We start from the raw sequence: 57671 nt of genomic DNA, 5'->3' as shown, positions 1-57671 counted from the left end.
GGTTGTGGGAACCGCATGGTGTTGTCCAGAGAAAAAACAGGGACATTTTATTATATCTGTGGTGCAGATGCGAACCATAAATCCGGAGGAAATCAGTGTAAGGGGCACAGAGTCAAAAAAGAATACGTGGATGAAGACGTCCTTCGCCTGATCCAGTCACATATGAAAGCCGTATTGGATACAGAGAAACTGATCCGTGAAATGAATTCTGCTTCCAGAAACCAGACACAGTATTTGCTTCTGGATAAGGAAGTGGGGAAACTTCGGCGGGAGTTGAGCAGGATCAGCAAGCGTAAATCTGATTTATATGAGGATTATTCGGAACGTCTGATTACAGAAGAAGAATACATGCAGTTTTCCCGTATCTATTCCAATGAAATAGAAAACATCAAGAACCGCCTGGATGTAGTATTGGCGGCACAGGTACGGTATTCCAAGGATTATCATATCGAGGAAGGATGGGGAAAAGTGATACATACTTATATGTCAAAGCGTAAGCTGACAAAAGAAATGGCAGATGCCTTTGTGGATTCAATTATTATCCATGGTAAGTATGATTATGAGATCAAGCTGGTATATGACGATCAGTTTGCAGATTTACAGAAATTAAAGAAAGAGAAGGAGGCGCAGTCAAGATGACAGATCATAGAAAAACAGCTGTTTACATCCGTTTATCCGCAGAAGATGACAATGTAGATGGCAGAGCTAAAAAAGAGAGCGACAGTGTAACTTCTCAGAGAATTCTGTTAAAATCATTTGTGATTGATCAGCTGGGTGTAGATGAGGCAGATATCCTGGAATATGTGGATGATGGTGTCAGCGGTACTCATTTTAAACGGCAGGGATTTCAACAGCTGCAGGATGACATGAAAAGTGGAGAAATCGGCTGTGTAGTTGTAAAAGACTTTTCCAGATTCGGAAGAGACTATCTGGAAGTTGGATTTTATATTGAATATATTTTTCCACTTCTGCAGATTCGATTTATTTCGATTAATGACAGCTATGACAGTGCAGCAAGCAGCGGAATGACTGGTGGAATGAATGTGGCATTGCAGAATCTGGTATACAATATGTATAGCCTGGATTTGTCCAAGAAAATTTCATCAGCAATGCAGACGAGAACAAAAAATGGTACACGTCTTCCGGTAAATGCCAGATATGGCTATAAAAAAGGAAAAGATGGAAGGCTGGAAGTTGATCCGGAGGCTGCAAAAGTCGTGAAAATGATTTTTCAGATGGCAGCGGAGGGAACAAGTTTTGCAGATATTACAAGGGAATTGAACAGACAGGCGATTGCTACTTGTGATGAGCAGAAATTATCAAGAGGGGATCAGGTGCAGTTCCAGAGGTTTGACACGATCAAAAAGAAACACTGGAGCCCTACGACAGTATCGGCAATCGTCCGGGATGAGATTTATATTGGAACCAGAATCTGGGGCAAAACACGTTGCAGTATGCATACGGGCCATAAAGCAGTTCTGAATGATGAAACAGAATGGGTTCGCCTGGAAAATCATCATACGGCAATTATAGACAGGGAATTGTTTGAAAAAGCAAATGAAATGCATCCGAAAAAGAAGAGAAGTGTTGCAGAATCACGCACCAATTTTACTCTGGAAAGACGTAAAAAACAGCCGGCCTTGCTGATATGTGCCAACTGTGGGCATTCTCTGTTAAAAGAAACAGAGCATCTGCTGAAATGTTCAGATGCCAGAACCAATGGTGATCCTGTGTGCCGAAGTCTGGTGATTCGTAGGGAACCGATGGAGGAGAATATCCTTGGGCTTGTCCGTCAGTATGCAGCGTCAATGTTGAAAAAAGGAAAGAAAGTATCTTCCAAAAGACAATGTGAATACAAAGAGATCAATACTACAGAATTGCAAAAACAGAGCCGACAGTTGACCTCGGAAAAGATGAAACTCTATGATGATTACAAAGATGGTCGTATAGATCGTGATTCGTATAAGCAGAGAGCTGAAAAGATAAGTGTACAGCTGGATGAAATAAAACGAAAGATAGAAGATGCGAAGAATAGTAAAAAGCTTCTTGAACAAAATGAACTTTCTGATAAAATAAAACTAAAAGATTTCTTGGGAATTCAGAAGTTCGATACAGAGAAGCTGCGTGAGGTTATCAAGGTGATCCGTGTTCATAGTCAGGATGAAATTGAAATCGAATGGAATTTTGACGATATTTTTTCAGAACAGAGATAACTTGAGCAGGACAAGAATGACTTATCAAAAGATAATAAAGGTGCTGGGACTACCTGATGGAAGCGTCAGATAGTCTTCGGCAGAAAAAAATAAAATTTTTTTTGTCCTATACTTGACACATCCACATGTATGCAGGCATACATATTGTTCCAATATGGCGAAAGCTGGAATGAATCCGAAAGCACTCCAATATTTAATGGGACATTCTGATATAGGGGTTACGTTAAATGTATATACGCATCTGGGATTAATTGATGCAAAAGAAGAGATGAATAGGATTGCAAAACTGGCATAGTATGATAAAATAATAGAAAAAAGAATTAAAAATAATCTGATTATAAGGTTCTTAGAGAGCCTGTTTTCCAGGCTGGTTATTACTAAGAAGTTACTAAATTTGGATAAGAAAATATACGAATTTATGCTGTGATATACAGGAAAATGACAGGATTGAAGATTATCGGAAAATGCCTGTAAACAGCGTAAATACAGCATTTCAAGGAGTTTTAAGCAATGATAAGAGTGTTATTTGTCTGCCACGGCAATATCTGCCGTTCCCCTATGGCAGAATTTATATTTAAGAATATGATCAACAAAAAACAACTACAGTCGGATTTCTATATTGCATCTGCTGCAACGAGTACAGAGGAAATCTGGAATGGAATAGGGAATCCGGTGTATCCTCCGGCGAAGAAGGAACTTGCCAGACATGGAATTTCCTGTGATGGAAAACGAGCAGTTCAGCTTAAGAAATCTGACTATGATAAATATGATTATCTGATCGCAATGGAAGAGAGAAATCGGCGAAATATGCTTCGGATTCTCGGGAGTGATCCGGAGCATAAAGTGAGTCTTTTGCTGGATTATACCGATTGCCCGGGAAATATTGCAGACCCGTGGTATACTGGGGATTTTGAGATTACATATAGAGATATTGTAAAAGGTTGCGAGGGATTCCTTGAACATCTGGTCAAAAGTGGAAGATTGCTCTGATCAAACTTTACTGAGAGTATAGCCAGATACATATGGAATATGTCTGCAAAGGCGGACTTGTCCGATTTTTTCTTTTGTTCTTCAACGATTTTCGGCATATGTACGTAGAATTTGTCGATGAAAACTTCTTTACACGTCTTTGAAATCTGTTTATACTGTTCATACAGCAACTCTAAAGGGAGCGTTCGCTCCCTTCTTATCTATTAATAATCATGGGCATTCGCCCGAACATTCAGAAAGACGAGGAAATGAATATGGACATGACATACGAATGTTTTGTAGAAGAACTTCGTAAAAATTTACTCGAAGAGACAGATTATAAAGAAGATATGATTTGTTATAAGAAGGAAGAAGAGTATCCCCCGACGACTGGGGACCGGCTCTTACTGAAGCGACAGCAGGGTGAAGGAATTGTGGAAGTATGTGCATTGTATGTACAGGATCTGTATAAGGAGTATCAGAACGGCTGGAGTATGGATTCGATTATTCAGGAAATTTTAAACAGACTGGAGGTTATTTTAGAATCGGAATGTTTCCAACGGTCTAAGAATCTGGAAGACTATGAGAAAATCAAAGATTATCTGTTTATTCGCCTTTTAAATATAGAAAAGAATCAGACGGAACTTCAGGATTGTATTTACAGAACGATTGGAGATATTGCGTTGGTTTTGTATGCCAGTATGGGAGAATTGGATGGGAGCAGTGCCAGTGTCAAAATAAAACGACACATGTTGGATGGTTGGAAACGGGATTCGCAGGAGGTATTTGATGCTGCACTATTAAATACGTACTTTATTTCACCACCCAGGATCTACTGTTGGGAGAGGCTGATTTTTAATCCGGATTATGCAGGAGAAAATTTTATGAATCTGATGTGTGATTATAAGATAAAGAAGGATGCTCTGGGAAATTGTCTGAGCACTACGATTCGAACGAATGGTGCTGTGGCAATTTTCCTGCCGGGGGTAGCTGAACGAATCGGGCAGTTAATGGGATGTGGATTTTATATGGTATTTACCAGCATCCATGAGGTGATGATCCACAGTGAACGAAACGCAAATCCGAAAGAACTGAAACAGGTCCTGGAAGATACTGTGAGGGAAACAACTCCGCCGGAGGATTTCCTTACTTATCAGATTTATCATTATGATCCGGAGTCAGAATCGTTCAGCTTCTGTTAAAACAGATGAAAAGGTGCCAAATAGCAGAATGCTGCATATAGTATTTAAGAAAGCATTTTGGGAGGAAGGGCATTGGCATATAAAATTGTACTGGATGCGGGACATGGAGGTTGTAGATAACGCAAGTGATGAAAACAACGAAAATACAAGGAGAAAGGCAACTGTTGTACCTATTAAAATAGAATATGTGTGAGAGGACAAGCCTTTCAGTAATGTAGACGTTCAGAAATGAGCGTCTATTTTTATACCCAAAATGAAAGGAGCATTAGATTTATGAAAAAGACATGGAAACGATTGTGTACGGGCTTCTTAGCTCTTGCAACTGTCGTTACTGCTTTACCGACTACACCCGTCCATGCAGAAAGTAAGCAATACTGGACGGAAAGTGCAGAGCGTGTCGGTATCATTGAAAAAGTAATGAATGACGGTTCTATCGGTTCGACATTCAATGAGGGCTATATGAAAGTCGAGGGCGAAACTGCCTATTGTATCGACATCAATACAGATTTTAAGAATGGCTACAAGACCAGAGCTGACGCAAGCTCACGCATGAGTGCCGACCAGATTTCAGATGTGGCGTTATCCTTAGAGTATGTTAAACAGTATGGCGAAGCTCACAAGGAACTGAACTACAAGCAAGTCTATCTGCTGGAACAATGTGTCGTCTGGCAGAGATTGAGCGTACATCTTGGCTGGCAATGTGATAACGTGCGAGCTTCTTATGATGAAATACCAAAGGCTACGCAGGACGAAGTTTTCGCTGGTGCAAGAGCCTTTGTCAAAGAAAATAAAGGACGTTATGAATGTGGCGGTTATATCTACTCTGGCGAGGGGCAGGAATTGGGACAATTCTGGGCGAAACTGAATGTCGGAAATGCGAAACTGCAAAAGACTTCCAGTAATACCAGCATTACCGACGGTAACGGGAATTACGCTATCGCTGGTGCGACATACGGTGTCTTTGCTGATAAGGACTGCACGAAACAGCTTGCCACCCTTACGACTGATGAAAACGGAAATACGGACGTTGCAGAGGTAAAAGCAGGCACAGTCTATATCAAGGAATTATCCGCACCAGCAGGATATAAAGTAGATAAAACTGTATATTCCTTAAAGATTGAAGCTGGAAAGACAGCGACATTGAACGTATCTGATACGCCAAAAGTAACGGACACTTTGATTGAGCTTTTCAAGATTGATATGGAAACACAGAAAGACAATCCGCAAGGAAACGCTTCTTTAGCAGGTGCGGAATTTACATGGAAGTATTATGCAGGCTTCTATAACAAAGACAATCTTCCTGCCGAAGCAACTCGTACATGGGTTACAAAGACAATCGCTGAAACAGACAGCAACGGGACAGCCCACTACATCACAAAATTAGCGGACGCATACAAGGTATCTGGCGACAGCTTCTATATGCAGGACGGCAAGGCGGTTCTTCCACTTGGAACGCTAACCGTTGAAGAAACAAAAGCTCCAAACGGCTACTTGTTAGAGGGTGCATATATGCAGGCTGGCGATAAGTCCGAACAGATAAAAGGCTTATACCTTACACAGATTACCGAGGACGGCGACCTTGCCGTATTATCTGGAAATAACCAGTTTTCCGTATCAGATAAGGTTATCCGTGGCGGTGTCAAAATTCAGAAACGAGATTTAGAAACGGGCGATACAAAGCCACAAGGAAGTGCCACTTTGAAAGATACTGCTTTTGACATCATGCCGAATGATGAAATCAACCGTTACATGAAAATGGAAAAGTTACTGGAAAATAAAATCTCCCGTCGCTTCAAGGTGCGTCGCTTGGAAATCCATGATTTTGGGTATCTCATGGAACATCTTTACGGCAGGGACGGTATCGCCTATGAAGATTATGAGTACCAGCTACCAAAGAAGAAATTGCAGAAAGAAACGCTGATAAAATACTATGACCTTATCCGTCCGACAAGGTGTGTGATTGAGGAAAGCCAGCGATATTTACGCTTGGAACATGAGGACAAGGAAAGCTATGTGTCTTATTTTACCGTCAATGCGATTGTGGGGGAGCTTGATTTTCCGTCCTCTGAAATCTTCTATTTCCAGCAACAGCAATTCACATTCCCCGTTGATACTTCTATGAATGTAGAAATCGTGGAAAATCGAAAAGCATTAACGACAGTCCGCAACAAGAAAAAGGAATTGAAAGACCTTGACAATCACGCCTATCAAGCAGGAAGTGAAACCAGCTCAAATGTGGTGGACGCTTTAGACAGCGTGGACGAGCTGGAAACGGACTTAGACCAGAGCAAAGAAAGTATGTATAAGTTAAGCTACGTTATTCGGGTGTCTGCCCCCGATCTTGACGAGCTGAAACGCCGTTGTGATGAAGTCAAAGACTTTTACGACGACCTCAATGTAAAGCTGGTGCGTCCTGCTGGGGATATGCTGGGGCTTCATTCTGAATTTCTTCCAGCCAGCAAGCGATATATCAATGACTATGTGCAGTATGTAAAATCAGATTTTTTAGCTGGGCTGGGCTTTGGAGCTACCCAGCAGTTAGGGGAAACTACGGGTATCTATATGGGGTATTCTGTTGATACGGGAAGAAATGTGTACCTGCAACCGTCCCTTGCCAGTCAAGGTGTGAAAGGTACAGTTACCAACGCCCTTGCTTCTGCGTTTGTCGGTTCGCTTGGCGGTGGTAAGTCGTTCTGCAACAATCTTCTGGTGTATTATTCGGTTCTCTTTGGGGGACAAGCAGTTATCTTAGACCCTAAATCAGAGCGTGGAAACTGGAAAGAAACGCTCCCAGAAATCGCCCATGAAATCAATATCGTAAATCTTACCAGCGACAAGGACAATGCAGGACTTCTTGACCCATTCGTGATTATGAAGAATGTAAAAGACGCTGAAAGTCTGGCAATCGACATCTTGACATTCCTTACGGGTATTTCCTCTAGGGACGGCGAAAAATTCCCCGTGCTACGAAAAGCGGTTCGTTCCGTTACCCAGAGCGACAGTCGGGGCTTGCTCCATGTAATAGACGAGCTACGCCGTGAAGATACGCCCATATCAAGAAATATCGCAGACCATATCGACAGCTTCACGGACTATGACTTTGCACACCTGCTGTTTTCGGACGGTACGGTAGAAAATGCTATCAGTCTGGATAATCAGCTCAATATCATTCAAGTAGCGGACTTAGTATTACCAGATAAGGACACGACCTTTGAGGAATACACGACCATTGAATTATTGTCGGTGTCTATGCTGATTGTGATTAGTACCTTTGCCCTTGATTTTATCCATTCGGACAGAAGTATTTTTAAGATTGTAGACCTTGACGAAGCGTGGGCGTTCTTAAACGTGGCACAAGGCGAAACCTTATCAAATAAGCTGGTTCGTGCTGGACGAGCTATGCAGGCAGGGGTTTATTTCGTTACACAATCTTCTGGAGACGTGTCAAAGGAAAGTTTGAAAAACAACATCGGCTTGAAATTTGCCTTTCGTAGTACCGACATCAACGAGATAAAACAGACCTTAGAATTTTTCGGTATTGACAAGGACGACGAGAACAACCAGAAACGGCTTCGTGATTTGGAAAACGGACAATGTTTATTGCAGGACTTATACGGGCGTGTCGGTGTGGTACAGATACACCCCGTCTTTGAAGAACTGCTACACGCCTTTGATACCAGACCGCCCGTACAGAGAAATGAGGTGGAGTGATGAAAGAAAGGATAAAAGGTGCATTCACAAAAAAGAAGATTTTCCACTTTCTCAAAATGGCTCTGTTCGTGGTGGCACTCTCCCTTATCCTGCTTTCACTTCTGGGGACGGTGGCTCATGCAACGGGGCTTGTGGACGATACCATAAACGCAGAAAATCTTTACTCAAAATATCCGCTTTCCAACTACCAGCTTGATTTTTATGTGGATAATAGCTGGTCGTGGTTGCCGTGGAACTGGCTGGACGGGATTGGAAAATCGGTGCAGTACGGGCTTTACTGCATTACCAACTTTGTCTGGACGATAAGCCTTTATTTAAAGGAAAAGGCAAAGTCCAGCGTGTCTGATTTCAAGCGTGGCATGGTGCAGGAACAGCAGTCCAGACAGTCGGGACGATTGGAAAGGCAGGAACAGCATAGACAGAATATCGCTGACAAGCGTATGGAGCTTCAAAAGGCACAAGAAGCAAGGCAGGCACAGCGAAAGGCTGACGGATCAGCGACAACGGGAGCTACCCGTCCCCATGAGCGACCAGCCACAACTTCAAAGCCGAGTGCGGAAAAAACGCAGGAAGTCAAACGCCCTGCCACAGCTACCACTTCAAAAGCAAGTGAGCCAGTCAAGACGAATGTTGTAAAAGAGCGTCCGTTATCTTCTGGTGCTTTTGATAGAAAAGCGACCCAGCCTACACAGCCAGTACATAGACAGAATGTAGAAAAAGTAGTATCGCAGGAAACACGCCAGAATTACACAAAAGACCGCAGGACAAAGGTTCAGCAGACCCAGAGCGTTCAGAAGAACCAGCAGACCACAGAGAAAAGCCGTAACCTTGTAACGAAGAAAGGACAGAAGAAAAAATGAAACTGAAACATATCGCTCTCATTGGCAGTCTGTTTCCTATCCTCTTTTCTCTGGTGCTTTTCTTTGGTGTCCTCATTAGTGCAGACAGCGACGACGAAAACAGCAACTTTTCTTCTGGCATTACGAGTATGAACTTATCCGCAGAAGTCTTGAAACATCAGCCTATGGTGGAAAAATACGCCAGAGAATACGGCATTTCCGAGTATGTCAATGTGCTATTGGCTATCATTCAAGTAGAAAGTGGCGGTACGGCAGAAGATGTTATGCAGAGTTCGGAAAGTCTTGGTTTACCGCCTAATTCCTTAGATACGGAAAGTTCAATCAAGCAGGGGTGTAAGTATTTTGCGTCCCTGCTTTCTTCCTGCAAAAATCAAGGTATCGACGATTTGAATGTAGCGATACAGTCTTATAACTATGGCGGTGGCTATGTGGGATATGTGGCAGGAAAAGGAAAGAAACACACCTTTAATCTTGCAGAGAGCTTCGCCCGTGAGAAATCGGGTGGAAAGAAAGTAACCTATACCAACCCGATAGCCGTTGCGAAGAACGGGGGCTGGCGATATGGTTACGGAAATATGTTCTACGTCGAATTAGTCAATCAATATCTGACCGTGGCACACTTTGATAATGCGACGGCACAAGCGATTATGAATGAAGCGTTGAAATATCAAGGCTGGAAGTATGTGTATGGTGGCAGTAACCCGAACACTTCCTTTGATTGTAGCGGACTTGTGCAATGGTGCTATGGAAAAGCTGGTATCTCCTTACCGAGAACCGCACAAGCCCAGTATGACGCAACCCAACATCTTCCACTCTCGCAGGCAAAGGCTGGGGACTTGGTATTTTTCCATTCTACCTATAACGCTGGTTCGTATGTAACACACGTCGGTATTCTTGTTTCGCCGACACAGATGTACCATGCAGGCGACCCGATAGGATATGCAGACCTAAGCAGTAGTTACTGGCAACAGCACTTAATCGGTGCAGGACGAGTAAAACAATAGAAAGGACTTGAAAAATATGTTTAAGAAGAATAAGAAATCGACTGAAAATGTCAAAGAAAAAAAGGTGCGTACTGTCAAGGTAGGCACACATAAGAAAACCGTGATTGCGTTGTGGGTGGTGCTTATCGCAAGCGTGAGCTTTGGAGTATATAAGAATTTTACGGCTATCGACCAGCACACGACCCATGAAAAAGAACAATTGGAAATTTTTGGAAGAGAGGAGGACATACATGAAAAGGAACTTTGAAATGTTTGAGGTTGATACATGGATTGAACCAAACGAGGAAAAAATTGTGGACACAGTTAATAAGTCAATAGAAATCTTTTATTTGAAAGAGCAGGAAAAGCTATTGACTTACCGAGAGTTTTTATGGTCGCAATTCCGTATAACACAGAAAAAATGGTGGATATTACAGATGTTATTATTGGTAGGAATTGGAATAGCCCTTTATTTTAATCAAGAGATTTTTATCATACAGAGAGGATTAGGGATTACAAGTGTTTTATTTGTGATTTTGATTATTCCAGAATTGTGGAAAAATAAATCTAATCAATGTATGGAAATAGAGAATACATCTTACTATTCTCTTAGACAAATATATTCAACACGGATTTTTTTATTTGGCTTGGTAGATGTAATATTACTTACTGCATTCTGTATATTTTTGCATGGAAGTTTGCATATTACATTGCTTTCCCTACTATCACAGTTTGTCTTTCCTGCGGTTGTTACTGCCTGTATTTGTTTTGGTCTGCTATGTAATAAAAAAAATGTAAATGAAACTATTTCTATTGTTTTATGTATTCTGTGGAGTGTAGTATGGTGGCTAATTACAGCAAATGAAAAAATATATTCTGTTATAAAAATGCCAGTATGGATACTTTTGTTGGGAATTGCGTTATTGATTTTAGGAAGTATGATTTATAGAGTTTTACATGATTGTACTAGATATTGGGAGGGACATTCAAATGGATTTAACGATAACTAATTTAACAAAGAAATTTGATAATTTCACAGCAGTAGATAATATAAATGTCACAATGACAACAGGTGTATATGGATTGTTGGGGGTGAATGGTGCAGGTAAAACTACTCTTATGCGTATGCTTTGTACATTACTTCGTCCAACCGAGGGAAAAATAACTTGTAACGGGAAAGATATTTTGGCTATGGACGGAGATTATAGAAAAATTTTAGGGTATTTACCACAAGACTTTGGTTTTTACCCAGAATTTACCGTAAAAGATTATCTGCTTTATATTTCGTCAATAAAGGGGATAAAACCGATCGTCGCAAAAAAACGAGTAAGAGAATTGGTTGCAAAGGTTGGTTTGCAAAAAGCATTCAATAAAAAAATGAAAAATTTATCTGGCGGTATGAAGCGTAGGGTTGGAATTGCACAGGCGATGTTAAATAATCCCCAAATTTTAATTCTTGATGAGCCGACTGCTGGTCTTGACCCAAATGAACGCATTCGTTTTAGAAATTTAATCAGTGAATTGGCAGAAGAACGGCTTGTACTTTTATCTACGCATATCGTTTCTGATGTGGAATATATTGCAAACGAAATTCTACTGATGAAAGATGGACAATTGATTCATAAAGGAACTGTAGTTGACCTTATCAATTCAATGAAGGAATATGTTTGGGTATGTCATGTAGAAAAAAATATGGTTCAGAACTTATCGCAAAAAAATAAAGTGTCGAATATAAAATCAGATGTGAATGGTGTAGAATTACGAATTATTTCAAAAGATAAGCCAGTTGAAAAGGCAACAAGAGAGAACGCCACTCTTGAAGATGTGTTTTTGTATTATTTCGGCGAAAAGGCAGGTGTAAATAATGGTACGATTTGAATTAAAAAAAATATTTGCAAAATCATCAAATAAAATTGCGTTAATTATTCTTTTGGTGGCTATTGTAGTAATTAGTTATTTTGCGATTGGAAGTATAGAATATGTAGATTCTAGCGGAAATAGTCATACAGGAATTACTGCATATAACAGGTTAAAAGAAGTAAAAAATGAATGGAAAGGTAATATAACAGAGAGTGTATTGCAAGAAGTTTTAGAGGAGAATAATAAAATAAAGAGTTCTGAAGAATATTTATCAAAAAATGATACGGAAAATAATATAGCATATTCTCGGGGACAAGGGTTTTCTGATATTAAAGATATGATAAATAGAAGTTTTTGTGATTTTCAAGAGTACGATTATTATCGAGTTGATACAGTTACTCCGACAGAACTAGGAAATTTTTATTCGAACAGGATAGATAACTTGAAGAAGTGGCTTTCTTCGGATTCTGTTAAGGACAATTATACAAAACAAGAAAAAGAATATCTTGTTGAAAAATATGAAGAAATGCAAATACCTTTTTACTATGAATACGCAGGTGCTTGGACGAGTCTTTTATATTATTTGCCAGTATTGATAATGTTGATTATGTTAGTTGGAACATTTTTAATATCTGGAATTTTTTCTGATGAGTTCCGTTTAAAAGCAGATTCCATTTTTTTTAGTACGGTATATGGAAGAAGCAAAGCAATTAGAAGTAAAATTGTAGCTGGATTTGTCTGTATCACAGCAATTTATTGGATTTCTATATGTTGTTTTTCTGGAGTTGTTCTTGGGTGTTTGGGTATTGACGGAGCAAATTGCTTAATTCAAACGAGTTTGGGAGGTTGGAAAAGTTTTTACAATATAACATTATTACAAAAATTTTTATTGACAATAATAGGCGGATATATAGGGGTGTTATTTATGTCGACCCTTTCTATGTTAGTATCTGCAAAAATGCGTTCTTCTGTTTTAGCAGTAATAGTTCCTTTTGTAATATTACTTGTTCCGTCTTTTTTATCTGATTTTTCCGTATTATCGAAAATTTTAGGATTGTTGCCAGACCAACTTTTACAAATCAGTTCATCTGTCAATTATTTTAATGTTTATCAAATTGGGAGTAAGGTTATAGGGGCAATCCCGATTCTATTTACAATATATTTAATATGCTATTTTATACTACTTCCATTATTGTATCGTATATATAAAAAGTCTGAATTAAACTCATAATAAAAACGAAATATGAAAACTGAGGGCATTATGCTTATGCTACAAAGGCAAAAGTTTAATAGAAATCAAGTGCTGTAAGGGGGGCTTGTATTATGGAAAGTTTTAAGCATAATCTTATATACTCATACACTACCTAACAGCACTTTATCAACAATTGAATATCTCACAGCTTTAATAGCTCGTATAAAACTATATGTTTTGTGCGGGCTTTTTTCATACCAAAAAAATATTTAAAATTTTTTCGGTTTCAACTTAACAAATCACACCTGCCGTTCCCTATATGGTGCGGAAAGAGGGATAACCACTTTTCACGTCGTAACGGAAAGGGGGTGAGATTGATGAAACCGTCTGACTTCCAGAAAACAGTTCAATGCCGTTTTGAAAGTTGTTTGAAGAAAGTTGTCCGACATGTTGTTAAGGACTATCAGAAGAAATTAAAACGACGACAAAAGGAAGAAACACTCTTTTGTGAACTTCCAGAAATCGTTGTAGAAAATCTGGCTGTCTGGGACGACTATGATACGGACTATACGATTTTCAATGTATGCGGTAATGATATTCGTGTCTATGATGATGAATTGGCAGAAGCCTTGAAACAGTTATCCGAGCGTAACCGTGAAACTTTGCTGATGTATTACTTCTTGGAAATGAACAACGAAGAAATTGCAAAAAAGCAGAATATTTCCAGAAGCGGTGTATTCCAAAATCGGCATAACTCATTGGCACTTATGAAAAAATTACTAAAGGAGAAACAGTAAAAATGAAACAAACATTTAAGAAGCCGTCCTACTACTTGCTTTCACAAGCAATGGACGGGGACGAAAAAGCGATTGAAAAGATACTGGCATTTTATGACCCGTACATATCAAAGTGCTGTCTGCGTCCACTCTATGACGAATACGGCAATGTTTATATTGTTGTAGATATGGAGTTAAAGGGACTTATCAGAGAAGCACTTATTAAAATGATTTTAGGGTTTGATATTGCCTTAGAAATCGAAGAAGAATAACAAGCAGTAACCGCAGAGCATGATTTGTTCAATCCCCTCTTTCCTGCTCTGCCCCTGCTTTTACATGAAAGCAACACGCTTTCGCCACAGCTCTTTGACAACTGAATAAAGCAGACAGATACGTTTGTGAGATAGTGAGCCACGGGGACTGTACGCCACGACCTTTTCAAAAGAAAGCGAGCGACCCACGCAGTGATCCGAGAGCGACTGTTGGAAAAGTCGTTTTGCCACGACCTATCCTCACAGAATAATGATACGTCCGCATGGTGCGGTTCTGCCCACAAGAATGGGAATAGTTGAGATACTAACGGAGCTTTCCAAAGCCGTCTGTCTGCTTCTGTAACATTGTGAAAAATACGCATATTGGATAAGCCTATGTGCGTATGTTGAGAATAGATAGCTGACTAAGGGGGCTGATAACTTGGCTAAAAAAGAACCTGCACAATATATCGTAGAACGGGAATTTTTAGGTAAATTTTCCGTAGAGGAATTGCTTGTCCGTATCGTGAAATCTCATGTAAAAAAAGGACTATCAAGAGGGTAAAACCCTTGAAAACAATGGAAAGAAGCCGTACTTTATGGTATAATATTATCATAGGTACGGCAGTTGAATAGGTGGAAAAATGATTTATCAAAAAGGTTCAAACTTATTTAACGTAGCTATTTATATCAGATTATCACGAGAGGACGGAGATAAGGAAGAAAGCGATAGTGTAGGAAATCAGAGAAAACTTTTAACAGAATATGTGAATAAGCATGATGACTTTATCTTATATGATGTTTATATTGATGACGGTTTTACGGGAACGAATTTTAATAGACCAGACTTTCATAGAATGATTGCTGACATTGAAGATAACAAGGTAAATTGTGTTGTTGTAAAAGACCTTTCCCGTTTTGGACGAGATTACATTGATACGGGGCGATATTTGGAAAGAATATTTCCAGAGCTTAATGTTCGTTTTATTTCTGTAACAGATAATATTGATAGTATGAAGCAGGCATACGATATGTTACTTCCTATTAAAAATATATTCAACGAACAGTATGCCAGAGATATTTCTAATAAAATTCAAGCGACTGTAAAATCAAAGCAGAAAGCAGGAGAATTTATCGGAGCTTTTACAAGTTATGGTTATAAGAAATCTCCTGCAAATAAAAATAAACTTGTGATTGATGAATATGCGTCCGAAGTTGTAAAAAGAGTATTTACTATGTATGCACAAGGAATAGGAAAACAAAGCATTGCCAAAATACTAAATGCAGAGGGTATCCTTTGTCCGTCGGAATATAAAAAGCTCAACGGCGAAAATTACAAAAATTGCAACCGTTTAGAGAAAACTTCTTATTGGACGTATTCCACGATTAAAGTGATGTTACAAAATGAGCTTTATATTGGAAATATGGTACAAGGAAAGAAACATCAACGTATGAGAAGCAAACAGCGTCCAGTTGAGAAAGAAAACTGGATAAGGGTTGAAAATACACATGAACCGATTATAGACCGTCAACTGTGGGATAAGGTACAAAAACTGCTGACGAAAAAACATAGGGATATTGATTTAGAAACAAATAAAAATATCTTTGCAGGTTTTATCAAGTGTGGCGATTGTGGTCGGGCAATGATGAAAAATTTCTGGCGACGTGCTGACGGAAGTAAGTCCTATTCATTCTATTGTGGAACTTACAAAAGAAGTGGAAAAGATTATTGCACTCCGCACACGCTCCCGTTTCAAGTATTGAATGATATTGTGCTGGGAGATTTAAAGCAGATTATCCGCAATGTAGAGAACTTGCAGGAACTTGTAAAATCACAATCTTTCACAGCAACAAAAATTAGAAAATCAACAGACATAGAATTGACAAAGTTAAAAGCAGAGCTTGAAAGAGTGAAGAAGTTGAAAAAGTCAATTTATGAAGATTACAAAGACGAACTGATTTCTAAAGAAGAATTTCTTTCTTATCGAGAGGACTATCAACAAAAAGAAATGCTTTACTCCAAACAGATTGAAACGCTGGAAGAAAAGAAAAAGGAAAGTGTAACAGAAGATGTTTTTGAAACACCGTGGTTAAGGCGGTTGTTGGAACTGAAAGACATTGAAGAATTAGACAGAGATATTATTGTGGAAATGATAGACCAGATAACAGTTTATGAAAACCGCAAACTTAAAATCTCATACAACTTCGGAAATGAGCTGGAACATTTATTTTCAAGCGTTTACTGTGAGGACTTGGAGAAAAAGGCTATCTAATCTCAATACATTTCTAACTCCCCATATATACTGGGGAATACATATCACAATTTGCGTAAACTACAATCAGCACATGGCGGAACAGATCCGGGCGCTATATATAAGGAAAGAAAAGAAAAAGATGATAATCTGGAACTGACCAGAGCAGTTGGTAAAATCCTGGAAGACAATGGAATTGATGTGGTGTATACTAGGACTACAGATGTCTATCAGACACCCTTTGAGAAGGCCAGGATTGCAAATGAAGTGGGAGCAGATTATTTTATTTCTTTTCACAGAAACAGCAGTCTGAAGGAGAACCAGTACCAAGGGGTAGAAGTTCTGGTTTATGACAAAAGTGGAATTAAATATGAGATGGCACAGAATATAGAAGGAGCACTTGGCGAACTGGGATTTAAAGAATTGGGAGTGAAGGCAAGACCGGGACTTGTAGTTCTTCGAAAGACCAGAATGCCGGCTCTTTTGATAGAAACAGGATTTATAAATTCTGATTCGGATAATCGGCTTTATGATGAAAAAAAACAGGAGACTGCGAAAGCGATTGCAACTGCGGTTTTGGGGACATTGAGTGATGAAACGATAGAACAGCCTTTGTATTACAGGGTTCAGACAGGAGCTTTCCGTCGACGTGAGAATGCGGATCAAATGTTGTACCAGCTTACGGATCAGGGATTTCCAGGATTCCTTCTTTATGAAAATAATCTTTATAAGGTTCAGGTAGGTGCGTTTCAGCAGATCAACAATGCGATCCAGATGGAGCAAAAGCTTCGGGATGCCGGATACAGTACGATCATTGTAACAAAATAAAATACAGACAGGAGAAAATTATGTACGAGAAATTTTTGGAAGAAGTAGAAGAGTTTATTTTTATGGAAAATCAGCCGGAACAGGCGGATATTATTTTTGTTCCGGGAAACAGTTATCCGTATATGGCGGAGAAAGCTGCTGAACTTTATATGGCAGGAATGGCACCTGTTATTCTTCCAAGTGGAAAATACAGCATATCCTCTGGGGAATTTTCCAGAGTATCTGGAAAGAAAGAAAAATATGATGGAAATTATCACACAGAGTGGGAATTCCTTAGAGATGTTCTGATAAAGAACGGTGTACCGGAGTCAGTAATACTGAGAGAAGATCAAGCTACTTATACTTGGCAGAATGCTCTTTTTTCAAGAAAAGCTACCGATCTTTTGGGGATAAAAGTAAGCAAAGCAATTTTATGCTGTAAAAATTACCATGCCAGAAGAGCATTCATGTATTATCAGAGGGCGTATCCAGAAGCAGAAATTCTGGTATGCCCTTGTGTTGTGGATGAGATTACAAAGAAAAACTGGAAATTGTCACAGCATGGGATTGATGAGGTGATGGCAGAAACAAAACGAATTATCAGTCAATTTCAAATAATGATGTGAAATATAAAATATAAAAAGGAAATTCTGAAAATAATTTAGGGGGTGTCGAAAAAAGCAGAACTGTGTTATAATACGTGTGTCGTAAAATAAAATATTATGTTACGAAATATTTACAAAAAGATAAAAGTTTGGTATATTAGAATTTGGCGTGTCGAGAAAATAGAGATGTCAGAATATTTGATTTGATTTACTTTATAGATAGAATATAATAGGTTGGATTTTGGCTGTCATACATATGAGGCCGTATCTGGCAATAAGATGCAGAGGCATTCCTGAAAGATTGCCAGGCATCGACAGCTACTCAACAGGGAGAAATCCTGTGAAGTATCATTCAAAGTAGTTACTGAATAATTAAAACCATTGTAGAATGTTTAGAATAGATTGAGGTACATAATTATGAAAAATAATAATAAAAATATACATTTTTTTGCTATAGCAGCTCTTGCAGCAACACTTATGGTTGGACAGGTTCAGACTTTACCGGTTTATGCGGAGGATAAATCTGTACAGCTTGGAAGTCTGATCCCGGATAATGTGACAATTGAAGAACCGGTTCCGCTTTCTGATATTTCTTTGCCGGACAGTAAATATGGTACACTTACCTGGGCAGACAGTTCCAGTGTGCCATCTGAGAGAGTTCAGTCTTATGATGTGGTATTTAAACCATATGATTCTTCAGTGTTATCCAGGATTTCCGGTTGGGATGGAGAATCTGATGTTATTTACAGCAGTGTGACGGTTGTAGTTAACAGTATTGCATCAGATTCCGAAGAAGAATGGAAAGAAGATTCTGAAGAAAATTATGATGAGAATTACGATGATTCCAGTGCTTCAGAGGATAAAAATCAGGAAAATTATGATGAAAACCAGGATTATTCCGGGGAAAATGAGAATAATGGGACAGATGCAGAAGAGCAGACAGAGGATAAGTTTTCAGAAGAGGAACCAGAGGTAAGTAAGGCTCCAGCGGAAACTGAGAAAGAAGAGACAGAAATAACAGAAGAACCGTCAGAAGAAACAGATAAAGAAGTTGAAAAACCTGAAACAGAGGACAAAAAAGAGACTGACGATAAGGAAGCATCAGATAATAAAAAAGAAAATCCGACAGAGGTACCGACAGAAACACCGGAGGTGACAGAAATTCCGGAAGTAACACAGATACCAGAAACTTCGGAAACTCCGGAAGCAACAATAACTCCTGAGGTAACGGAAGAACCGGCGGTAACATTAACTCCGGCAGCAGATAAGGATAATATCTTTGATGGAGCAGACAAGGACATCAAAGAAGATGAACGCTCTACAGAATATGAAAAAAATCTTACAGAAGAACAGCAGACGGAGCTCGCAGAGGAAAATCACAGCTGTAATGGAATAACTGTGTCCGGAATCGATCTGCCGTATTATGTGCAGTTCCGTGTTGCCAGTGGAGATGATTATGAATTTACCAATGAAACGGAGGCAAATGTATTCCAGTCCTATGAATTTGAACTGTGGGATCTTAAGAACAATACGGAATATGAGGTTCCGGATGGAGAATATGTAAGTGTGACAGTTCCGGTCAAGGCAGGTTACAGTTATACAATTGAGCATCTTCTGGACAGTGGAGCCATGGAAACAATTGTACCAAGTGTTGACGGAAGTACCATGGTATTCAGTACGCACTCTTTCAGTCCGTTTGGAATTGCAGGAAGCAAGACTCTGGTTGGCGAAGAAATTGAAGAAGATGGATATGATACCGGTGTGGTTGCAGATACACAGCTTACTCCGGCTGCAGATGAAAGTACAGATTCCTCAGCCGATTCAGCTGAAGATACATCTACAGATATTTCTTCGGAGACAGATTTAAGTACAGCTGTTACGCCAACAGAGAAGATTGAACAGTCTTCAGAGACTGCTTCGGATGATGCACAGAATAATGATGAGGATAGCAGCAGTTCTGTGAAAGCTGTGCACACAAATGATCCGACCAGAATTCTTCCGTTTGTGATTCTTGCAGCGGCGGCAGCTGCTATTGTTGGTGTGATCGTGTATTTAAGAAAAAGAAAAAAATAAAGTAACTATTCAGAAGACAGTATCCCGCGAGACAATTTGGAATGCATTTTGACTCGTAGCTGTGAGGGTACGGAACAGTTACGAAATAAAATAAGCAGGAAATATACAGATAACTCCGGCATATGATTTAGATATGAGGGGGTATCTGTATGGGAGTAAAGATAGTATTGCGAGCATTGTTTCTGGCATATGCGCTTACAGGCGTATGTCTTTTAGTTCTTGCCGGTTTCGTGTTTTGGATGGATATCGGGACGGGAGCAGTCACGGTGGGGATTATCCTCATCTATGTGATTTCCTGTATGGCGGGCGGATTTCTGGCTGGAAAGATTGCCAGGAGGGAGAAATATCGCTGGGGAGCTCTGTCGGGGCTTGCCTATTTCCTGCTGTTGGTAACAGTTTCGGTTATCGTGAGCAGAAGCTGGGATATGAGCGTTCAGCATATGATAACAACCTTTTGTATGTGCCTTGGAGGAGGTACGCTTGGAGGAATGCTGTCCTGATAAAAAAATGCTTTTATTTGAGCCGAATTTATGCTATACTATGCCCAGAACATTATACATAAGGAGGTATGCTAACATGGAACATATCAAAACATTAAATACAAAGAATCTGCAGAACACAGTGAAAAAAGGTGGATGTGGTGAATGTCAGACATCTTGCCAGTCTGCTTGTAAAACTTCCTGTACTGTAGGAAATCAGAGCTGCGAGAACAAATAAAGCAGGTTCAGAGTAATCAGTTAAGCAGCGGAGTGAAATCCGCTGCTTATTCTTATGATAAAAAGTTTTTAGGAAAGGATTTTCAGAAAGATGAGTCTGATTCACAGATATCAGAACAATGGTTATAATATTGTTCTGGATATAAACAGTGGATGCATCCATCTGGTGGACTTAGTCACATATGAAGTACTTCCGTATATGGAAGAAGGACTGAAGGAAGATGAGATTGTTGCTAAATTAGCGGAGCGTTTTCCGGAGAAGGATATCCGTACTTCTGTTTCTGAGTGTGAGAAGCTTAAAGAACAGGGAATGCTTTTCACCAGAGATGCATACGAAAATGTAATAGAGGAATTTACAAAGAATCGACAGACCGTAGTTAAAGCATTGTGCCTGCACATTGCACATGACTGTAATCTGGCCTGTCGATATTGTTTTGCTGAAGAAGGAGAGTATCACGGAAGACGTGCACTGATGTCCTTCGAAGTTGGAAAGAAAGCACTGGATTTTCTGATTGCAAATTCCGGTTCCAGAAAGAATCTGGAGGTGGATTTCTTTGGAGGGGAACCTCTGATGAACTGGCAGGTAGTCAAAGACCTGGTTGCATACGGAAGAGAGCAGGAAAAGCTTCATAATAAGAAATTCCGTTTCACACTCACAACGAATGGAGTACTTCTTAATGATGAAGTCATGGAGTTCTGTAATCGTGAGATGGGGAATGTGGTTCTCAGTGTGGATGGCCGTAAGGAAGTACATGATTTTATGCGTCCGTTCCGCAAGGGAGCAGGAAGCTATGATCTGATCATTCCGAAATTCCAGAAGTTTGCGGAGTCCAGAAATCAGGATAAATATTATGTGCGAGGTACTTTTACTCATCATAATCTTGATTTTTCAAAAGATGTCCTGCATCTGGCGGATCTCGGGTTCAAACAGATTTCTGTTGAGCCGGTAGTTGCCCCGGAGACGGAGGATTATGCAATCAGAGAAGAGGATATTCCACAGATCATGGAAGAATATGATGCTCTTGCGAAAGAAATGATCGCCAGAGAAAAAGCCGGCAAAGGTTTTAATTTCTTCCATTTTATGATCGACCTTACTGGTGGGCCGTGTGTTTACAAGCGTCTGTCCGGATGTGGTTCAGGAACAGAATATCTTGCAGTAACGCCGTGGGGAGATTTTTATCCATGCCATCAGTTTGTTGGTGAAGAACAGTTCCTTATGGGGAATGTGGACGAGGGAATCACAAGACCTGAGGTTCGTTGTGATTTCAGTAAGTGCAATGTATATACAAAGGAATCCTGTAAGGAATGCTTTGCAAGATTTTACTGCAGTGGCGGATGTGCTGCCAATGCTTATCATTTCCAGAAAGATATTAATGGCAATTATGATATCGGGTGCGAGCTTCAGCGTAAGAGAGTGGAGTGCGCAATCATGATAAAGGCCGCATTAGCGGAATAAAATAATTCAGGAAAGGAAAAAACGATGAAGAAAAACAGAGCAATCGTTGTGCTGCTCCTGACCGCCATTATCACAGTCTTTCTGTGTTATACGGCCGGTATTGGTTTTGGACCAACAGGAACTGGTGCAGCAAAGAACATCAAGACCGGTCTGGACCTGTCAGGTGGTGTCAGCATTACCTATCAGGCAAAAGACAGTAATCCAAGTGCGGAAGATATGTCAGATACTGTATATAAGCTCCAGAAGCGTGTAGAGCAGTATAGTACGGAAGCACAGGTGTACAAAGAAGGAAACGACCGTATTGCGGTAGAGATTCCGGGAGTCACAGATGCAGATGAAATTCTGAATGATCTCGGAAAGCCAGGTTCTCTGTGTTTTATCACACAGACGGACGATGATGGTAATGCGAACTTTTCCAACACAGGAAGTGGTTATGCACTTGCAAGAAGCCTTGATGAGATCCGTGAAGCCGGATCAGTGGTTCTGGAAGGTACAGACGTGAAGGATGCCCAGGGAGGTGCGTTCCAGTCTGACAAAAACAGTTCCAGAGAATATGCAGTCAGCCTGACGCTTACAGATGAGGGAAAGACGAAATTTGCAGAAGCAACAGAAGCAAATGTTGGAAAGCAGATTGCAATCGTTTATGACAATCAGATTTTAAGTGCTCCGAAAGTAAATGAAGCAATCACCGGTGGGCAGGCACAGATCACTGGTATGTCAGACGTAGAAGAAGCACAGAATCTTGCTTCTTATATCCGTATTGGTTCTCTGAGTATTGAACTTGAAGAACTTCGTTCCAGTGTGGTTGCGGCACAGCTTGGTGAGGAGGCAATTTCTACCAGCGTTTTAGCCGGTCTTATAGGACTTGTGATCGTTATCATCTTTATGATCCTGATGTATCGTGTTCCTGGTGTGGTTGCGGGCATAGCACTGGTTCTGTATACAGCACTCGTGCTGATCACTCTGAATGCATTCGACATTACACTTACCCTTCCGGGTATTGCCGGTATCATTCTTGGTATTGGTATGGCAGTGGATGCCAACGTCATCATTTATGCACGTATCCAGGAAGAGATTGCAGCAGGCAACTCTGTAAGGACTTCGATCAAGGCAGGATTTGCAAAAGCATTCAGTGCGATTGTCGACGGAAATATCACAACCCTGATCGCTGCATTGGTTCTGATGTGGCTGGGTTCCGGTACTGTCAAGGGCTTTGCATATACACTGGCTCTTGGTATCGTGGTTTCCATGTTCACAGCTCTGGTGGTATCCAGACTGGTGGTAAATGCACTGTATGCAGTAGGAATCCGTGATCCGAAATTCTATGGAAGTGCAAAACAGCGTAAATTTGTTGATTTTGTTGGCAAACGTAAAGTATTTTTCATTATCTCCATTATCCTGATCCTGAGTGGTCCGGTTGCAATGGCAGTTCATCATCAGACCGATGGAACAGCATTGAACTATGCACTCGACTTCTCCGGTGGAACTGCAACAACTGTGACATTTAATGAAGATATGGATATCAAGCAGATTGATTCTGATGTTACACCGGTTGTAGAGGAAGTTACCGGAGACAAGAATGTACAGCCGACCAAGGTATCCGGCACAAATCAGGTAGTTATCAAGACCCGTACACTGTCTCAGGAGGAAAGAGAAAAACTGAATGCAGCTCTGGTTGAGAAATTCAGTGTGGATGAGAGTCTGATCACAACGGAAAGTATTTCTGCTACGGTAAGCTCTGAAATGAGAAGAGATGCGATCGTAGCCGTGATCGTAGCTACACTTTTTATGCTTGCATATATCTGGTTCCGTTTCAAGGATATCCGTTTTGCGAGCAGTGCAGTTCTGGCATTGCTTCATGATGTGCTGATCGTACTTGCATTCTATGCAATCTCCAGAATTTCCGTAGGTAATACATTTATTGCCTGCATGCTGACGATCGTTGGTTATTCGATCAATGCAACAATCGTTATCTTTGACCGAATTCGTGAGAATATGAGAGGAAGAAAGAACCCAGATCATCTGGATGAAATTGTAAATGAGAGTATCACACAGACTCTTACAAGAAGTATTTATACTTCCTTTACTACATTTATCATGGTTGCAGTTCTGTATATCCTGGGTGTATCTTCCATCCGCGAGTTTGCAGCTCCTCTGATGGCAGGTGTAATCTGTGGTGCATATTCTTCTGTATGTATTACAGGTGCCCTGTGGCTGGTAATGAAACGCTATTACAAAAAGCCGGTTCCGCAGGCGGCACTGGCAGGCAGCACTACAGTTTCCAAAAACACTGGAAAACAGCCGGACAAAAACAATCAGAATGCACAGCAGTCTGGTAAAAAGAGCAAGGATCAGCCGAAAAAGAAAAATCGTAAGAGAGTTGCAGAACGTCTTGCAGCTCAGGAGGCAGCAGCGAAAGAAGCTGCAGATAATAAAAAAGAATAATTGAACAAAGTGTATTCCCGGGGCAGGTTATCTGTTCCGGGAATATATGTTTTATGGCAGGATATTAAAAGGAGAAACGACAATGGAAAAATGGGTGGTCTGTGCAAAACGGGCGGATTTTCAAAAAATCAGTCAGGAATTTGGAATTGATCCAGTGATCGCAAGACTGATTCGGAACAGGGATGTGGAAGGATCGGAAAATATCAGAAGTTATCTTTATGGTACCCTAAAAGAACTTCCATCGCCATGGCTTTTGAAGGATATGTATGAGGCAGTGGAGATTCTTCTGAAGAAAATCAGGGAACACAAAAAAATCCGGATTATTGGAGATTACGATATAGATGGTGTGACTTCAACCTGTATTCTTTTAAAAGGATTTCAGCGGCTGGGGGCTGATGTAGATACCTATATTCCGGACAGGATCAAGGATGGATATGGTATTCATGAGCAGCTGATCCAGAAAGCAGTGGAAGATGGTGTTGATACGATCGTCACCTGTGACAATGGAATTGCGGCATCCGCAGAAATCTCAGATGCAAAAGCACGTGGACTTACCGTTGTGATTACGGATCACCATGACATTCCCTTCAGGGAAACTTCTGATGGGAAAGAATGGATCATACCAGTAGCTGATGCGGTGATCAATCCGAAACAGACAGATTGTGGGTATCCGAATAAAAATCTCTGTGGTGCGGTGGTTGCCTGGAAACTGATATGGGCATTATATGAAAAATCAGGGATTTTGCAGAGTGAAGTGCTGGAATTTACAGAACTGGCTGCTGTGGCTACGGTTGGAGATGTTATGGATCTGCAGGGAGAAAACCGGATTATCGTAAAAGAAGGCCTGCACCGGCTTTCTGTGACACATGCGCCGGGACTTCGTGCACTCATTCGTGCAAATCAGCTGGAGGGAGCGGAAATTACGGCATATCATGTAGGATTTGTTCTCGGTCCGTGCATCAATGCCAGCGGACGTCTTGACACAGCTGCAAGATCACTGGAACTTCTGTGTGAAAGGGATGAGGAAAAAGCGGCAAAACTGGCAGGAGATCTTGTGGCTCTGAATCAGAGCAGAAAGGCAATGACTGAGAAAGGAAAAGAAGATGCCATTCGTCTGATCGAAGAAACCGGATTGAACCAGGATCGTGTGCTTGTGGTGTATCTTCCGGACTGTCATGAAAGTCTTGCCGGTATCATTGCAGGAAGAATCAGGGAAAAATATCATAAGCCGGTGTTTGTTCTTACGAAAGGCGAAACATCAGTAAAAGGAAGCGGACGCTCGATAGAGGCTTATTCCATGTACGCGGAGATGGTGAAATGTGGAGATCTTCTGATTCAGTTTGGCGGACATCCTATGGCAGCGGGACTCTCAATAGAGGAAAAAAATGTTGATCTGTTCAGAAAACGGCTGAATGAAAACTGTACTTTGACGGAGGAAGAACTTCGGCCAAAGATAGTGATTGATGTGCCAATGCCGGTATCGTATCTTTCCAGAGAACTCACGGAACAGTTAAAGATACTGGAACCCTTTGGAAAGGGAAATACAAAGCCTCTTTTTGCGCAGAAAGGGCTGAGGGTATTAAATTTAAGAATTTTGGGAAAGAATCAGAATGTGGCAAAGATGAAACTGGAAGATATGGGGGGAACCCGGATAGATGCAGTGTATTTTGGCGAAGCGGATGAATTTGCTGCTTTTGTGCAGAAACAGGAAACAATTTCAGTTACATATTATCCGGAAATTAACGTATATCAGGGGAGGGAAACTTTACAGGCGGTTATCCGTAACTATTGCTGAAAGTCGAAAAACCTTGTATTTTAACGACTCTTGTCGGGTTAGAGATTGATTCCCCTCAAAAAAAGTGATATACTGATTACCTAGATTTATACAAGTGGCGGAGGTTGGCATATATGAAAAAAATAGAAGATTATATAAGAAGCATTCCGGATTTTCCGGAACCGGGAATTATTTTTCGCGATATAACAAGTGTTCTTCAGGATGCAGATGGATTACAGCTTGCAATTGATTCCATGCAGGATTGTCTTAAAGATGCAGAAGTGGATGTGATCGCAGGAACAGAATCCAGAGGATTTATCTTCGGAGTTCCGATCGCGTATAATCTTCATAAACCGTTTGTTCCGATTCGTAAGCAGGGGAAACTGCCGTGTGAGACGGTGTCCCAGAGCTATGATCTGGAGTATGGAAGTGCTACAATTGAGATGCATAAGGATTCCATCAAACCAGGTCAGAAGGTTGCAATCATAGATGATCTTATTGCAACAGGAGGAACCATAGAGGCAGCGATTAAACTGGTGGAGAGTCTTGGTGGTGAGGTTGTAAAGGTTGTTTTCCTCATAGAACTCGCCGGACTTAAAGGTAGAGAGAAGCTTGCCGGCTATGATGTGGCTTCCGTGATCAAATATGAAGGTAAATAGTAAAGAGTCAGAAGTAACCCGATAATGTATCAGGCTTCAGCCGGTATTTCCGGGACCAGAAATTTCGGAAATACTGCCTGTGGACTGAATCTATAATGGCAGGCAGGTGGGAGATAATGGCAGAGAAGAAACAAAGTACACAATCTGAGAAGAATCCGGATCAGGTAGAAAAAGAAAAACTGGAATCTGTAAAAAAAGCAGATGCGGCAGTAAAATCCATGAATGATTTTACGAGTCCGGAGGTTTTGTACGATGAACTGATTTCCAGTGTAAAAAAATATCACCCTTCTACAGACATTTCAATGATCGAGAAGGCTTATGAGGTAGCAAGAGAAGCACATAAAGATCAGAAAAGAAAGTCAGGAGAACCATATATCATTCATCCATTGTGTGTGGCAATCATCCTGGCAGATCTTGAACTGGATAAAGAAACAATTGTTGCAGGTCTTCTCCATGATTCTGTAGAAGACACCTGGATGACATGTGAGGAACTGGAAAAGGAGTTTGGCGCTGAAGTTGCACTTCTTGTAGATGGTGTAACAAAACTGGGACAGCTGAGTTATTCTGCAGACAAGGTAGAGCAGCAGGCAGAAAATCTCCGCAAGATGTTTCTTGCCATGGCAAAAGATATCCGCGTAATCCTGATCAAGCTTGCAGACAGGCTTCATAATATGCGTACCCTGCAGTATATGAGACCGGAGAAGCAGCAGGAAAAAGCAAGAGAGACGATGGATATCTATGCACCGATCGCGATGCGGCTTGGTATTTCCAAGATTAAGGTGGAACTGGACGACCTGTCACTGAAGTATCTTAAACCGGATGTATACTATGATCTGGTCAAGAAGGTTGCACTTCGTAAGAGTGAGCGTCAGGAATTTGTCAGCAATATTGTAAAACAGGTCAAGCAGCATATGGATGATGCCGGAATCAAGGCACAGGTGGATGGAAGAATCAAGCATTTCTTCAGTATCTACAAGAAGATGGTCAACCAGGATAAGACCATCGATCAGATTTATGACCTGTTTGCTGTCCGTATTCTGGTGGATACAGTCAAGGACTGTTATGCGGCACTTGGTGTCATTCATGAGATGTACAAGCCGATTCCGGGAAGATTTAAGGACTATATTGCAATGCCGAAGGCGAATATGTATCAGTCTCTTCATACGACTCTGATCGGACCAAATGGACAGCCGTTTGAAATCCAGATCCGTACTTTTGAGATGCATAAAACTGCTGAGTATGGTATCGCAGCGCACTGGAAATATAAGGAATCTTCTGACGGTAAGCTTCCTGTGGACAAACGAGAGGAAGAAAAGCTGAACTGGCTCCGTCAGATTCTGGAATGGCAGAAGGATATGTCCGATAACAGGGAGTTTATGAGTCTTCTCAAGAATGACCTGGATCTTTTTGCGGACAGTGTGTATTGTTTTACCCCACAGGGAGATGTCAAAACATTGCCGAATGGTTCTACTCCGATCGATTTTGCATACTGCGTGCACAGCGCGGTAGGAAATCGTATGGTAGGTGCGAGAGTTAATGGCAAGCTTGTTCCGATAGAGTACCGGATCAAAAATGGTGACCGTATTGAGATCATCACATCCATGAATTCGCAGGGGCCGAGCCGTGACTGGCTGAAACTTGTCAAGAGTACACAGGCAAAGAATAAGATCAATCAGTGGTTCAAGAAAGAACTCAAGGAAGACAATATCCTCAAAGGTAAGGAGATGCTGACACAGTATGCCAAGTCTAAGGGATATAAGATCAGTATGTACACAAAAACACAGTTCCTGGAATCTGTTATGCGTAAATATGGTTTCCGCGACTGGGACTCCGTACTGGCTGCGATCGGACATGGAGGTCTGAAGGAAGGCCAGGTTTTCAACAAGCTTCTGGAGGCTTATGAGAAAGAAAATCAGAAGAACCTTACAGATGAGCAGGTGCTTGAGGCGGCAGGAGAACAGCAGGAAAAACTTCATGTAACCAAGAATAAGGGCGGAATCATAGTCAAGGGTATCCATGATGTTGCAGTTCGTTTCTCCAAATGCTGCAGTCCGATTCCGGGTGATGAGATCGTTGGTTTTGTTACACGAGGACGCGGAATCACGATCCATCGAACAGATTGTGTAAATGTACTGAATATGTCAGAAGCAGATCGTTCCCGTCTGATCGAGGCAGAATGGCAGCCGGCAGAAAACAAAGGCTCTGAGAAATATATGGCAGATCTGCAGGTGTTTGCAAACAACCGTACCGGTCTGCTGGTTGATATTTCCAAGGTCTTTACAGAACGTAAGATTGATATGCGTACGATCAACAGTCGTACCAACAAGCAGGAGAAGGCTACGATTTCCATTACATTTGAGATCGGAAGCAAAGAAGAACTGGCTTCTCTTATCGAAAAGATCCGTCAGATCGAGAGTGTGCTGGATGTGGAGCGTGGAACAGCAGGCTGATGTTATAACATAGAAAAAGAGGAAGATTGTATGAAAAAACTGGAATTACAAAAATGCATTGTCGGAAGTGTTTATACAAACTGTTATTTCCTTAAAAACAAAGAAACAGGTGAACTGCTGATCGTGGATCCGGGAGATGCGGCAGATATGATCGAGCGTAAGGTTTCCGAAATGCAGGGAAAACCTGTCGGGATTCTTCTGACACATGGTCATTTTGATCATATCATGGCGGCAGATGAAGTACGAAAAAAATATAATATTCCGATTTATGCAAGTGAGAAAGAAGAGACGACACTTCTCAATCCCAAGGTGAATTTGTCGGTATTTGGACACGGAAGCTGCACACTGGATGCGGATGTTTATCTTAAGGATCTTCAGGTCGTAGAACTGGCAGGATTTTCAGTGCAGATGATCGAGACGCCGGGACATACGGTAGGAAGCTGCTGCTATTATCTGAAAGAAGAAGGTGTGCTTTTTAGCGGGGATACCGTATTTCAGGGTTCTGTAGGAAGAACAGATTTTCCGGAGGGAAGTACTGCGGCAATTGTGAGAAGTCTTCATCGTCTTCTGGATACACTTCCGGATGAAACTGAGGTATATCCGGGACATGATGCATCTACAACAATCGGTTATGAAAAGAGGTATAATCCATTTGTATAAGATAGATATACTTTTTCTGGATAAAGAATTTGAACATGATATTTATGAGTTGATCCGTGCTTTTTATCCGGAAAGTGAGATTACATCTTCCTACGAAGAAAAAGGGGCAGACTGTGATCTTTATTTCCGGATCGAAAAGCAGGATGATTCCTGTATGATCTACTATGAAGATAACGAAAATAAAGGTGTGACAAGTGCAGAGTTTGTGGAAGGGCAGTCTTCGGATGCCCTTGTTTCCTGTACAGATGCACAGGGCAGTGACACCAAAGAGCGTGCACATGCAATCCGCAAAGAACGAAAAGACATTGTAAAGATTGCATTGTACAAATTATTGGTCAGAATAACAGGAAAAACTCTTCCCTGGGGAAACTTGACGGGAATCCGCCCGGCAAAGCTTGCGATGGGACTTATTGAATCCGGAATGAAAAATACAGAAGCGGCACAGGAAATGAGGAACCGTTATATGGTCAGTCCGGAGAAGACGGCACTGGCCATTACAATTGCAAACAGAGAAAGAGAAATCCTTAAGGATATTGATTATGAGAACGGATACAGTCTGTATGTAGGAATTCCGTTCTGTCCAAGTATCTGTCTGTATTGTTCTTTCAGTTCGTATCCTCTGAAACAGTGGAAAGACAGAGTAGATATTTATCTGGAAGCTCTCTGTAAGGAAATTAAAGCTGTTTCTGAAATAATGAAACAGAAGGGTAAAAAACTGGACACTGTATATATCGGAGGCGGAACACCGACGACACTTGAGGCAGAACAATTGAAAGTCCTGTTTGATGCCCTTATGGAGAACTTCGATTGCCATAACCTTGCAGAGTTTACCATAGAAGCCGGAAGGCCGGACAGTATCACCAGAGAAAAACTGATGATGATCCGCAATTATCCGGTGACAAGGATTTCTGTAAATCCGCAGACCATGAATCAGGAAACATTGGATATTATCGGACGCCGTCATACTGTACAGGAAACGGAACAGGCATTTCTGCTCGCAAGAGAATGTGGCTTTGATAATATCAATATGGATCTTATCGTGGGACTTCCGGGTGAGGACAGAGAGATGGTCAGACATACATTGGATGAAGTCAGACGTCTTGAACCGGACAGTATGACGGTGCATTCACTTGCCATAAAAAGAGCGGCACGCCTGAATATGTTTAAAGATAAATATCAGGAAATGACATTTGAAAACAATCAGGAAATCATGGATATGACCATGAGAGCAGCCTACGAGATGGAAATGGGTCCTTATTATCTGTACAGACAGAAAAATATGAAGGGAAATTTTGAGAATGTAGGCTATGCAAAGGTTGACAAAGCCGGGATTTACAATATACTGATTATGGAAGAAAAACAGCCGATCATCGCACTCGGTGCAGGTGGTTCTTCCAAACTGGTTTTTGATCATGGGAAACGCATTGAACGTGTGGAAAATGTCAAAGATGTAACGAATTATATTTCCCGTATTGATGAAATGATAGAAAGAAAACGTACAGGAATACAAACATGGCTGTAATGAACAGTGACAGGAGGTATATACGTTGGAAGTGACGCAAAAAGAAGAGATAAAGTCCACAGACAGACTTCTGGAATTTGACCTGTCTGCCGAACTGAATCACGGAATTGCTGTCAGTAATCTTGCGTATGCGGTGGCAAAGGAACTGGGGCAGGAAGAAGAATTCTGTTATCAGCTTGCCATTGCAGGAATGCTTCATGATATTGGCAAACTGAAACTTACAGGATATATTAACGGGCAGGAAAGGGATCCGCTTCTGATCGAGGAACTGAAATATGTCAGAATGCATTCGACACTTGGTTATGAAGAACTGAGAGATCAGGACTATTCGGAAATCGTTCTGCAGAGTATTCTCTATCATCATGAGAATTATGACGGTACTGGATATCCGTCAAATTTATCAGGTGACAGCATTCCATTAGGAGCCAGGATTTTGAGAGTCTGTGATGTATATGCGGCATTGATCTCAGACCGACCTTACAGGAAGGCGTTTGATATCAGTACGGTGATAGAGCTTATGATCGATGAGATCAAAAACTTTGATATGGAAGTTTTTCTTGCATTTCAGAGAGTGGTACACAATAACAAATAACAGGAGGATAGCATGGCATTAAAGAAAAAACCGGTAACCGGTATGAAAGATATTTTACCAAAGGAAATGGAAATCCGTAATTATGTGATGAATATGATCCGTGAAACTTACGGAAAATTCGGATTTACAGCAATTGAAACTCCGTGTGTGGAGCATATTGAGAATCTCAGCAGCAAACAGGGTGGAGAAAATGAGAAACTGATCTTCAAAATTCTGAAACGTGGAGAAAAACTGAAACTGGATACAGCAGAGTGTGAAGCGGATCTGGTAGATTCCGGACTTCGCTATGATCTGACTGTACCGCTTTCCAGATATTATTCTAATAATGCAAGTCAGCTTCCGTCACCATTTAAGGCATTGCAGATGGGAAATGTATGGAGAGCTGATCGTCCGCAGAGAGGACGTTTCCGTCAGTTTATGCAGTGTGATATTGACATCCTTGGAGAGTCAACCTACCTTGCAGAGATTGAACTTGTCATGGCTACAACGACACTGCTTGGCAAACTGGATTTCCATAACTTTACAATCCGTATCAATGACAGAAAGATCCTGAAGGCAATGGCACAGTACAGTGGTTTCCCGGAGGAAAGCTTTGATACTGTATTTATCATTCTTGACAAGATGGATAAGATCGGTCTTGAAGGCGTTGCTGAAGAACTTGAAAAAGAAGGGTTCAGCAAAGAAAGTATTGATACATACCTCGGTATGTTCAAAGAAATCACATCCGATATCGAGGGTGTTCGTTACTGTAAGGAAAAACTGAGTGATGTTCTGGATCCGAAGGTTGCAGAAGATCTGGAGACGATCATCACAGCAGTAGACTCTGTGAAGAATGCAGATTTCAGGATTTCCTTTGACCCGACTCTGGTGCGCGGAATGTCTTATTATACAGGTCCGATTTTCGAGATCGCTATGGATGAGTTCGGAGGATCTGTCGGTGGTGGTGGACGTTATGACGAGATGATCGGTAAGTTTACAGGTCAGAACACATCTGCATGTGGATTTTCTATCGGATTTGAGAGAATTGTTATGCTGCTTCTGGAAAGAGGATATGAGATTCCGACCAGTGCAGCAAAGAAAGCGTATCTGATTGAGAAAAATATGCCGGCAGATAAGCTTCTTCCAATCCTGAAACAGGCAGAAGAAGAACGCAAGAGTGGTGTTCAGGTTAATATTTCTATTATGAAGAAAAACAAAAAATTCCAGAAAGAACAGATGACAGCAGAAGGATACACAGACTTTGTAGAATTCTTTAATAAATAATGCGTCAAAAGGAGAAAAATCATGGCTGAAAGTATGAAAGGTCTGCACAGAACATGCCGATGTGCAGAAGTGACAAAGGATATGGTCGGCAGCAAAGTAACCCTTATGGGATGGGTGCAGAAAGCACGTAATAAAGGTGGTCTTGTTTTTGTTGACCTTCGCGACCGTTCCGGAATCATGCAGATTATTTTTGAGAATGGAAGCATTGATCAGGAAGGCTTTGAGAAAGCCGGTAAACTGAGAAGTGAATTTGTAGTTGCGGTAACTGGTACTGTCGAGAAACGTGGTGGTGCAGTGAATGAGAATCTTGCTACCGGTGAGATCGAACTTCGTGCAGAATCTCTTCGTATCCTGGCAGAATCTGATGTTCCGCCTTTCCCGATCGAAGAGAACAGCAAGACAAAGGACGAAATTCGTCTGAAATATCGTTATCTTGACCTGAGAAGACCGGATCTTCAGAGAAATCTGATGATGAAGAGCAAGGTTATGATGCTGACCCGTAAATTCTTCACAGAAGAGGGATTCCTTGAAGTTGAAACCCCGATGCTTGGTAAGAGCACGCCGGAAGGTGCAAGAGATTACCTTGTTCCATCCAGAATCCATCCGGGTTCTTTCTACGGACTGCCTCAGTCTCCTCAGCTTTACAAACAGCTTCTGATGTGTTCTGGCTATGATCGTTATATTCAGATCGCACGCTGCTTCCGTGATGAGGATCTTCGTGCAGACCGTCAGCCGGAATTTACACAGATCGACATGGAGCTTTCTTTCGTGGATGTGGATGATGTCATTGATGTAAATGAAAGATATCTTGCATATCTCTTTAAAGAGGTTCTTGATATAGATGTTAAACTTCCGATCCAGAGAATCACCTGGCAGGAAGCAATGGATCGTTTTGGTTCTGATAAACCGGATATGCGCTTTGGAATGGAACTGCATGATGTAAGTGATGTAGTGAAAGATTGTGAATTTGTTGTATTCAAGGGTGCACTGGAAGCAGGCGGAAGCGTTCGTGGTATCAATGCAGAAGGACAGGGAAGCATGCCTCGTAAGAAAATCGACAAGCTGGTTGATTTTGCCAAAACTTATGGAGCAAAGGGTCTTGCTTATATTGCGATCGCAGAAGATGGTACACGTAAATCTTCCTTTGCAAAATTTATGACAGAGGAAGAGATGGATGCCCTGGTTGCGGCTATGGAAGGTAAACCGGGAGACCTGCTTCTTTTTGCAGCAGATAAGAACAAAGTTGTATATGATGTTCTCGGAGCTCTCCGTGTAGAACTTGCAAAACAGATGGAACTTCTTGATAAGAATGAATACCGTTTTGTATGGGTAACAGAGTTCCCACTTCTTGAGTGGAACGAAGAAGAGAACCGTTATACAGCAATGCATCATCCATTTACTATGCTGATGGACGAGGATATCCCGCTGATCGAGAGTGGAGATCTTGGAAAGATTCGTGCAAAAGCATACGATATCGTACTGAATGGTAATGAAATCGGTGGAGGAAGTGTTCGAATCCACCAGAATGACATCCAGGAAAAAATGTTTGAGATGCTTGGATTTACCAAAGAAGCGGCGTATGATCAGTTTGGTTTCCTTCTGAATGCGTTTAAATACGGAGTTCCGCCTCACGCAGGACTGGCTTACGGACTTGACCGTCTGGTAATGCTGATGGCAAAAGTTGACAGTATCCGTGACGTTATCGCATTCCCGAAGGTAAAAGATGCCTCCTGCCTGATGACAGAGTCACCGAGCAGAGTAAGCGAGCAGCAGCTTGAAGAACTGGGACTGGAAACAGCACCGGAGAAATCTGAAGAATAAAATACAAAAACTCCTGCCGGACATGTAACAAAAAAGATCTGGTAGGAGTTTTTTGTGTAGAGTTGTTTGTATTTAATAAGTTTATTCGTAATAGGATTCATCAGATTCCTCATCGATGTTATCTTCATCGGCATTGTCAGATGCATCGATGTCATTGTCAGTATTTTCGATATCCGTCTCCTCACTGTCTGTGGTTGCAGTGTCAGAAGCAATGGTCAGCTGCTCGGCATCGTCGTCCTCGATGGCACTGTCAGGATCAGCGGGAACAGGGGTTGTGCTGAGCGTTCCGAATATGGCATTTCCGAGTGCTTCGCTGTTTTCAAGTAACTTCCAGGAAACTCCATCATTGAAAAGGTGGAAGGTTACAGAAGAAGTAACAGTGCTGGTATTGGTGTTGATGCTGTCCAGAAGAAGCTCCAGAGAATGTTCATATCTTTTGGAGGAACCATCAATCACAGCGTCTACAGAAGAAAGATAGGCATCACGGCTGTTCTGATAATCAGAAAGAATAGATGCACTGTCAAAGGTTGTGACTTCTGCAGTTACAATAGCGTTATAACTCTGGATATCGCAGCTGGTAATCTGATAATCAAGACATTTGTGTACCTGTTCAACCAGTGCGGAAGCAATGGAATTCTTGGCGGAATCGGAAGTGTTTAAAAGACTTTCCAGGCCAAGATAATTTCCCATTTGGGTTGAGTCCATGGTTTTCAGAGTATCTAAATAGATGGCCAGAGTTTCTTCTGGGGGAATCAGATCACTGTCGGACAGGTAAGTCATAAGACCGCCGACGAGATCATTTTCCAGAGAATGAGTTCGTACAATTTCCCATTCCGGCCTGGAAGCCCCTTTGTTTGTCAGTGTCAGAGTACATTCTTTTTTTACAGTTTCATACTGATTTTGTTTCAGAAGATCATCCAGAATGACATAACGGTCTTCCAGAGAATCTGTTGTCTGTTCTGTATCATCAGAAACAGAACCGGCAGCCTTAAGAACTGCAGCTTTGAGAGATGCTTTTGCGTAATCAGAAGCTAAAGTCTCTGCATCTATAGTTGTCAGTTTTACTTTTGCAACGGCTTCTTTATTATTTTCATCGACATCAATATCAAGGATCTGATAATCAAAATTCTGAAAGAAGAGCGAAAAAACTTCTTTTATTTCCCTGGACAGAGTGGTTTCTTTCGTCGCATCAGGGAATAGTTCTTTGTAGGATACATATTTCTGGGCAGTGTCAGGGTCCAGATTCTTGAGGAGATTCAGTTCAGTGCTGATTACTGTTTTTACATCGGTTTTATCGAGGTGGGAACAGCCGCCAAGACAGACAACTGCAAGGATAAAAACGAAAAGAGAAACCAGATTTTTGACAATCTTCATAAGTATCTTTCCTTTCAAAAAATATTCTTGTATATTTTATCAAAAAGCAGTCCAAAAGTCAAAAAATGGAGTTTTTGTTCTGCTTTACGAAGGCAAACGTGAAAAAAATGTGAAAATCTTACTGATTTTGAGGAATACTTTCTTTTTTGAGTACAATCTGCTATGATAGGTAAGAAAAAAAGTTGTAACTGTTTAGTACCCTAACCGTTACAAAAAGTTACTGTTACAGAATCGTCGTAGGGATTCTGTAATATATATAGAAGCTAAGAACAGAAGTAACTATGAGGGTACTGAACAGTTACGAACAGAAACTGATAAGTATGTCCGAGGACAAAGGGCTGTAAGGAGGAAACTTCATATTATGAAAAAAAGAATTCTGATCCTTTTGGGGATCCTGATAATAGGAGGGGGCACAGCGGGAATCTGCTGGAAAACAGGTGTGTTTGGGCAGCAGGAAGTCAGCGGAGATGCTGTATATGTAACACAGATCAGTGAGATCAATGGAGAAGCTTCCGGAGTATCCAATCGCTATGCAGGCGTTGTGGAGCCGCAGGAAACGGTTTCAGTAGAACTGGAGAACGGAAGAAGTGTTAAGGAAGTCAAGGTCAAAACAGGTGATCAGATCAAGAAAGGCCAGCTTTTATTTGAATATGATCTCAGTAGTATTCAGGACAGCCTGGAGGAGGCACAGCTGGAACTGGATCGTCTCAAAAATGAAGCATCCAGTCTGAATGAGCAGATTGCTACTCTTGAAAAAGAAAAGAAAAAAGCATCTCAGGACAATCAGCTGTCCTATACAATTGAAATTGAGACAAACAAGATGAATCTCAAAAAAAATGAATATAATCAGAAGAGCAAACAGGCAGAAATTGATAAGCTACAGAGTGCAACAGGAAACACAGAAGTCAGAAGTTCTATTGATGGCGTGATCCAGAAGATTGATACTTCCAAACTTTCAACGGATGACGGAGACAGTATGAGCGACAGCAGTGATAATGATATGTCTTCCTATTCAGATAGCAGCAGTGGAAGTAACAGCAATGCGTTTATTACAATTTTGAGTACCGGTTCTTACAGAGTCAAGGGGACTGTCAACGAATTGAATATCCAGAGTATTGTAGAAGGGGAGCCTGTGATTATCCGATCAAGGGTAGACAGCAGTCAGATCTGGCATGGAACGATGGGAACAATCGACAAGGACAGTGCAACGTCTAACAGCAACAGTAACAGCTACAATTTTGGCATGATGGACGCAAGTGGAGATTCACAGACCTCATCAAGTACTTATCCATTTTATGTAGAACTGGATTCTTCAGATGGACTGATGCTCGGACAGCATGTTTACATAGAGAAAGATGAAGGCCAGGAAGAGCAGAAGGCAGGTCTGTGGCTGAGTGAAGTGTACATTGTAGATGCAGATACGGACCAGCCATATGTATGGACCATGGGAAAAGATAAGAAGCTTGAGAAGCGAAGCGTGATCCTGGGACAGTATGATGAGGAATTAGGTGAGCATGAGATTGCAGATGGACTTACGAAAGATGACTATATCGCCTATCCATCAGAGAATCTCAAAGAAGGAATGGCAACTACCAAAAACAGAGAAGAAGCAGTTGACTCCGGATCAGATACGGTAGATATGGATCCGATTTCCGACATGGGGACAGATGAGATGCCGACAGAAGATGGTGATGTTGGCTATATAGATGATTCGTCCGATGATACTGAGATCAGTGATTATGAGATGAGTGATACGGGAACTGTGACAGATGATTATGATGATACGGCAGATGACTGGGAAACAGCTGATGAAAGCTGGGAGGACGATTCGGATATGACGGACGGTGATTTTCCGGATGAAGATCTTGTCCCGGTACAGGATGATACGGAGGCAGAATAATGATCTTGGAATTGAAGGGAATTTATAAGGATTACCAGCAGGGCAAAATGAACGTTCCGGTATTAAAGGATATTAATTTTTCTATGGAAGAGGGAGAATATGTGGCAATTATGGGACCTTCAGGTTCAGGCAAGACGACACTTATGAATATTATAGGATGTCTGGACAAGCCAACGAAGGGAGAATTTTTTCTGGACGGACAGGAAATCGGCAGATGTTCAGAAAATGATATGTCAGATATCCGCCTGAATAAGATTGGATTTGTTTTTCAGAGTTTTCACCTTCTTCCGAGACAGTCTGCAGCGGCAAATGTAGAACTCCCCCTGAATTATGCAAAAATCCCAAAGAAGGAGCGCAGACAGAGAGCACTCAAAGCACTGGATCGTGTCGGGCTGGCAGACAGAGTGGATTTCAAACCAAATCAGCTTTCCGGTGGACAGATGCAGAGAGTTGCGATAGCGAGGGCGATAGTAAACAGTCCGAAGCTGCTTCTGGCGGACGAACCTACAGGAGCACTGGACAGCAAGTCCGGGGCACAGGTCATGGAGCTTTTTCAGAAGTTGAATGACGAGGGGGTAACAGTCCTGATGATTACTCATGATCCGGAAATTGCGGCACATGCGAAGCGTGTAGTAACAATCCGTGATGGTGAACTCAGGGAAAAAGAGGTGAATTCATGAAGAAAAAAATCATCATAGGCGTTCTGATCGCTGCACTGATAGCGGGCGGTACTGTCGGTGGTGCAGTTTATTACAGGAAGTCACATCAAAGTGAAGTGTCTGTTGTGAGTGTGGACAGTCTGGCAAGTCAGTATTATACAGATGATACCAGCCTTGAAGGAAATATTGCCACCAGTGCAGTTCAGAATGTCAGCATTGATAAGGACATGATTGTTCAGGATATTTATGTATCTAAGGGAGATACTGTAAAAAAAGGTGACAAACTGGTTTCTTTTGACATGACACTGGTGCAGATGGAATTAAAGATCGCAAAACTGAAACAGGAACAGCAGGAGCAGAATCTTGCCAAAGCCCAGAAGCGACTGACAAGTCTTCAGAATGGAGGTCCTGTTGAGGAGAGCGATGCAGATAAAGGTGCACTGGATACAGGTACGACATCAGATACGGATACAGAAAGCACGGGGGATGATCTCGCATCTGCAGGCGGTTCGCTGAACGGGATCTATCTGGCAGCTGTGGTGAATCCGATCCTAGCGGCAGCTATTCCGGAAGAAACTGCTCTGAGTGAAGATTTCACAGATACACAGCAGGAGACAGTTTCCGAAGAAAATGCAGGAGCGGAAGTGGATTTTAATTCTGATGATACAGATTCAGATAATTCTGAACCTACACCGACTCCGGAAGCAACGGAGACACCTGGAGCAACAGAAGTGCCGGATATAACATTGACACCGGGTGCAGAATTAACTCCTACTCCGGGAGCTGATCAGTCGCAGGGAGATTTTGTAGATGATATTAAGATCATAGATCTGGAACCAAATCAGAATAAGGACAAACTGATGGATGGAGAATCTCAGTTTGTGAAGGTTCTGGATGATGAAACAGAGCCAATCGCGGGAACCGGCACGAAGGATGATCCGTTTGTGTTTCTGTGTGATTCATCAGACGGATATGTAATTGCCAAGGGATCCTTTCTGAACAAGATGGCACAGTTTAATGAGGACGGAACAAGGGATGCCGGAAAGAATGGGTACTGGTATCGGCTGGAATTCCATCAGGATAATCAGGTTGCTGATTTCCAGAATCGAAAGGAATCCTGTATTGGATATTATCTCATCGATGGGAATCTTCTGGATAAACGGGTAGAGAATGATTCAGAAATTGAATATACATTGGATGGTGCAAGCCATGATGAGGAGGAATTTCCGGATGATCCGGGCGGAGATGGAGATGGCGGTGATGCAGGAAGTGCATCCATTACCAGAGATGAAGCAATTAAAATCCAGAAATCAAAGATACAGAGCCTGACTTTGGATATCCGTGAAAGTAAACTGAATATCAGAAAACTAGAGAAAAAGGTTCAAAGAGAAACCGTTTATAGTAAATTGGATGGGGTGATAGCGAAAGTAGGAGATTCGATAACCTCATCTTCTGACGGAGATACTTTTATGACTGTCAAAAGTAAAGAGGGATATTATGTCAGAGGAACGGTGAGTGAACTGATGCTGGATCAGATACAGGAGGGAACAGAACTGAAGTGCTCCACCTCTAATGGTGAGTTTAATGCTAAAGTATCCTATGTTTCAGACTATCCTGTTTCAAGTGATTCTTCTTCTTATGGCAGTGGAAATCCGAATGCTTCTTATTATGAATATACAGCAACTATTGAAGACAGTTCCATAAAGGTATCGGATGATGACTGGCTTACAGTTATGCTGGCAGGAAATGTGGTCAGCAATGGAATTGTCCTGGATAAAGCATTTGTCCGGACAGAAAATGGTATCAGTTATGTATACAAAGATGATAATGGAACATTGAAGAAACAGATTCTCAAAGTGGGTGGCAATGTAAACAGTGGATATAGTGTTCTGATCACAGGCGGAATCACCAGAGAAGACAAGATTGCTTTTCCTTATGGCGATGATGTGGCAGAAGGTGCCAAAACAAAAGAAGTTTCCTCAGATGAAATGTACGGATACTAGGAAGGGGAAAATTTATGCTTGAAAATATCAGAATATCCATTCAGGGAATCTGGTCCCATAAGATGCGCTCATTTCTGACAATGCTAGGTATTATTATTGGTATTGCCTCGATTATTGCAATTGTTTCGACGTTGAAAGGAACAAATGAGCAGATAAAAGAAGATCTGATCGGTGCAGGAAACAATACGGTTTCGATTACGCTTAATTATGGAGACAGTGCCTATGACCAGGAATATGGAATGGGAGATGGAACAGCGGCTCCGCTTCTTTCTGATGAGCAGAAGGAAGAGGTACGCAAACTGGATCACATAGAGGATGCAACATTTTTTTATAGTCGTTCTTATGCAAGTAATGTGTATTATCAGAATACCAGCTTCCAGGGAGGCAGTATTTACGGAATTGATATGAATTATCTGGAAACTCGCGGTTATATGGTCAGATCCGGAAGAGGCTTCATACAAAAAGATTTCAGTGAGATGCGAAAAGTTGTTCTGGTGGATGACAATGCGGCAGAGAATCTATTTGCAGGAGAAAATCCGGTAGGAAAGACTATTGAAATCGGTGCAGAGCCGTTTACCGTTGTGGGTGTGGTGCAGCAGAGTGATGAGTATCTTCCGACGATTAAGTCTATTGATGAATATAATGAATATTATCAGACGATCATGGGAACGGTGATGATTCCGGAAAGCTGCTGGCCTACGGTATTTCAGTTTGATGAGCCGCAGAATGCAGTGATTCGTGCGGACTCAACAGATAATATGAGTTCAGCAGGAAGTGCGGCGGCAGAAGTCATGAATCAGGGAATTGATATGAACTCTTCCAAATTCAAATATAAAGCGGATGACGTTATGCAGCAGGTAAGAAATATGCAGAAGCTCAGTGAAAGCACAAACACGCAGCTGATCTGGATTGCGAGCATTTCTCTGTTGGTAGGTGGCATTGGTGTTATGAATATTATGCTGGTGTCCGTCACCGAACGAACGAGTGAGATTGGTCTGAAAAAGGCGATCGGAGCCAGAAAAAAAGTCATCCTGTATCAGTTTTTGACAGAAGCAGCCATGCTGACAAGTATTGGCGGAGTCATTGGGGTGATCGTAGGAATCGTATTATCGAAGGTGGTATCCAGAATTTCAGGGGCACCAACCGCGATCAGTATTCCTGCAATCATTGGTTCCGTAGTATTTTCAATGCTGATCGGAGTTATTTTTGGCCTGTTGCCTTCTGTTAAAGCAGCGGATCTCAATCCGATCGATGCACTTAGAAGTGAATAAAGAACTCATAAAAACCTCCATGGTTCAAAAGAACCAGGGAGGTTTTTTTAGATAAAATGTAAAAAATATCCGGCTTTTATAATTTTAATTGAGATACAGGGGGAGATGTGTTAAACTACACATAGTATGCAATGATTCAAGTATAATTGAGTATTGATAGAAAATACATGAGGAGATGCAGCATGGAGAAAATTGCGATTGTAACTGACAGTAACAGTGGCATTACACAGGAAGAAGGAAGAAGACTTGGAGTTTCCGTTCTGCCAATGCCTTTTTATATTAATGATGTCATGTATCTTGAAGGAATTACGCTCACACAGGAAGAGTTTTATGAGAAACTCAAGAATGATGAGGCGATTTCTACTTCACAGCCAAGCCCGGCAGAGGTGTGCGGTCTGTGGGACAATCTTTTGAAGGAGTATGACGAAGTGGTCCACATTCCGATGTCCAGCGGTCTGAGTGCATCCTGTGAGACAGCAATGGCACTGGCAAGAGATTATGACGGCAGAGTGCAGGTTGTCGATAATCAGAGAATTTCTGTTACACAGCGGCAGTCTGTGCTGGACGCACTGGCATTGCGCGAGGCGGGCAGAACAGCAGCCGAGATCAGGGAGAAACTGGAAGAAGAAAAGATGGAATCCAGCATTTATATCACGCTGGAGACTCTTAAATATCTCAAAAAAGGCGGAAGAATCACTCCGGCTGCGGCAGCAATCGGAACAGTTCTTAACTTAAAGCCGGTTCTTCAGATTCAGGGTGAGAAGCTGGATGCGTACGCGAAAGTAAGAGGTAAGAAACAGGCAAAGAAAGTTATGCTCAAGGCAATGAGAGAAGACTGGGAAGGCCGTTTCGGAAAATACGTGGAAGCTGGAGAAATGTGTCTGCAGATGGCATATACCGGAAATAAAGAAGAAGCAGAAGAATTCAAAGAAGAAGTTCAGGCTGTCTTCCCAGGAGCGGACATTCATATGGATCCATTGTCTTTAAGTGTTGCCTGTCATATCGGACATGGAGCACTTGCAGTTGCCTGCTCAAAAAAAGTTACCATAAAATAAGGAGAATGATATGAAAAAACTTATGGAATTAATGGCAGAAGAACTTGCTTCTGCTTTTGAAAAAGCTGGATATGATCCGGAATACGGTAAGGTTACCGTCTCTAACCGCCCGGATTTATGTGAATATCAGTGTAATGGAGCAATGGCAGGAGCCAAGGCTTATAAGAAAGCTCCTTTCATGATCGCGGATGATGTTGTTGTGTATCTTAAGGAGAGTAAGATCTTTTCTATGGCAGAGGTTGTGAAACCAGGTTTTATCAATCTCAGAGTCAAAGAAGAATTTCTTGCAGATTATCTTAAGGAGATGGAGGCAGATCCGAAATATTCTGTACAGACAGCAGAGTCACCAAAGACCATCATTATTGACTACGGCGGACCGAACGTGGCAAAGCCGCTTCATGTCGGACATCTGCGTTCTGCGATCATCGGCGAGAGCATCAAACGTATCGGAAGATATGTTGGACATAAGGTTGTAGGTGATGTTCATCTTGGTGACTGGGGACTTCAGATGGGACTCATTATCACAGAGTTGAAACATCGTAAGCCGGAACTGGTTTATTTTGATGACAGCTATCAGGGAGAATATCCGGAGGAAGCACCATTTACCATCAGTGAGCTGGAAGAAATTTATCCATGCGCAAGCGGTAAATCCAAAGAAGATGAGGAATACCGTAATGAGGCACTGGAGGCGACGCATCAGCTGCAGCAGGGAAAACCAGGATATATGGCTCTCTGGAATCATATCATGCAGGTTTCTGTAACTGATCTTAAGAGAAACTACAGCAATCTGAACGTATCTTTTGATCTCTGGAAAAAAGAATCGGATGCACAGCCTTATATCCCGGATATGGTTGAGATGATGAAGGACAGGGGCTTTGCATACGAGGATCAGGGAGCACTTGTGGTAGATGTCAAAGAAGACACTGATACCAAGGAAATCCCACCATGTATGCTGCTCAAATCGGATGGAGCATCCCTTTATACAACAACAGACCTTGCAACGATCGTAGAGCGAGTAAAGCTTTTTGATCCGGATGAAATTCTGTATGTCGTAGATAAAAGACAGGAGCTTCACTTCATTCAGGTATTCCGCTGTGCGAGAAAGACAGGTCTTGTAAAACCAGAGACAGAGCTTTCTTTCCTTGGCTTTGGTACGATGAATGGCAAAGACGGCAAACCGTTCAAGACCAGAGACGGCGGAGTTATGCGTCTTGAAAACCTGATCGCAGACATCGATGAAGAAATGTTCCATAAGATCGTTGAGAACAGAAGTGTCAAAGATCAGGACGCAAGAGAAACAGCCAAAGTAGTAGGACTTTCCGCGATTAAATACGGAGATCTTTCCAACCAGGCAACCAAGGACTATGTATTTGATATTGACCGCTTCACTTCCTTTGAGGGAAATACAGGTCCGTATATCCTTTACACGATTGTACGAATCAAATCGATTCTGAACCGTTACAAAGAAGAAGGCGGAAACCTTGAGGCGGGAGAAATCCTTCCGGCAGTAAATACCAGCCAGAAGAATCTGATGCTGGAACTGACAAAATTCGGAAGTACCATCGAAAATGCTTTCGAAGAAAAAGCACCACACAAAATCTGTGCATATATTTATGAAGTATCCAATGCATTCAACAGCTTTTATCACGAGACCAAGATCCTGAGTGAAGAAAATCAGGCTCAGAAAGAGTCCTTCCTTAAGCTTCTGGGTCTCACCAAAAACATTCTTGAAACAAGTATCGATCTTCTGGGCTTCTCAGCACCGGATCGCATGTAGAAATCTTTTACTGACAGTCTGACAACAGTCATATCTCCCGGCTTTCCTTATACAGGGGAGCCGGGTAAGTAAAAAGGAGGGATATACATCGATCTGACAGGAGTTATTTTAAAAAATCGTTACTGTATCATATCCCAGATCGGCAAAGGCGGTCAAGGTACGATGTATCTTGCAAGAGATATGGAACTGGGTACCTTCTGGGCTATAAAACAGCTTTCGTTGTCCATGAAAAAAGAGGCAGAGCTTCTGCGTCGTCTGAATCATTCATCTTTACCAAGAATGACAGATTACACAGAGCAGGATGACAAATGCTATCTGGTCATGGAATATATCAAAGGCAAATCTCTTAACGAATATCTAAAGACAAACAATCTTCTTTCTTTCGAAGAAATCTTAACGATCACCAGAACAATTCTTCAGATTTTTCAATATTTACATTCTCAAAAACCCCCAATTTATTATGGCGATTTAAAACCAGAGAACCTGATGCGCACAGAAACCGGCAAAATCTATCTTGTGGATTTTGGCAGTGCTTTGTACAGTTACGGCACAGTAAGAAAAAATATTAAAGGAACAAAAGGATATGCCGCACCGGAACAATATCAGGGAATGCTGACGGCAGCCAGTGATTTTTATGCACTGGGTAAAACAATCCAGCAGCTCTGCGGCAGGAATAAATATCCATATTATATGCGCAGCCCGCAGTTTGCAAAATTTATCAGTAAATGCTGCAGGGAAGATGCCAACAGACGCTGGCAGAATGTGTCTGATGCAGAAAACTGTCTTAACAAGGTTAAAACAAAACCAGTTTCCCTGAAATCTTTTCTGGTTCCGACATGTGCAGTGCTTATCACGATTGCAGCCGGAATTTTGAAAGCCGGAGTGTTCCCTGTTCTTCCGGAGTTTCAATATACACTTGCTGCTGTGACCGATACATTTTATTCTATGGATTACCGAAGTGCAGACGAGCAGACTCGTCAGAGGCTTGGCTTGGATATAGAAAGAAAACTGCAGAAAATGCTGCGATTTTATAAAAAAAGTGAAGAACAGATCCGGCTTCTGGAACTTCTGGCGTGGAATGGTGAACTGATCGGTAAGGCAAATAAGTCAGAATTTTATTATCGTCAGCTGATTACCTATGAACCGCAATATGGAAGAGGATACCTGGAGTTTGGGAAGTTTCTTTGCCGCCAGGAACGATATGAACAAAGCAGGGAGGTGTACGAAGAATGGGAAAAACAGACGAAAGAAGAGAAAATAGACAACAGTGGTATAAACCAGCAGCAGATAGAAGAATGGCAAAAACAGGCAGAACAAAAGTAAGAGGGAGTTTATGTGCGGCAATGGTACTGTTGTTGACGATGACCGTCACTGTACGTTATGTCCAGGCAATTGAGCTGGGCGGTTTTGATGTCGATATGGGGACGGGAAGCTTCGAAGGAGATGCTTCTGACTGGTATCATGATGCAGAGGAGGAGTCAGCCGGAGATGAGAATTATGCCAGCGGTGATGGCAGCTGGAGCAATTCAGACAGTTCCTGGACTACCGGGGAAACTTCAGAAGCAGGAAATGATGTGCAGCCGGAAACAGGAGGAGAGGATTTTTTTTCATCAGGACAGTATGAAACGGAGGCTTCCGGTGCGTCTTATAATGAGGAGACTTCAGAAGAAGATGAGATTTCAGACAGGCAGGCGGAAAATGGTTCTGTAAATAACCATACAGACTCAGAACTGGAAATCCCAGAAAGTCAGTTTTCGGATCCGGAGAATCTTCAAAGTATAGCTCCCACACCTACAGTAATGGAAACAGCAACGCCCAGTCCATTTCCGGTCAGAAAGCTTTCACCTGTGCCGTCATCGATACGAACGCAGGATATTTTGAAGGTGCTGGAAAAAGAAGAAGAACTTCCTGAAGAGGAATGCAGGCAGAAAATGCAGCTTCTTTACTGTAGAAAAAGTCTGGATAAAGTATCCAAAATCAAAATCAATCCGAATCCGGAACTGGCTGCCGCGATTCTTTCGATCCGAATAAATGGAAAAGCAATACTCTGGGATATGAGTGGTGGAAATATCCTTCTGGATCTGCAGGAGGAAACGGAGCATACAGAAATTGTGACAGCAGTCATGTGTCGTCGAGAATTGTCGTGGACGGAGGCAAAAAAGAATGCTATACTAACGTATAATATTTTGTGACATTGGAGGAACATTTATGTATAAAGCAATCTTTTTTGATCTGGATGGGACATTGACAGAATCCGGAGAGGGAATCACCAAATCGGTTCAGTATGCACTGGAAAAACTTGGAAAACCAGAAGAAGATTTGGATAAACTCAGGGTATTTATAGGCCCTCCGCTTATGGAGCAGTTTATGAAATATGCGGATATCGATGAAACTGAAGCCCGCAAGGCAGTAGAATATTACAGGGAAAGATATGCGGTAAAAGGAATTTTTGAAAACCGACCATATGATGGGGTGGAAAATATGCTCCGGGAACTGAAAGGCAGAGGATATATTCTGGCGGTCGCATCTTCAAAACCAGAATATTATGTGACAAAAATCCTGGATTATTTTAACCTGAGTTCTTATTTTGAGGTGGTTGTCGGAAGTGAAATGAACGGTGCCAGAACGAGTAAGACAGAAGTGATCGAGGAAGCACTGAAACGTCTGAACATGAGTGACAGACGTAAAGAAGTCCTTATGGTAGGGGATAAGGAGCATGATGTTTTAGGAGCAAGAGCTGCCGGACTTGACTGCGTGGCGGTAGGATACGGATATGGGACTAAGGAAGAGCTGACTGTGGCACAGCCATTGAAGATAGTAGCTTCTATTGAGGAACTCCTGCGTTTTTTCGACTGAGCCCTCTGCGCAGACAAAGCTGTATTCATGAGATATGGAGAATCCTTTACCCCTGTGGGATCCATTTTCTGATCTCACAGATCATAGGCTATGCAGGGATTTTGTTTGCGATAAAAATCTGGGGCGAAGATGGAGATGCAGCTTATTATAACCATGCGATTCTGATTACCGGTCTGACAGGAATAGCAACGATGCTTCCAAGTCTGTACTTTTATCAAAAGGATCGAAGAGCACGGATAATCGGAGGAATTATAAAGTCAGGAGTGATGCGGCATCTGAAGATTGGAGAATGTGTACGGATTCTTCTTATGGGAGCTGGATTTGCACAGTTTGCCAATATGCTTGTTAATATTTTAGGTTCATTTCTCAATGCAGATGCATATCAGGAGAGTATGAGCCAGATGACCGATGGCAAAAGTCTGCTCTTTTTGATCGTGTGCATGGGAATCATAGCACCTCTGGCAGAGGAAATGATCTTTCGCTGGCTGATTTATCTGAGACTGAGAGATTACATGCGGGCAGTCCCTGCGATGGTGATTTCGGGGATATTCTTTGGAATCTATCATGGAAATCTGGTTCAGGGCGTTTATGCGAGTATTCTTGGAATTCTGTTTGCGTATTTTATGGAACTGACAGGAAGCTTATGGGCAAGTGTACTGCTTCATGTGGGAGCAAATATCTGGTCACTGATCCTTCCTGAACTGGCTGGTGGTATTTTGAAGAAATACCCGATGGGCATTATGCTGCTTTTACTGATTCTTATGGCTGGCATGTATACAGGAACCGTATACTTTCAGAAGCAGGCAGAGACGAAGGAAGGCAGAAACATCTGATGAAAATAGAACTTTTGAATTTTATAGTGTAATGAAGTAGAAACTTCCGGAATCGATGAAGCGGTGATTCCGGAAGTTTTTCAGTTTCAGACTCTTGCCAGGGAGAGAAAAATGTGATAACATAAGTGTATTAAAACAATTAATACACTAAATACATATAAAACTATACAGAAAGGAGGAACTATGATTGTTTTAGATTATCAGGACAGGCGTCCGCTTTATGAACAGGTGACAGAGAAGTTTCGAACCCTGATCTATCAGGGGGTTCTCCCGGCAGATTCCAGAATCCCGTCGGTACGTCAGCTTGCGATGGAGCTGTCAATCAATCCAAATACAATACAGAGGGCATATATGACGCTCGAACAGGAGGGGCTTATCTATCCGGTAAAGGGCAAGGGGAATTTTGTGGCGGACACACAGAAAATTCAGGAAAAATCAAAAGAAAATTTCAGACAGGAATTTCTGGAGCTTGTCAGAAAAGGAAATCATACGGGCTTTGAGGAGGAAGAATTGATAGCATTGGTTCAAAGAGTCTACAAGGAGGAACAGAGATGATTGAGATAAAAGAATGCAGCAAGTCATTTGGAACGTTACTGGCAGTGAATGATGTTTCTCTGGATATTGGAGAACGGGAGGTATTTGGGCTGATCGGAAATAACGGCGCAGGAAAAAGTACGCTTCTTCGAATGGCAGCAGGAATTTTGAAGCAGGACAAAGGCAATGTCAGGATTGATGATATGGAAGTCTATGATAATGCAGCCGCGAAAGAAAAAGTTTTCTACATATCAGATGAATGCTATTTCCCAGCGAATTTCACATCCGGGGATATAGCGGCATTTTATCAGGTACATTACCCGAAATTCGAGATTCAGCGTTTCTCAAAACTGATGAGACAGTTTCAGCTGGACGAAAAGCAAAAGGTCAGCAGCTTTTCGAAGGGGATGAAGAAGCAGCTGATGATGCTTCTGGGAATCAGTGCAGGAACGAAATATCTTCTCTGCGACGAAACTTTTGACGGGCTTGATCCGGTGGTTCGTCAGGGAGTTAAGAGCCTTCTGGCAGCGGAGATCATGGGCAGAGAATTTACGCCGGTTCTTGCTTCTCACAGTTTAAGAGAACTGGAGGATATCTGCGACCATGTAGGTCTTCTGTACAAAGGCGGCATTTTGCTGAGCAGAGAACTGGAAGATATGAAGTTTCATATCCACAGGATACAGTGCGTGCTGAAGGACCAAAAACAGGAGCAGGAACTGAAACGGGAACTGGACATTCTCAAGATGGAGCATCAGGGTTCCCTTATCCTTATTACAGCAAGGGGAACAAGAACAGAGATCATGACACGTATCAGGGGAAAAAATCCGCTGTTCTGTGAAGTGCTTCCATTGAGTCTGGAAGAAATATTTATCAGTGAAACGGAGGTGGCTGGCTATGAGATCCAGAATATTTTCTTCTAAATATATCAGAACCATATCAAAGGGAAAGGCATGGATACCGGCATTCCTGACACTTGGATTTCTTCTGGCATTTCCGGTGACAGGACTGGTAAAACTCGGGTCATGGCAGAATATGGAATATACTGTAGATCAGATGGGTGTTTTATATAATCATCTGTGGAAAGACGGATTTGTTCTGGCGGGAATGTTTGTTGCTGCAATCGCAGCGTTTATGAACAGTGTGAATGGTTTTATTTATCTTTATTCAGGCAAAAAAACAGATTTTTATCATGGACTTCCGCTGAAACGTTCTGAGATTTTTACAGAAAAAACAGTGACAGGACTGCTCTACTATCTGATTCCATATGTGATTATGGAGTTCCTTGCAGTCTGCATTGGGGCAGCCAGAGGATTTTTCAGTCTGAATATTGCGGGTATGGCTGTCAAAATGCTGCTTCTGCATCTGCTGATCTATCTGGTGATTTATTTCAGCATTGTGCTCATCATCAGCGTGACGGGAAATATGCTGATGGGTATTCTATGTCTGGGAGGGATGTACCTGTATGGTATTGTGCTCAATCTGATTCTTGTAGCCTATGGACAGTCATTTTGGCGTACCTTCTTCTCGGAATACCAGTATGGTGGCTTTAATACGCTTTTGCACTCTGCATCTCCGGGAACGTTGATTCTTGATATGGTCAGTGCTTATGCGGAAGGAAAGGCAGGAAAATTAGTTGCAGCAGTCATTATTCTTGGTGTTGTGCTTGGAGTTCTGGCATGGATCGCATATAAGAAAAGACCATCAGAATCAGCAGGAAAATCTATGGTTTATCCGTGGTTTTCAACGGTAGTGAGATTTATGGTCGTGGTTCCGGGAGGCCTTGCAGTCGGTTGGATATTCTATCCGCTCACTACAGGAAAAGTCAGAATCCTCTGGTGGATTTTCGGAATGATACTTGGAACAGTCGTAATACACGGGTTGTTAGAAACAATATATCAGATGAGCTTTCAGGGCTTTTTTGCGAAAAAAGTACAACTGGTAATTGCAGGAGTATTTGTAGCGGCCTGTGCGCTGATCTATCAGAAGGATCTGCTGCATTTTGAAAGCTATATTCCAAAACAGGAAGATATTGTATCCGTGAATCTCAACATGATGTCTTTTGATCAGGACTATTATGAGAATGTTCAAAAGACAAAAGACGGAGCTTATGAAATAACAGCTGCAAATAACTGGGCAGAACCTGCTATGGCATTTACCGGTAAAAACGGTATAGGCGATCAGACTTATAAGGCTCTTCAGAATATCGTTGCCGACAATCCAAAAAGTGAGGCAATCGACGGAGATTATACATATTATTCAAGTATAAAATACACACTTAAATCTGGAAGAGAGATCTACCGAAAATACTGGATAGAGACGGAAAACTTAAGTGCTCTTGTAAAAGGATTATATGAGGAAGAAAATCTGAAAGAACAGAAATTTGGTTTTCTTGCTCTTGAGCAGAAATATCTGAAAAATATTGTACTGAATGATGCCAGTGGAAACGGATACAGCATCTTCCAGAATGATCCTGATAAAATAGAGCAGCTCCTGGAAGCAATGAAGAAGGATGTCGATGCTGCAACAGCAGAAGATTTCCTGCAAACACCGGAGATTAAGATTGATTTTACTTATCAGCTTCCTGGCAAACAGAATGTGAATAATATGATGCCGGGAAATACTAATGCAGATGTACAGTATGCAGAATGGATAGTCGGTATATATCCTTCATTTAAAAATACTCTTGCAATTCTTAAGGAAACAGGTTATCCTCTGACGGTAGAAGATCTGGATATTGAAAAGATCATGCTGAGCTATTTTAACGATGAAGATGGGCAGCAGGAAGATGTGACTTATGAAAATCAAGAAGAAATAAAAGCTCTGAAAGAGGCATTGACTGTAAGATATAATGGATACGTTGACAAAGATTCCGAGATCTATCAGAATATTTATGTATCTGTGTATACGGATAAAGGCGAGGCTGTGAATGGATATGGATTGAAGACAGAGAAACTGCCTGATTTCGTAAAAGAAAAAATTACAGAGATGGGAATCACACAGAGTAGTATGCAGATGGATGCACCGGCAATGAATGAAGCAACTGAATATATAGATGATGGTGAAAATCTGACCTCACAGGAAATTATAGGTGGGGCAGATGAACCAACTTCAATCTATCTGGAAAGCAGCAGCGATTCAGATTCATCTGAGACAGAATAAGGAGTAGATATGGCAAAGGCAGTAAGGCTGGACAAATTTCTTGCAGATGCAGGAAAAGGAACCAGAAGTGAAGTGAAAAAATTCATACAGAAAGGACAGGTTCAGGTCAATGGAACACCGGCTAAGAAACCGGAACTGAAAGTTGATCCGGATAAGGATGAAGTTATATTTGCCGGGAAAATGGTCAGTGCAGCACCGGAGTTTGTCTATTATCTTCTGAATAAACCTGCCGGCTGCGTCAGTGCCACAGAAGACCGCAATGACAGAACAGTAATGGAATATGTACCATCTGACAGGAAAGGGCTTTTTCCGGTAGGAAGACTTGACAAAGACACAGAGGGATTACTTCTTATTACAGATGACGGTATGCTGGCACATGAGCTTCTTGCACCGGGAAAACATGTGGATAAAACCTACTTCGTCCGCGTGGAAGGAAAGCTTACAGTGGAAAAGATTGAAAAACTGGAAAACGGTGTAGATATCGGTGAAAAAAATCTGACGATGCCTGCAAAAGCAGAGATTGTAGGCGGCAGCTGGGAGGGCGCAGGTGAACCAGAACCAGGACGCGTCCGCCGAGAAAATCTGCCAGAAGTCTATACAGAACTGCATCTGACGATTCATGAAGGAAAATTCCATCAGGTGAAACGCATGATGGCAGCAGTTGGAACTCCTGTCATCTATCTCAAGAGAATCGCCATGGGATCCCTTACTCTGCCGGATGACCTGAAGAAGGGAGATTGCCGCCCATTGACTGAGGAGGAAGTAAGAGTACTTAGAAGGTAGTAGGTAGTAGGGATATGTGATATATTGTATAATACGCCAGAAGATTTCCTGTACAGGCTCAAAAATACCGTTGCGTTTTCTATTCGATGCATGCACTTATTTGTCACCAGTCGCACAAACTCGGCGAAGCCTCGAACAATGTGCTTGGTGGTGACAGTTTGCCTGCATCTCATGACGAAAGCCTCACGAGTATTATATGAGCTATGTACAGGAGATTTTTCTGGCTGTTTTATGACAATATCGTAACTGTTTAGTATCCTCACAGTTCCCTGTAAATAAATGCGTTTGCTTTTGTAACATATCGCAGGTGGAAAGTTCTTCCGTGCAGGGACAGAAATACTTACGAGGCTTTCGTCATGAAGTGCTGGCAAGCTGCCGTCACCAAGCGCACTGTCTGAGGCGAAGCCGAGTTTGCGCGACTGGTAGCAAATAAGCGCATGCACTGAATAGAAAACGTAGTGGTATTTCTGAACCGCACGGAGTAACTTCCACCGTAAACAGTTACAATATCACAAAAAGTTAACAAAAACTGCGAAAACCCTCTTTACACAGAGGGTTTTCTTATGCTATACTCTAGAAGTTGCAATGTGTGCAGAGACACACAAATAAAAAGTCACGTACAGAGATTCCGATGGATGGTGCCCTTACAGTGTGAGGTTGGGTCCGGATAGAAAGTGATCTGTGCGGAAGAATTTAACCAAAAAGGAGAAAAATCATGAGCGTTATTTCAATGAAACAGCTTTTGGAAGCAGGTGTTCATTTCGGACATCAGACAAGAAGATGGAACCCTAAAATGGCTCCGTACATCTACACAGAAAGAAATGGTATCTATATCATCGACCTTCAGCAGTCTGTAGGTATGGTTGACGATGCTTACAATGCAGTAGCTGATATCGTAGCTAACGGCGGAAACATTCTTTTCGTTGGTACTAAAAAACAGGCTCAGGATGCTATCAAAGTTGAAGCAGAGCGTTGCGGACAGTACTATGTAAACGAAAGATGGCTTGGAGGTATGCTTACAAACTTCAAGACAATCCAGAGCCGTATTGCAAGACTGAAAGAGATCGAAGCTATGGAAGCTGACGGAACTTTCGAAGTACTTCCAAAGAAAGAAGTTATTGAATTAAGAAAAGAACTTGCTAAACTGCAGAAAAACCTTGGCGGTATCAAAGAGATGAAACGTCTCCCAGACGCAATCTTCATCGTTGATCCTAAGAAAGAAAGAATCTGCGTTCAGGAAGCTCATACATTAGGTATTCCGCTTATCGGTATCTGCGATACAAACTGTGATCCGGAAGAACTTGACTATGTGATCCCGGGTAACGATGATGCTATCCGTGCCGTAAAACTGATCGTTTCCAAAATGGCAGATGCTGTTATCGAAGCAAATCAGGGAACAACAGAAGCTGAAGAAGCAGAAGTTGAAGAAGCTACAGAGGAATAATTAATTTAATAATTCCAGGAGGAAAATACAATGGCTATTACAGCAGCTCAGGTAAAAGAATTAAGAGAACTGACCGGTGCCGGAATGATGGATTGTAAGAAAGCTCTTACAGCTACAGATGGCGATATGGACAAAGCAGTAGAATTCCTGCGTGAAAAAGGTCTTGCTACAGCTCAGAAAAAAGCAAGCCGTGTTGCAGCAGAAGGTCTTTGCAAGACTCTCGTTACTGAAGACGGTAAGAGCGCAGTTGTTGTAGAAGTTAACTCTGAGACAGACTTCGTTGCTAAAAACGAAAAATTCCAGAGCTATGTTGCAGACGTTGCAGCACAGGCACTTACTACTTCCGCAGCAGATATCGATGCTTTCCTTGCTGAAGCATGGGCACTTGATACAACCAAGACTGTAAAAGAAGCTCTTGCAGCTCAGATTGCAGTTATCGGCGAGAACATGAACATCAGAAGATTCGCTCAGGTGAAAGAAGACAACGGTTTCGTTGCTTCCTACACACATATGGGTGGAAAGATCGGCGTTCTTGTAGACGTTGAGACAGATGTTGTTAACGATGCGGTTAAAGAAATGGCTAGAAACGTAGCAATGCAGATCGCAGCTCTGAAACCGCAGTACACAAGCGACAGTGAAGTAAGTGCTGAGTACATCGAGCATGAAAAAGAAATCCTTCTTGCTCAGATTCAGAACGATCCTAAGGAATCCCAGAAACCGGAAAAGGTTATCCAGGGTATGATCACTGGACGTATCAAGAAAGAACTCAAAGAAATCTGCCTTCTTGACCAGGTATACGTTAAAGCAGAAGACGGAAAACAGTCCGTTGGTAAATACGTAGAAGAAGTTGCAAAAGCAAACGGCGCTAAGATCACAATCAAAGGTTTCGTTCGTTACGAGACAGGTGATGGTATCGAAAAACGTCAGGATGACTTTGCAGCAGAAGTTGCAGCTCAGGCTGGAATGTAATCACTGATCTGATTTAAATCAGAATATTTCAATCCCCCGAAATTCGGAAACATTTTACAAGAGTGTCGATTTCGGGGGATTTTTTACGTAACTTATAAAAGATTCACAGAATCGGGTGCAGGTTCTGAATTTTCAGGAGGAGTCTGTAAGGATGTGTAGTGCTGCAGGACTTCAGAAGCAGTCATAGATTCCAGTTTATGAAGAAATCCATATTTCACCGGGTGCTTATCTCAAAGAATACCGCCTGCAGATGGCGTGTACGATGCTTAGAAATACATCTGAGACGATCACGACTGTTTTGCAGAACTGTGGTTTCCATTCTGTCAGCTATTTCGGTAAAGTTTTCCGCAGCCAGATGGGGTGTACGCCATATGAATTTAAAAATAAGATCGGGGGAGGAAAATACAATGAATTATAAAAGTGTAAAAATATCAGAAGATGCGAGGATCGCGAAGCAGTCCGTGATCACAGGAGATGTGATGATCGGACGTGACAGCTGTGTGTTTTATTTTGCTGTGATCCGTGGGGATGAAGCTCCAGTGGTGATTGGAGAAGAATCAAATATCCAGGAAAACTGTACGGTTCATGTGAGCCGTAACATGCCGGTTCGTATCGGAAATAATGTTACAGTGGGGCACAATGCAGTGATCCATGGCTGCACGATCGGGGACAGGACACTGATTGGAATGGGTGCAGTGATCCTTGACGGTGCAAAGATTGGAAATGACTGTATTATAGGAGCAGGAAGTCTTGTGACAAAGAATACTGTGATACCAGATGGTTCCCTTGTGATGGGAAGCCCGGCAAAAATCAGACGGAATCTTACCTGGGAAGAAAAACTTGGGATTCTCGAGAACAGCAAAGAGTATGTGAATGTATCCAGAGAGATGCAGAAACAGGGTGTGCTGTAAGCCCGACTGCTGAAGAAATCCAAAAACCAGTAGAATAAAACAGATGGAGAAAACAAATGCAATATATAATAAGAAAAGCAACAGAACAGGATCTTACGAGAGCACGGGAGATATATGGAATTGCACGAAATTTCATGAGAGACAATGGTAATCTTACACAGTGGGGCGAAGGAGATGAACCGGAAAATCTGACGGAAGATGATATCCGACAGGGAAATTTATATGCACTGACAGACAATGCCGGGGAGATTCATGCAGTATTTGTATTCATGATAGGAGAAGACTCGACATATCTGAAGATTGAACAAGGAAACTGGATATCAGCTGAGCCATATGGTGTCGTACACAGAGTGGCAAGTGACGGAAGCGTTCATGGTGTTCTGGGACGGATCATGGATTACTGCAAAGGACAGATGCCGCATCTCAGGATAGACACACATGAGGACAATAAAGTAATGCAGCATGTGATTGAAAAATGTGGATTTGTACGATGCGGAATCATTTATGTGTCGGATGGAACACCACGAATTGCATATGAATGCAGATAAGGGGAAGAGGTTACTATTCAACTGTAACGGGAAGCAGACATGACCGCTTTGTTTTTGTATAAAAACTTGCATTCTCTTAATGGAAGGAAGATAATGACATAGTCGGCAGGAATGTCGGCTTTTGAAAATTTATCTTGGGAGTTGAGGAAAAATGGAACAGCAACAGCATATGTTCACGAACCGCATGATCAGGAATCTTCTCATTCCGGTTGTGCTGGAACAGTTGTTGAATTCGATCATGGGAACTGCGGATACCATGATGGTAAGCAATGTCGGTTCGGCGGCAATCTCAGCAGTATCGCTGGTAGACTCGATCAATGTGCTCGTCATTCAGGCATTTTCCGCACTGGCGGCAGGCGGCGCGATCGTCTGTGCACAGTATATCGGGCAGAGAAACAAAGAAAAAGCAAACGAATCTGCAAGACAGGTGTTGTTTATCATAACAGCTATTTCGGCAGCAGTAAGTCTGATTTGTCTTGTTTT

51 protein-coding genes and 2 pseudogenes (2 of these 53 cut by a window edge) are annotated in these 57671 nt (G+C 41.8%); 52 read left to right on the top strand and 1 reads right to left on the bottom strand.

All coding sequences use genetic code 11. The features are described from left to right. The 32 genes and pseudogenes from LIR34_RS05460 to aspS all read left to right on the top strand — a co-directional run. Positions 1 to 639, top strand: partial view of a recombinase family protein gene (locus LIR34_RS05460; RefSeq protein ID WP_012744258.1) — the 3' portion only. The gene continues 1053 nt to the left of window position 1, outside the view; only the last 639 of its 1692 coding nucleotides appear in the window; its start codon lies off the left edge, out of view; the stop codon is at positions 637 to 639. Beyond that, complete coding sequence (locus LIR34_RS05455; RefSeq protein WP_012744257.1) at positions 636 to 2213, top strand: recombinase family protein; 1578 nt, start codon at positions 636 to 638, stop codon at positions 2211 to 2213. The genes LIR34_RS05460 and LIR34_RS05455 overlap by 4 nt, the downstream gene beginning before the upstream one ends. Before the next feature lie 112 nt (positions 2214 to 2325). Next, positions 2326 to 2508, top strand: coding sequence for a tyrosine-type recombinase/integrase (locus tag LIR34_RS05450; RefSeq protein WP_226845253.1), 183 nt, complete (start codon positions 2326 to 2328; stop codon positions 2506 to 2508). Between the two features lie 215 nt (positions 2509 to 2723). Then, positions 2724 to 3203, top strand: coding sequence for a low molecular weight protein-tyrosine-phosphatase (locus tag LIR34_RS05445; protein ID WP_173902153.1), 480 nt, complete (start codon positions 2724 to 2726; stop codon positions 3201 to 3203). A 254-nt stretch (positions 3204 to 3457) separates the two neighbouring features. Beyond that, positions 3458 to 4384 (top strand): DUF5688 family protein, encoded by a 927-nt coding sequence (locus tag LIR34_RS05440; protein WP_173902154.1) that lies wholly within the window; start codon positions 3458 to 3460, stop codon positions 4382 to 4384. Between the two features lie 28 nt (positions 4385 to 4412). Continuing rightward, positions 4413 to 4577 carry a hypothetical protein gene (locus LIR34_RS05435; protein WP_173902155.1) on the top strand — a complete coding sequence of 55 codons (165 nt, stop codon included), beginning with the start codon at positions 4413 to 4415 and terminating at the stop codon, positions 4575 to 4577. Positions 4578 to 4657: 80 nt separating this feature from the next. After that, entirely contained in the window at positions 4658 to 8095 is a 3438-nt protein-coding gene (locus LIR34_RS05430; protein WP_244092210.1) for an ATP-binding protein, read from the top strand. A 317-nt stretch (positions 8096 to 8412) separates the two neighbouring features. Then, positions 8413 to 8955, top strand: a pseudogene (locus LIR34_RS18110) (YtxH domain-containing protein); the annotation flags it as partial. Continuing rightward, the gene (locus LIR34_RS05420; RefSeq protein ID WP_173770342.1) at positions 8952 to 9959 is read left to right on the top strand and encodes a bifunctional lytic transglycosylase/C40 family peptidase; all 1008 of its coding nucleotides are present in this window, start codon (positions 8952 to 8954) and stop codon (positions 9957 to 9959) included. The pseudogene LIR34_RS18110 and the gene LIR34_RS05420, both read left to right, overlap by 4 nt. A gap of 16 nt (positions 9960 to 9975) precedes the next feature. Next, a pseudogene (locus tag LIR34_RS05415) lies at positions 9976 to 10167 on the top strand (conjugal transfer protein); the annotation flags it as partial. A gap of 22 nt (positions 10168 to 10189) precedes the next feature. Continuing rightward, positions 10190 to 10948: a hypothetical protein gene (locus LIR34_RS05410; RefSeq protein ID WP_173718295.1), complete on the top strand. Its 759-nt coding sequence runs from the start codon at positions 10190 to 10192 to the stop codon at positions 10946 to 10948. Then, the gene (locus LIR34_RS05405) at positions 10929 to 11816 is read left to right on the top strand and encodes an ABC transporter ATP-binding protein (protein ID WP_173718296.1); all 888 of its coding nucleotides are present in this window, start codon (positions 10929 to 10931) and stop codon (positions 11814 to 11816) included. Before LIR34_RS05410 ends, LIR34_RS05405 begins: the two co-directional genes overlap by 20 nt. Beyond that, on the top strand, positions 11803 to 13029 hold the full coding sequence (locus LIR34_RS05400; RefSeq protein ID WP_173718297.1) for an ABC transporter permease subunit: 1227 nt from the start codon (positions 11803 to 11805) through the stop codon (positions 13027 to 13029). The genes LIR34_RS05405 and LIR34_RS05400 overlap by 14 nt, the downstream gene beginning before the upstream one ends. Before the next feature lie 338 nt (positions 13030 to 13367). Then, a complete protein-coding gene (locus tag LIR34_RS05395) occupies positions 13368 to 13787 on the top strand; it encodes an RNA polymerase sigma factor (RefSeq protein WP_015552791.1) in 420 nt (139 codons plus the stop codon). Between the two features lie 2 nt (positions 13788 to 13789). Beyond that, positions 13790 to 14038: a helix-turn-helix domain-containing protein gene (locus LIR34_RS05390; protein WP_004613734.1), complete on the top strand. Its 249-nt coding sequence runs from the start codon at positions 13790 to 13792 to the stop codon at positions 14036 to 14038. Positions 14039 to 14459: 421 nt separating this feature from the next. Further along, the gene (locus LIR34_RS05385) at positions 14460 to 14582 is read left to right on the top strand and encodes a hypothetical protein (RefSeq protein ID WP_002323371.1); all 123 of its coding nucleotides are present in this window, start codon (positions 14460 to 14462) and stop codon (positions 14580 to 14582) included. Positions 14583 to 14661: 79 nt separating this feature from the next. Further along, complete coding sequence (locus LIR34_RS05380; RefSeq protein ID WP_173718298.1) at positions 14662 to 16290, top strand: recombinase family protein; 1629 nt, start codon at positions 14662 to 14664, stop codon at positions 16288 to 16290. A gap of 51 nt (positions 16291 to 16341) precedes the next feature. Then, on the top strand, positions 16342 to 17097 hold the full coding sequence (locus LIR34_RS05375) for an N-acetylmuramoyl-L-alanine amidase (protein WP_173902157.1): 756 nt from the start codon (positions 16342 to 16344) through the stop codon (positions 17095 to 17097). A gap of 20 nt (positions 17098 to 17117) precedes the next feature. Further along, positions 17118 to 17702 carry a YdcF family protein gene (locus LIR34_RS05370; protein WP_173902158.1) on the top strand — a complete coding sequence of 195 codons (585 nt, stop codon included), beginning with the start codon at positions 17118 to 17120 and terminating at the stop codon, positions 17700 to 17702. A 396-nt stretch (positions 17703 to 18098) separates the two neighbouring features. Beyond that, complete coding sequence (locus LIR34_RS05365; protein WP_202017281.1) at positions 18099 to 19754, top strand: hypothetical protein; 1656 nt, start codon at positions 18099 to 18101, stop codon at positions 19752 to 19754. A gap of 149 nt (positions 19755 to 19903) precedes the next feature. Further along, entirely contained in the window at positions 19904 to 20254 is a 351-nt protein-coding gene (locus LIR34_RS05360; RefSeq protein ID WP_173902159.1) for a TIGR04086 family membrane protein, read from the top strand. A gap of 76 nt (positions 20255 to 20330) precedes the next feature. Continuing rightward, positions 20331 to 20471, top strand: a complete 141-nt coding sequence (scfA, locus tag LIR34_RS05355; RefSeq protein WP_015541285.1) for a six-cysteine ranthipeptide SCIFF — start codon at positions 20331 to 20333, stop codon at positions 20469 to 20471. Positions 20472 to 20561: 90 nt separating this feature from the next. Next, on the top strand, positions 20562 to 21926 hold the full coding sequence (gene scfB, locus LIR34_RS05350) for a thioether cross-link-forming SCIFF peptide maturase (RefSeq protein ID WP_173902160.1): 1365 nt from the start codon (positions 20562 to 20564) through the stop codon (positions 21924 to 21926). Positions 21927 to 21950: 24 nt separating this feature from the next. After that, positions 21951 to 24371, top strand: coding sequence for a protein translocase subunit SecD (gene secD / locus LIR34_RS05345; RefSeq protein WP_173902161.1), 2421 nt, complete (start codon positions 21951 to 21953; stop codon positions 24369 to 24371). An 82-nt stretch (positions 24372 to 24453) separates the two neighbouring features. Continuing rightward, complete coding sequence (gene recJ, locus LIR34_RS05340; RefSeq protein WP_173902162.1) at positions 24454 to 26166, top strand: single-stranded-DNA-specific exonuclease RecJ; 1713 nt, start codon at positions 24454 to 24456, stop codon at positions 26164 to 26166. A gap of 113 nt (positions 26167 to 26279) precedes the next feature. Then, on the top strand, positions 26280 to 26804 hold the full coding sequence (locus LIR34_RS05335) for an adenine phosphoribosyltransferase (protein ID WP_161285285.1): 525 nt from the start codon (positions 26280 to 26282) through the stop codon (positions 26802 to 26804). A 116-nt stretch (positions 26805 to 26920) separates the two neighbouring features. Continuing rightward, complete coding sequence (locus LIR34_RS05330; RefSeq protein WP_173902163.1) at positions 26921 to 29254, top strand: RelA/SpoT family protein; 2334 nt, start codon at positions 26921 to 26923, stop codon at positions 29252 to 29254. A 30-nt stretch (positions 29255 to 29284) separates the two neighbouring features. Continuing rightward, complete coding sequence (locus LIR34_RS05325; protein ID WP_161285283.1) at positions 29285 to 29914, top strand: MBL fold metallo-hydrolase; 630 nt, start codon at positions 29285 to 29287, stop codon at positions 29912 to 29914. Continuing rightward, on the top strand, positions 29886 to 31436 hold the full coding sequence (gene hemZ / locus LIR34_RS05320) for a coproporphyrinogen dehydrogenase HemZ (RefSeq protein WP_173902164.1): 1551 nt from the start codon (positions 29886 to 29888) through the stop codon (positions 31434 to 31436). Before LIR34_RS05325 ends, hemZ begins: the two co-directional genes overlap by 29 nt. 31 nt (positions 31437 to 31467) lie before the next feature. Beyond that, on the top strand, positions 31468 to 32028 hold the full coding sequence (locus tag LIR34_RS05315; RefSeq protein WP_227240143.1) for an HD-GYP domain-containing protein: 561 nt from the start codon (positions 31468 to 31470) through the stop codon (positions 32026 to 32028). A gap of 12 nt (positions 32029 to 32040) precedes the next feature. Next, positions 32041 to 33291, top strand: coding sequence for a histidine--tRNA ligase (gene hisS / locus LIR34_RS05310; protein WP_161285281.1), 1251 nt, complete (start codon positions 32041 to 32043; stop codon positions 33289 to 33291). 21 nt (positions 33292 to 33312) lie between these two features. After that, positions 33313 to 35112 (top strand): aspartate--tRNA ligase, encoded by a 1800-nt coding sequence (gene aspS / locus LIR34_RS05305; RefSeq protein ID WP_161285280.1) that lies wholly within the window; start codon positions 33313 to 33315, stop codon positions 35110 to 35112. Positions 35113 to 35193: 81 nt separating this feature from the next. Here the strand turns inward: aspS and LIR34_RS05300 are convergent, their stop codons facing one another. Then, complete coding sequence (locus tag LIR34_RS05300; protein WP_244092212.1) at positions 35194 to 36486, bottom strand: hypothetical protein; 1293 nt, start codon at positions 36484 to 36486, stop codon at positions 35194 to 35196. A gap of 361 nt (positions 36487 to 36847) precedes the next feature. On the opposite strand from LIR34_RS05300, the gene LIR34_RS05295 reads away from it, so the two are divergent. From LIR34_RS05295 to LIR34_RS05200, 20 genes are all read left to right on the top strand, one after another. Then, positions 36848 to 38386, top strand: coding sequence for an efflux RND transporter periplasmic adaptor subunit (locus tag LIR34_RS05295; protein WP_161285279.1), 1539 nt, complete (start codon positions 36848 to 36850; stop codon positions 38384 to 38386). Next, entirely contained in the window at positions 38386 to 39066 is a 681-nt protein-coding gene (locus LIR34_RS05290) for an ABC transporter ATP-binding protein (RefSeq protein WP_161285278.1), read from the top strand. Before LIR34_RS05295 ends, LIR34_RS05290 begins: the two co-directional genes overlap by 1 nt. Next, positions 39063 to 41048: an efflux RND transporter periplasmic adaptor subunit gene (locus tag LIR34_RS05285; RefSeq protein ID WP_173902165.1), complete on the top strand. Its 1986-nt coding sequence runs from the start codon at positions 39063 to 39065 to the stop codon at positions 41046 to 41048. The genes LIR34_RS05290 and LIR34_RS05285 overlap by 4 nt, the downstream gene beginning before the upstream one ends. A gap of 14 nt (positions 41049 to 41062) precedes the next feature. Next, a complete protein-coding gene (locus tag LIR34_RS05280) occupies positions 41063 to 42319 on the top strand; it encodes an ABC transporter permease (RefSeq protein ID WP_161285276.1) in 1257 nt (418 codons plus the stop codon). A 182-nt stretch (positions 42320 to 42501) separates the two neighbouring features. Then, positions 42502 to 43374: a DegV family protein gene (locus tag LIR34_RS05275; protein ID WP_173902166.1), complete on the top strand. Its 873-nt coding sequence runs from the start codon at positions 42502 to 42504 to the stop codon at positions 43372 to 43374. A gap of 10 nt (positions 43375 to 43384) precedes the next feature. Next, positions 43385 to 45151, top strand: a complete 1767-nt coding sequence (gene argS, locus LIR34_RS05270; protein WP_173902167.1) for an arginine--tRNA ligase — start codon at positions 43385 to 43387, stop codon at positions 45149 to 45151. A gap of 81 nt (positions 45152 to 45232) precedes the next feature. Further along, on the top strand, positions 45233 to 46474 hold the full coding sequence (locus tag LIR34_RS05265) for a serine/threonine protein kinase (RefSeq protein ID WP_320442959.1): 1242 nt from the start codon (positions 45233 to 45235) through the stop codon (positions 46472 to 46474). After that, positions 46447 to 47343, top strand: a complete 897-nt coding sequence (locus tag LIR34_RS05260; RefSeq protein ID WP_173902169.1) for a hypothetical protein — start codon at positions 46447 to 46449, stop codon at positions 47341 to 47343. Before LIR34_RS05265 ends, LIR34_RS05260 begins: the two co-directional genes overlap by 28 nt. Before the next feature lie 16 nt (positions 47344 to 47359). Continuing rightward, on the top strand, positions 47360 to 48007 hold the full coding sequence (locus tag LIR34_RS05255; protein ID WP_173902170.1) for an HAD-IA family hydrolase: 648 nt from the start codon (positions 47360 to 47362) through the stop codon (positions 48005 to 48007). A 101-nt stretch (positions 48008 to 48108) separates the two neighbouring features. After that, on the top strand, positions 48109 to 48840 hold the full coding sequence (locus LIR34_RS05250) for a CPBP family intramembrane glutamic endopeptidase (RefSeq protein WP_244092214.1): 732 nt from the start codon (positions 48109 to 48111) through the stop codon (positions 48838 to 48840). Positions 48841 to 49023: 183 nt separating this feature from the next. Then, positions 49024 to 49395, top strand: coding sequence for a GntR family transcriptional regulator (locus tag LIR34_RS05245; RefSeq protein ID WP_173902171.1), 372 nt, complete (start codon positions 49024 to 49026; stop codon positions 49393 to 49395). Next, positions 49392 to 50294, top strand: a complete 903-nt coding sequence (locus tag LIR34_RS05240; RefSeq protein WP_173902172.1) for an ABC transporter ATP-binding protein — start codon at positions 49392 to 49394, stop codon at positions 50292 to 50294. Before LIR34_RS05245 ends, LIR34_RS05240 begins: the two co-directional genes overlap by 4 nt. Beyond that, positions 50269 to 52533: a DUF6449 domain-containing protein gene (locus LIR34_RS05235; RefSeq protein WP_173902173.1), complete on the top strand. Its 2265-nt coding sequence runs from the start codon at positions 50269 to 50271 to the stop codon at positions 52531 to 52533. The genes LIR34_RS05240 and LIR34_RS05235 overlap by 26 nt, the downstream gene beginning before the upstream one ends. Positions 52534 to 52542: 9 nt before the next feature. Continuing rightward, positions 52543 to 53316 (top strand): pseudouridine synthase, encoded by a 774-nt coding sequence (locus LIR34_RS05230; RefSeq protein ID WP_173902174.1) that lies wholly within the window; start codon positions 52543 to 52545, stop codon positions 53314 to 53316. A gap of 715 nt (positions 53317 to 54031) precedes the next feature. After that, positions 54032 to 54760 (top strand): 30S ribosomal protein S2, encoded by a 729-nt coding sequence (rpsB, locus tag LIR34_RS05225; RefSeq protein ID WP_161285266.1) that lies wholly within the window; start codon positions 54032 to 54034, stop codon positions 54758 to 54760. Between the two features lie 30 nt (positions 54761 to 54790). Then, positions 54791 to 55729 carry a translation elongation factor Ts gene (gene tsf, locus LIR34_RS05220; protein ID WP_173902175.1) on the top strand — a complete coding sequence of 313 codons (939 nt, stop codon included), beginning with the start codon at positions 54791 to 54793 and terminating at the stop codon, positions 55727 to 55729. A gap of 187 nt (positions 55730 to 55916) precedes the next feature. Beyond that, positions 55917 to 56147 carry a helix-turn-helix transcriptional regulator gene (locus LIR34_RS05215; protein WP_173902213.1) on the top strand — a complete coding sequence of 77 codons (231 nt, stop codon included), beginning with the start codon at positions 55917 to 55919 and terminating at the stop codon, positions 56145 to 56147. Beyond that, positions 56137 to 56640, top strand: a complete 504-nt coding sequence (locus tag LIR34_RS05210; protein WP_173902176.1) for a gamma carbonic anhydrase family protein — start codon at positions 56137 to 56139, stop codon at positions 56638 to 56640. Before LIR34_RS05215 ends, LIR34_RS05210 begins: the two co-directional genes overlap by 11 nt. A gap of 56 nt (positions 56641 to 56696) precedes the next feature. Continuing rightward, positions 56697 to 57188 (top strand): GNAT family N-acetyltransferase, encoded by a 492-nt coding sequence (locus LIR34_RS05205; RefSeq protein WP_173902177.1) that lies wholly within the window; start codon positions 56697 to 56699, stop codon positions 57186 to 57188. A 151-nt stretch (positions 57189 to 57339) separates the two neighbouring features. Next, positions 57340 to 57671, top strand: the start of a protein-coding gene (locus tag LIR34_RS05200; RefSeq protein WP_173902178.1) for an MATE family efflux transporter. It continues 1012 nt past the right edge of the window; 332 of the gene's 1344 nt are visible here — the first part of the coding sequence; the start codon lies at positions 57340 to 57342; its stop codon lies beyond the right edge, outside the window.

It is taken from the genome of Blautia sp. MSK17_66 (assembly GCF_020538025.1).
Classification (GTDB): Bacteria; Bacillota; Clostridia; order Lachnospirales; family Lachnospiraceae; genus Blautia_A.
Note: the sequence above shows the minus strand (reverse complement) of the source record. Positions and strands in the feature narration are given on the sequence as shown.

Coding starts and splice junctions, on each gene's coding strand:
- secD (WP_173902161.1), top strand. CDS start 21,951: ATGAAGAAAAACAGAGCAATCGTTGTGCTGCTCCTGACCGCCATTATC.
- LIR34_RS05260 (WP_173902169.1), top strand. CDS start 46,447: ATGGCAAAAACAGGCAGAACAAAAGTAAGAGGGAGTTTATGTGCGGCA.
- LIR34_RS05380 (WP_173718298.1), top strand. CDS start 14,662: ATGATTTATCAAAAAGGTTCAAACTTATTTAACGTAGCTATTTATATC.
- LIR34_RS05240 (WP_173902172.1), top strand. CDS start 49,392: ATGATTGAGATAAAAGAATGCAGCAAGTCATTTGGAACGTTACTGGCA.
- hisS (WP_161285281.1), top strand. CDS start 32,041: ATGGCATTAAAGAAAAAACCGGTAACCGGTATGAAAGATATTTTACCA.
- aspS (WP_161285280.1), top strand. CDS start 33,313: ATGGCTGAAAGTATGAAAGGTCTGCACAGAACATGCCGATGTGCAGAA.
- LIR34_RS05410 (WP_173718295.1), top strand. CDS start 10,190: ATGAAAAGGAACTTTGAAATGTTTGAGGTTGATACATGGATTGAACCA.
- LIR34_RS05430 (WP_244092210.1), top strand. CDS start 4,658: ATGAAAAAGACATGGAAACGATTGTGTACGGGCTTCTTAGCTCTTGCA.
- LIR34_RS05285 (WP_173902165.1), top strand. CDS start 39,063: ATGAAGAAAAAAATCATCATAGGCGTTCTGATCGCTGCACTGATAGCG.
- LIR34_RS05440 (WP_173902154.1), top strand. CDS start 3,458: ATGGACATGACATACGAATGTTTTGTAGAAGAACTTCGTAAAAATTTA.
- LIR34_RS05400 (WP_173718297.1), top strand. CDS start 11,803: ATGGTACGATTTGAATTAAAAAAAATATTTGCAAAATCATCAAATAAA.
- LIR34_RS05255 (WP_173902170.1), top strand. CDS start 47,360: ATGTATAAAGCAATCTTTTTTGATCTGGATGGGACATTGACAGAATCC.
- LIR34_RS05230 (WP_173902174.1), top strand. CDS start 52,543: ATGGCAAAGGCAGTAAGGCTGGACAAATTTCTTGCAGATGCAGGAAAA.
- LIR34_RS05370 (WP_173902158.1), top strand. CDS start 17,118: ATGTACGAGAAATTTTTGGAAGAAGTAGAAGAGTTTATTTTTATGGAA.
- LIR34_RS05210 (WP_173902176.1), top strand. CDS start 56,137: ATGAATTATAAAAGTGTAAAAATATCAGAAGATGCGAGGATCGCGAAG.
- LIR34_RS05325 (WP_161285283.1), top strand. CDS start 29,285: ATGAAAAAACTGGAATTACAAAAATGCATTGTCGGAAGTGTTTATACA.
- LIR34_RS05455 (WP_012744257.1), top strand. CDS start 636: ATGACAGATCATAGAAAAACAGCTGTTTACATCCGTTTATCCGCAGAA.
- LIR34_RS05395 (WP_015552791.1), top strand. CDS start 13,368: ATGAAACCGTCTGACTTCCAGAAAACAGTTCAATGCCGTTTTGAAAGT.
- LIR34_RS05205 (WP_173902177.1), top strand. CDS start 56,697: ATGCAATATATAATAAGAAAAGCAACAGAACAGGATCTTACGAGAGCA.
- LIR34_RS05245 (WP_173902171.1), top strand. CDS start 49,024: ATGATTGTTTTAGATTATCAGGACAGGCGTCCGCTTTATGAACAGGTG.
- tsf (WP_173902175.1), top strand. CDS start 54,791: ATGGCTATTACAGCAGCTCAGGTAAAAGAATTAAGAGAACTGACCGGT.
- LIR34_RS05235 (WP_173902173.1), top strand. CDS start 50,269: ATGAGATCCAGAATATTTTCTTCTAAATATATCAGAACCATATCAAAG.
- LIR34_RS05390 (WP_004613734.1), top strand. CDS start 13,790: ATGAAACAAACATTTAAGAAGCCGTCCTACTACTTGCTTTCACAAGCA.
- LIR34_RS05405 (WP_173718296.1), top strand. CDS start 10,929: ATGGATTTAACGATAACTAATTTAACAAAGAAATTTGATAATTTCACA.
- hemZ (WP_173902164.1), top strand. CDS start 29,886: ATGAAAAGAGGTATAATCCATTTGTATAAGATAGATATACTTTTTCTG.
- argS (WP_173902167.1), top strand. CDS start 43,385: ATGAAAAAACTTATGGAATTAATGGCAGAAGAACTTGCTTCTGCTTTT.
- LIR34_RS05330 (WP_173902163.1), top strand. CDS start 26,921: ATGGCAGAGAAGAAACAAAGTACACAATCTGAGAAGAATCCGGATCAG.
- rpsB (WP_161285266.1), top strand. CDS start 54,032: ATGAGCGTTATTTCAATGAAACAGCTTTTGGAAGCAGGTGTTCATTTC.
- LIR34_RS05280 (WP_161285276.1), top strand. CDS start 41,063: ATGCTTGAAAATATCAGAATATCCATTCAGGGAATCTGGTCCCATAAG.
- LIR34_RS05360 (WP_173902159.1), top strand. CDS start 19,904: ATGGGAGTAAAGATAGTATTGCGAGCATTGTTTCTGGCATATGCGCTT.
- LIR34_RS05335 (WP_161285285.1), top strand. CDS start 26,280: ATGAAAAAAATAGAAGATTATATAAGAAGCATTCCGGATTTTCCGGAA.
- LIR34_RS05295 (WP_161285279.1), top strand. CDS start 36,848: ATGAAAAAAAGAATTCTGATCCTTTTGGGGATCCTGATAATAGGAGGG.
- recJ (WP_173902162.1), top strand. CDS start 24,454: ATGGAAAAATGGGTGGTCTGTGCAAAACGGGCGGATTTTCAAAAAATC.
- scfA (WP_015541285.1), top strand. CDS start 20,331: ATGGAACATATCAAAACATTAAATACAAAGAATCTGCAGAACACAGTG.
- LIR34_RS05420 (WP_173770342.1), top strand. CDS start 8,952: ATGAAACTGAAACATATCGCTCTCATTGGCAGTCTGTTTCCTATCCTC.
- LIR34_RS05290 (WP_161285278.1), top strand. CDS start 38,386: ATGATCTTGGAATTGAAGGGAATTTATAAGGATTACCAGCAGGGCAAA.
- LIR34_RS05435 (WP_173902155.1), top strand. CDS start 4,413: ATGCTGCATATAGTATTTAAGAAAGCATTTTGGGAGGAAGGGCATTGG.
- LIR34_RS05300 (WP_244092212.1), bottom strand. CDS start 36,486: ATGAAGATTGTCAAAAATCTGGTTTCTCTTTTCGTTTTTATCCTTGCA.
- LIR34_RS05365 (WP_202017281.1), top strand. CDS start 18,099: ATGAAAAATAATAATAAAAATATACATTTTTTTGCTATAGCAGCTCTT.
- LIR34_RS05445 (WP_173902153.1), top strand. CDS start 2,724: ATGATAAGAGTGTTATTTGTCTGCCACGGCAATATCTGCCGTTCCCCT.
- LIR34_RS05275 (WP_173902166.1), top strand. CDS start 42,502: ATGGAGAAAATTGCGATTGTAACTGACAGTAACAGTGGCATTACACAG.
- scfB (WP_173902160.1), top strand. CDS start 20,562: ATGAGTCTGATTCACAGATATCAGAACAATGGTTATAATATTGTTCTG.